Raw genomic sequence first — 57671 nt, forward strand, 5'->3', positions numbered from 1 at the left:
ACACGCTTCGAAAAACACGCCGACAATTTCATGGCCGCCCTCGCGCTCGCCTCAGCCCGAATTTGGATGCGCGCAATTGAGTCCACGCCCTAGCGGGGCCTGGCCTGCCGGCATCACCAGTCAGGCGGGGTGAGTTTCGATACTTAGGCATTTCTGTAAGTTTTGACTTGACGCGGCGCGTTGCGCTCAATTACATAGCCGTATGCCTAACTATTCAGACGATCTCGACCACACCTTCCGCGCCCTGGCCGACCCGACCCGCCGGGCGGTGATTGCGCGCCTGATCCAGGGCCCGGCCTCGGTCTCCGAGCTTGCCGAGCCCTTCGACATGGCGATGCCGTCTCTGATGCAGCATTTGCGTGTGCTCGAGAGCGGCGGGCTGATCCGCTCATCCAAGCAGGGCCGGGTGCGCACCTGCCATATCGAGCCGGTGCAGCTGCAGCGCGCCCAGGACTGGATCGCCGGCCAGCGCGCGCTCTGGGAGGGCCGTCTGGACCGGCTCGATGATTATCTCAAGACGACGCGCAGCGATGAGGACGCGCCCTGAGGGCGGCCGGAGCGCAAACCACATTCGAACCGGCGATTGATCCATCGCCACGGCAATTCATCAACACACCAGCCTGGCGTTTCGCCCGGCTGTAGGGAGAACCCCCATGACTGACAGAACCGCACTGCACGAGACTTTCACCCTGACCCGCACGCTCGCCGCGCCGGTTGCGGCCGTCTATCGCGCCTGGGCCGACCCGAAAGCCCGCGCTGTGTGGAACGCACCGGTGCCGGGTGTCGAGATCGTCTATGACGCCGATGATTTCCGCGTCTGCGGGATTGATCGCGTGCGCTATATCGAGCCGGATGGCGCGGTGTTCAACGCTCACCTGACCTATCATGACATCGTCGCTGATCAGCGCATTCTCTACTCCGAAACCCTGTCCTGCGAGGGCGCACCGCTTTCGGCGGCGCTGGTGACGGCTGAGTTCTTCGACGACACGGCCGGCTGCAAACTGGTCGTGACGGTCCAGATGGCCGCGCTCAACGGATCCGGCATGGAAGTCGGCTATCACGAGGGCTGGAACGCCGTACTCGATTGCCTGCCGCTCTGGCTGGCGAGAGAAAGCGCCGGAGGCGTGGCGTGAGCGAGCACGCACGCGCTGGCGGCCAGGGCGGGGCTCAGTCGGCCCCGGTCTCGCTCTCGCTCTCATCGGCGGCCGGACTCAGCGCCGTCAGATAGCGCTGGGCGCCGCTATGGGCGTCGATCATCTCGCGGAACCGCATTTTGACGACCGCATTGATAACCGCGTCCCAGGCTGCGCTCTCGGCCTTCTCATCATCCTGGATGCGGCCATCTTCCTCATGCAGGAAGTGCAGGCGGCCGAACTGGCGATAGGGCCATTCGGGCAGGGCCTTGATCGCGTCCTCGACCAGCATCAGCTTCTTGGCCTCGTCGAGCCGTTTCTCACCGTCCAGCCATTGCCGGATCACCGGACCGCCGGGCAGGTAGGGCACCGGATCGAGCGCGTTCTGGAACCGGTCGGTGCGCGCCAGCAGGCCGTCCCTGTCATAGCAATCGATGAAATCCTGGTCGGCGGTCATCGGCGCGGCGAAACTGCACACTTCGATGCGGCGGTCGGGATATTGCTCGCGGATCAGCGTCGCGCCGAGACAGGCCATCGCCCCGCCCTTGGAATGGCCGGTAATGCGGATGGCGCTGGCCGAGCCGGCATTGAGGGTTTCCAGGGTCTCGAGCAGGTCCTGGGCGAGGCTTGAGACGGCAATCCCGAAGGCACTGGCCACCTGGCCGTAGTCACGTTCACCGACCGTCCACGGCATCGGCACGGTCTGGGCGTCGTGCAGCCAGTCGGCAGCCCAGCGCCAGAAGATCATGTCTTCCGGCGGCAAGGTACCGCGAAACGTCACCAGCAGGCCGTCATCATCGGTGCGGCAGACGAAGCCGGCATGCACATCATGAATACCACTGACGAAGACCAGCGGACGGGTGCCCTTGAGCATGCCGGCCTCTTCGAGCAGAGGCAGGCTCGAGCCGAGCCGACGGTCCGAGATCATGTAGGCCGCATTGCAGGCATTGATCAGGCGTCGCGGCCAGGGATTGCCGCCCAGCGCGTCCAGAACCGGATCGATCAGTTCGCTCGCCGCACTCTTGATGTCATCGAGGATCGGACTGTCGGACGGCGGCATGGGCAGGACGGACTCGTGCTGTCAGTGGGGCAGGGCGCGGGGCTAGAGCAGGCCGATCTCGCGCAGGCGCTGATTGAGGAAATCATTGGCGCGCATCGCTTCCGGGTATTTGTCAGGATGCTCGTCCGTGGCGCAGCCGGGCAGGGTCTCGATCATATAGTCGGGCCGGTAGTGCAGGAAGAAGGGCATGGAATAGCGTGAATGCCCGGTGCGCGCGCCGACCGGATTGATGACGCGGTGCTGGGTCGAGGGCAGGAGATCATTGGTCGAGCGTGCCAGCATATCGCCCATATTCACCACCAGGCAGCCGGCCGGCGGGTTCATGTCGACCCATTCGCCCGAACGCGTCTTGACCTGCAGGCCAGGCTCTTCGGCCCCGAGCAGCAGGGTGATGGTATTGATATCGCCATGCGCCTCGGCGCGGATGGAGCCGCCCGGATCGCCGGCGACCGGCGGATAATGCAGGAGCCGCATCACCGAATTGCCGTCCTTGACCGTGTCGTCGAAGAAGTCTTCCGCGAGGCCAAGGTCAAGCGCGATCGCGCTCAGGACGCGCCGGCCGAGGGCGTCGAAATCCTGGTAGAGGCCGTGCACGCTGTCCTGCCAGCCTTCGACCTCTGCCGGTACGAGATTGGGCGCCATGTCGGCTTGGTATTTGTGACCCGCAGGCAGATCGCGGCCGACATGCCAGAATTCTTTCAGGTCGACATGGCTCGCGTCCTTGGCGATCTCCTTGCCGAAGGGCGTATAGCCGCGCGCGCCGCCGCCGCCGGGGACGAAATATTGCTGCTTTACAGCCTCGGGCAGGGCGAAAAATTCCGCGGCCTTGGCATAGGCGCGATCAATCCGGGCCGGATCGAGGCCATGGTCGGAGATGGCGGCAAAGCCGAACTCGCGGAAGCTGCGTCCCAGTTCGGTGGCGAAGCCTTGCGGATCGCTGGCCTGGCGGGCCATGGAGACGGGGGCGAAGCGGGAAAGGATTTCGTTGGCTGGCATGAGGTGCGGACCTGTTCTGGTGTGATGACGGGAATAAGGCCTTGCTGCCCGCCTGCCAAGCGGTGAGCGGGAAATGACGCACCCGTGATCAGGCTTGTGCTTGTATCACCGGCCGTCCACCCCATTTGCGCTCCACAGGGATTGCCTGCCACTCATCAAGACGGAGACGCTTCATGTCCGCACCGATCGAACTCTATTACTGGCCGACACCAAATGGCTGGAAAGTCTCCATCGCGCTGGAGGAGATGGGCCTGGCCTATGACCTCAAGCCGGTGAATATCGGTGCCGGGGAGCAATTCGAGCCGGATTTCCTCAAGATCAGTCCCAATAACCGCATGCCCGCGATCATCGACCCGGACGGTCCTGACGGCCTGCCGATCGCGATTTTCGAGAGCGGCGCCATTTTGCAGTATCTCGGCCGCAAGTCCGGCCAGTTCTATCCGGCCGACCCGCGCGCCCGCGCCGCGGTCGAGCAATGGCTGTTCTGGCAGATGGGCGGACTGGGTCCGATGGCCGGACAGGCGCATCATTTCCGCACCTATGCCAAGGCGATCGAGCCCGATGAGAGCAAGCTGGATTACGGCAAGACCCGCTATACCAATGAGGTCAACCGGCTCTATGGCGTGCTTGAGCGCGCCCTGTCGGACGGGCGCGACTATATCGCCGGCGAGTATTCCATCGCCGATATGGCGATCTGGCCGTGGATCCTGCCCGAAGGCCAGGGCCAGGACCTCGCTGATTTCCCGTTGCTGTCGGCCTGGATGGATCGCGTCGGTGCGCGGCCCGCGGTCAAGACGGGCCGCGCCCTGGGCACGGATATGCGCCGTCCGCTCGACGAGGACAGCGCGGATGGCAAGAAGGCGCGTGACCTTCTGTTCGGCCAGAAGGCGCGCGTCTGAGGCCAGTGTCTGAGTTCCGTGCCTGAGGCCTGTGCCTGAGGCCTGTGTTTGAGGCCAGTGTCTGAGGCCAGTGTCTGAGGCTTGTGTGGCGTGTGAATTCGCCTTGTACGCGTAAGGGCTTGCGTCGGCAGGTGGGACATTCAATGCTGTGGCGGGGAAGCAAGGGGGCAGGCCCATGGCTGACGTCTCTGACGCGGCGCAATCCGACACGCCTGAAATCGAATCCCGGCCCCGCAACGGGCTGACCGGGGCGGAGAGCGTGCGGCTGGCGGCAACGGACGCCTGCCGTGCGGACACCTGTTCGCCCTGGGAGGCATCCCCGCCCGGCCTTGTCGCCTGGTTGCTGTGGCGCGCGCTGTTCAAGGGATTCCGGCCGGCCTGGCTGCTTGCATCGCTGGCGGTTTCAGCCTGGTTTGGCGCCCATGTGGTGATCGAGAGCGGCGGCATTGCCGCGATGACCCGGACCGAAGCCGGCCTCGAAACCCGCATCCAGACAGCCCTTGCAGCCTCGGTGCCCGAAGGCGTTGAGGCGCAGGATTACTGGGTCGCCCGCATGTCCGAGGCGCTTGATGGCGATGCGCGGCGGCGCGCGGATATTGACCGGTTCCGGGCCTGGGCAGTGATTGGCCCCGATTTGATCGGGCGTGACCGGCTGGCGCTGGAACATCTGGCGGGCCCGGCCGGATCTGAAACTCTCAATGCCCGCCTGACGGCAGCCCCGCCCTGGGTGCGCGCTGATGCCCTGGAAAGCGGTTATCGCGAGCTGATCGGCAGCGAGGCCGCACAACAGCTCGATCCGCCGCAACTTGTCTTCGCACCGCCCGCCCTGCTGGCGCGGCTGGATGCGGCGCAATTCCACTGGTCGATAGCAGAGCACAGCGCCAATGCTTTCTTCAGCGGCCGGCGCAGCGGTCAATTCGAGCTGACCATGGTGCCCGGGCTTGTGATTGGCCGGGGCGGCGATACCCGGCTCTATGGCGGTGTGCGACAACTCTTCATGCAGGCCTGTGCCGCGACGCCGCAAATGGAGGGCTGTGAGGCCGGTCTTGTTCCGGCCCAGGACTTCGATCCGGTTCGCTATGCCCTGGCGGCGCTCGAATCCGGTCTGGTCGATCTCAACCTGCCCGCCAGCGCTGTGCATGACGGTGCCGAAGTGCTGCAGGCCGCGCGCGAAGCCGGTCGCCTGCAGCCGCAGCTCGAGGCGCAATTGCGCGACTGGGTGGAGACGGTTTTGCCGCCGTCGGAGATTTCCGGCGCCCTGCAGGCTTCGGGGCTGCGGCCGGACTTCGCCTTTTCGGCACCGACCCAGGCGAGCCGCCAACTGGCCGGACATGTGGAACGGCGCTCCGGCGCCGAAGCGGCCGCGCTGTCGCGTCTGCTGGGCGATCTGGCTCGTATACGGCGTTCGTCATCGGTCATGACAGCGATCCGCGTCGTGTCATCGATCGGCGAACTTAACCACGCGGATTATCTTGTTCGCATCTCCAACACCGCCGGCGACCGTCTCCTGGCGCTGCATTTCGCTCTGGGTGACGGGGTGTATCAATTGCTGGATTCCCCGGAAGGCCACCCCCGCGCAAGCGCCCGTTCCGTCAATCTGGCCTATGCTGGCCTGCTCTCTGCGGCGATTGTCGTGTTTTTGATCCTCTTGCGGTTGGCGACATCGCCCGAAGTGAGGAGGGCGAGTCGCCTGACAGCACTGGACGCGCGGCTTTCGCGTTTATTCCTTGGTAGGAAAACCTAACCGATTTAAAGGCTTATGGCGTATTTTTCCTGAATTCCCTTAACCTTAAAGCAATTCTCTTTGCGCAGGATCGGTCTCGTTCGGAAGGCATTCGGACAGGATGGTGGCGCGGATGACAGATCCATAAGGATCGCATCCGCCGGTGTTACAGGGGAATGATCATGGCGTTTACCGACGTTGAAACTGCGCAAGTGCATGAAGCCGTTACCAGCGACCCGACAGGTGAAGATCTGTGCAAGCTGGGTATTCTGTACTCAACCGGCCAGGGCGGCGAAGTCGACTATGTCGAAGCCCATAAATGGTTCAATCTCGCGGCCCTGATGGGGTCCGAGCCGGCGAAATACTATCGCCAGGAAATCTCTGACCAGATGTCGACGTTTGAAGTCGCCAGCGCGCAGCGTGCCGCTCGCGAATGGCTCTCGACGCGCCACTAGTCACGCCACCAGACTGTCTGAAGGTCAGCGGACTAGCCTCCGCTGACCACCCTGACAGTTTGTGCAGGCGCCTGCAGACCGCGATGCCCCGGCATGCGGCTCGAGTGCAGGTGAGGGGCCTGGCGTCGATCAGTTATTATTGATCGCGTTGGCGATGGCGTAGGACATTGCCTGGTCGAGCGGCAGGATCGAGTTCACATATTGCTCAATGAAGACATTGATCTCGGCCACCGTGGTCCGGGGTACAAACACGATATCATTGCGGCGCAGCTGAAGCGCGTCGGCGCCATCGCGTCCGCGTAAGGCATCACGCAGATTGACGGTGCGCAGCATCAGGCCGCCGCCGGCGCCACGGCGCAGAATCGCGACCTCGCGCGACGCCGTGTCGCGAAAACCACCCGCCAGCATCACCGCCTCCAGCGCCCCGATCGGGCTGGGCAGGGCGATCAGGCCGGGAGAATTGACTTCCCCGCCCACGATAATGTTCTGCGGCCCCAGTGTGGCGCGACGCACTTCAACAATCGGCGACACCAGGACATTGCGCGCATAGGCGTCAGCGATGACGGTGGCGATCTCGTAATCCGTCTTGTTGGCGACCATCACATTTGCGAGCATGGGCAGATTGATGCGGCCATCAGGGCCGATCTCGGCCGTGCTCGACAATTCCGGTGCCGAATGCACCGTGACATCGACGCTATCGCCCGGAAAGAAGCGGTATTCCGGGTCGCTATCCTGCCAGGCAAGGAAATGTTGCCCGCCCCATTGTGCGGCTTCGGCAGCCGGCGCAGGTGCCCGGCTGGCACAGGCACCGAGCCCGAAAGAGGCCGCAAGGCACAGGCCCAGACTGATCGCACGCATAATTATCCCTCGGATTCGCTGACAAGCTGATTTCAGACCCGTTTGGATAAGAAAAAATTAAGCGCGACGAGGCCTTTATGGAAGGATGACACGTGATCAGGATATTGCCGGCTCGAATGAGGGCCGGGTGACCGGGCTTGGCTCGGGTGCCCGGGGCGATCTTGATTTGTTCGATGTCATTGCCCTGGCATGGTCGGAGAAGGGTTTTATCGCCCTGATTTTTGCCCTTCTGTTTGCCATCGGTGTGGCGCTCTCGCTGACCATGCTCAAGCCGAGCTATGAAGCGCGCTCCAGCCTGATGATTCTCCAGGATGACAATCCGACGCCGGCCACGGCCGGAGCCGGCGGCGCCTTTACGCTCGCCCAGGTGATGCAGTCGGAAAGCCAGTTGCTCAGCTCGGCAACGGTGTTGCGGCGGGCCCTGGCGGAAATCGGACCTGGCGCGGTCCTTGGAGCCGGCGCTGGCAGCGATGCCACGACCTCGGCGCTGAGGGCGATGTCCAATTCCTTCTCGCTGTCACGCGAACCCAATTCAACCGCGATCAATGCCAGCTATACCGCTGACACCGCAGACCGTTCGGCCCTGGTCCTGAATGCGATCATCGACGCCTATCTCGATTACCGCGAGGAAGTCCTGATCGAAACCGGCGTGCGCGGCCTGTCGGTCCGGCGTGAGCAGGCGAATGCCGCCGTCGAGGACGCGCAGGCCGCGCGCGATGCCTTCCTGCTGCGCCATGATTTGTCGAATTTCGAAATCGAACAACAGACCACCGATGCGCTGGTCGGCAATCTGACCGACCGGGTCAATACCTCCAGCGCCAATCGGGACTCAGCGCTTGCCGGCGCCCAGGCGATCCGTGAACGTCTGCGCAGCGTTCCGGAGAATATCGAACTTTATGTCGAGAACGGTGTCGATGCGGTTCTGCTCGATCGTCAGTCCGAACGTGCCCGGCTCCTGGCCCGATATCAGACCGGTGCGCCAGCCGTTATTGCGCTGGATCGCGAGATCGCGGCGATTGAGGCCTTTCTTGCCAGCGGCGCCTCTGATGGCCGGGGCCAGAGCCGGACCGGTCCCAATCCGGTCAGGCAGTCGCTCGAAACCGATCTGGCCACCCGCGAAGCGAATGCCCGCGCCGAAGCATCCATGCTGGCGGCGCTGGAACAGCAATTGCGCGTCAATCGCGATGAGGCGGCCCGTCTGCGCCAGCTCGAACCGGAATTCACCCGGCTTGAACAGAATGTGGTCGCCGCCGAGGAAGCCGCGGCAATCGTCGCCGGCCAGGAAGCGACCGCGTCCGCACGCCGTTCCTCGACTCTGGGCGGTGCTGATGCCGTCCGCTTGATCGACCGCGCCATGCCGCCCTTGCAGGCCAAGTCGATGAAGAAACTGGGCCTGATCGCGGCCTTCGTTCTGGCAGCCGGTGTCGCGCTGTTTGCCGGACTGATGCGCGGCTATTGGCGCGTCTATATCGCTGCGGGCGGGATACCCGCCACCACGAGCACGCGGCAGTCCGCGCCGACATCGGCAGCTGAAGTGGCCGCACCGCGGCATCCAGCCAATGATCTGCCCGCGGATATTCCGATCCTTGCGCGCGTTGCCGAACGCACCGCGTAAGCAGCGCGTTAACCGTGTTGGCCGCAAGCTGATCCGGATGCCAATGGAATCACGCCGGACGCGAACCAGTTCATGAATTTGACAGCCGAATTGTCCCAGCTGATTGATCAGCTCGAACCGATCGCCCGGCCGGGCGGACAGGGCCGTGCCCTCATGGTCATGGGTTCACGCCCCGGCGCCGGGGCCTCGACCGTCGCGCGCGAACTGGCCCGGCTGGCGGCCTTGCGCTCGCAACGTGGTGTCTGGCTGTACGATCTCGATTTTGCCGGGAACGCGCAAGCGCGCGCCGCCCGCGTCCAGGGTCCGGCGTTTGACGCCGCGCTGGGACGCGATCCGTTCTGGGCACTCCAGACCGGGGCCGGGCGGGCACGGATTGTCGCGCGCCAGTCGGTCGTCGCCAATCTTTTCGTGACCGAATTGCAGAGTGAGCCCGGTGCGCTCGAGGGCGTGGCCCTGCGCGCAGCGCCCGATTACTGGACGGCCGTGCGCCAGTCGATTGACCTGGCGATCATTGATGCACCCAGCCAGACCACAACACCGCTCAATCTGGCCGCAGATCTTGATGGCGTGATCCTGGTGGCCGATGCGCGCGACCCGAATGGAGCCGGTTTGCAGGCGCGGCGCGCCGCGATCGAGGCGAGGGGCGGTGTCGTCGCCGGTCTGATCCTCAACCGGACGGAACGTATCCAGAGCGCAGCATGAGCCCGATCGCCGCCCGCGAACCGCTTTTCCTGAGCGTGTTGCGGCAGGCGCCCGGATTGCGCTCGGTGCGCTTCGTCGAGGCCGGATTTACCGTTCTCGGGCTGTTTCTCTTCTCCCAGGCGCTGATCGGACCGTTGTTTGCGCCGTCCGGCAGTGAGGAAACCTCGATCATCCTGCGCCTGATGTGGTTGCCGGTCTATGCGGTGACCCTTGTGCTGATGCTGGCTCGGCCGGGCGCGATCCTGCGCACGCTCAGCGGCAATCTCCTTGTTCTCATGCTCATCGGTTTGATGGCGGTGTCGGTGACGTGGTCGGTTGCGCCGGATGTGACGATCCGGCGGTCCTTTGCGCTGGCGATGAGTTCCTGTTTCGGGCTCTGGATGGCGTCACGCTGGAGCTGGCGTGAGATGATCCTGCTGATTGCCTCGACCTTTGTATTGCTGGCGCTTGCCAGTGCCATGATGGCATTGGCCGTACCCTCGATGGGGGTCGATCATGAGGTTCACGCTGGCGCCTGGAAGGGCGTGTTCTGGGAAAAGAATACCCTCGGCGCGGTGATGGCCTGGGGCGCAGTCAGCGGCTATGCCGCCAGCCGGGTTGACCCGAAGCACTGGCTGTTCTGGATGGGATGCGCGGTGATGTGCGTCGCGCTCGTCCTGCTCTCCACCTCGAAGACGGCGCTGTTGTCCTGCCTGCTCGGAACCGGGATTGCGGTCGGGATCGCCCTGTGCCGACGCGGCTTCGGCTTTGCCTCCCTGATGATGTTTCTCGGGCTGACGGGCGGGATCACCATCGCGATGATCCTGCTGGTTGCACCGGTTGAGGCATTGCAGGCGCTCGGCCGCGACGCGACGCTGACGGGGCGGACCGATATCTGGGGCGTCCTGATCGAGGAAATCCGCGCCGTGCCCTGGACCGGCTATGGCTATAGAGCCTTTTGGGTCGCGGATAACGGACCGGTCTTCTGGGTGCGCCAGGCGACAAACTGGGATGTGCCGACGGCGCATAATGGCTGGATCGAGATCGCGCTGGCGATCGGTATCCCCGGCGTTGTTCTGACCGCTGTGGTCTATCTTCAGGCCTTCCTGCGCGGGGTCGGGCGGATTTTTCGCGGACCGGAAACCTATTGGGCGCTGGCGTTTGTCGCCATGCTTTTCCTGGTCAGCATCAGCGAGAGCAATCTCGTGCAGCAGAACTCGCTCGGCTGGGTCCTGTTCGTGGCGACATCTGCCAAGCTGGCTGAGCGCCGCGACGGTTCCGCCAGCCGCTAGCCGCGCCCTGTCTCCAATACCCGTCGATCAGGCCCCGTTTCAGGCAGCCGCCGGCTGTCAAGCCGCGGCGCTACCGGGATCCTGCGCGGAGGCCGTGTTGGCCTGTCCGTAGAATTTAGGCTCCAGACCTCTGAACCAGAGCACTTTCCCCGCACCCTGCACGGCCTTGTCGAGCGCCTTGACCGCCAGGGCCCGGCGCACCGGCAGACTCAGGAGGGCGAGCGGTGCGAAGGCCAGGATCTGTGCCAGGCCGACCGCCATCCAGAACGCGATTCCGGCCCGATCAACGGCGTCTGGCCGGGCGCAATTCTGCGTCGCGCCCTGGCCGAAGGCAAAGCTGCGTGAGAGCAGGTGCGACCAATTGGTCCGGCTTTCGCCGACCACTTCGACAGCTTTCGCGCGCGACGACCAGCCGAAGCGGGCGCCCTGTGCGGCGAGCAGGGCGAAGAAGGCGTCATCCTCGCCGCCGATCTGGTTGAGCGCCGGGTCGAAGGGCTGGTCGGGCAGTTTGAAGGCGTCGCGATCGATCAGGGAATTGCCACTGCCGAAGGGCTCATCAAGCAGGCTGTCGGCGGCGGGGCCGGTACGTGAATACAGGCGCGTGGCAAGCTGGCCGGGCAGGCTCGCCGGTGCGTTGACCTCGGCGCGCAAGGGCCCGAACACCACCTGAGCGTCGAGCGTCCGGGCGGTTTCGAGCAGGGCGCCGAGCCAGTCAACGCTGGCGACTTCGTCGTCATCGAGCAGGGCGATATAGCGTCCGCTGGCGGCAGCAAAGCCGGCATTGCGGGCATTGGAAACGCCCGGCCTTGGCTCGTGCACATAGATGACGGGGCAGCGCGCGACGGCATTGGCATTGGCGGCAATCGCCCTTGCGGAGGCCTCCGGGGAGTTGTCGACGATGATGATTTCGTCGGGGCGGTGCGATTGCGCCAGCACGCTCTGGACCGCGACGCGCAGGCCTTCCGGCCGGCGGAATGTCGGGATCATCACGGAAATACTCATGCGGCGTCTCCAATCTCTGCCATCGCTGCGGCAACCGTCAGCACGCGGGCGCCGCTGCGCTCGACAGCGGCACACACCCGCTCGAGCTGGGCCGGCGTACAGCCCCATTGGGTTGGTTCGTCCTGCACATCATGCAGGTAGAAGATCAGCCATCCCGGGTGCTCGACCAGGCTTTCGGCCGCGTCGACAGCGCGGGCGATGCCGGTTTCGCCACCATCGACGGGTACCGATTTGAGCAGGCTGCGATCGCTGTCACCGCGATTGATCGCGGCGTGGACGCCGCGCAGTGAGGTGAAGCGCTGGGCCAGCAAGCGCTTGGCCGCAGGCGTTGTCTCGCCATAGGGATAGGCGAAGCTGTCCAGCTTGCCCTCATAACCCAGTTCGCGCAGGGCCTGATGATTGCGCTCGATATCGGCCAGCAGCGCGTCGGCACCGACGCGTGATCCGTCGATATGCGTATGGGTGTGACAGCCGATTTCATGACCTGTGGCGACAAGGCGTTGCAGATCACCGGCATCGAACATGTCACCGTGATGGGTGCGGGTGCCCGCATAACCGGCCGAGGCGTAATACGTGCCGCGCCAGCCATGGCTTTCCAGGATCGTCGCACCGTTCAAGGCGGCCGATTTGGGAAAATCATCGAAGCTGAAGCTGACGATGGCATGATCAAGGTCGACGCTCAGCGGTGCGCGCGCCGCGAGCCGCGCCCAGCGGCGGTTCAGCTTCGAGACCAGGCCTCCGCCGGGATTATAGGGCGTGTCCATCAAATCGCCTCCGCGGCCCAGCTGGCGCGCCAGAGCTTGAGCGCTGCCGTGCGCAGCCGCACTGGCAGGCCCTGGCTATTGGCCAGCCGAGCCCACAGGCCGCGCAGCAAGCCCTGAAAGGGAATGATGCCAAGCGTACGGGCCGCGCGGGCGCCGGGCAGGACTGCCAGATGCGGATGCTTTTCCAGCAGGCGGGCATAGTTGACGGCGCCATCGCGGAACTTCTGCAACAGGGATTCAGTGGTCTGAAGGCCGGCATGGCTGGCCGGATTGTCAAAATGGATCAGAATATGGTTGCGCGCCGCGCGCACGGCCCAGTCGACATCCTCAAAACCCCAGCCGGTGAATCCGGTGTCGAACGGGACGCCGCGCATGACACTGGCGCGCACCAGAAGATTGCTCGAGCAATAGGCGGTGGGGCCGATCAGGGCGCGGGCCGCCGCGTCTTTCTCGTCGCTTGTGCGGGCGAGAACCGCGTGCAGCTGATAGCGCCGGTCATCGGGCTCGGCGGTTTCATAACCACCAAAGGCGGCGTCGAAATCATCCAGTTCGATGCGTTCGAGATAGGCATCGAGAAAACGGTCATCGCCGGGCTGCATGTCGGCATCGAGATAGAGCAGCCAGCGGCCGCGGGCCTGGCGGGCAAGCAGATTGCGCCCGGCCGAACGGCCAATGTTCTCGGCTGCGGTGAGGAGCCGGGCCGGGGCGCTGAGCGCCCGGATTGTGCGCGATACGGCTTCGTTAAGGCCCGGATCGGGACAGCCATCATCGAGCAGCACGATCTCGATGTCGCGGCGCACGCCGATCAACGGGTTGAGCGCGGCGGCGAGGGCCGTCGGATCATCGCGATAGAAGGGCACCAGAATGGACAGGACCGTGCGGTCGGATCGCTGCCAGGCGGTATTGGCCAGTTCGGCAAATGGCGTCTGTGATGTGTCCGTCATGATTGGGCCCCCGCCGGTTTCATCAGTGCACGTGCATCGGCCAGCCAGCTGCGGCAGTCCGCGATATTGAAAGCCAGCGCGCTGGCGACATAGACAAGCGCGCCGGTCATTGCCTGGGCGACAAGCATCAACCATGCCGAACCGATGACCGGCAGCGCGTAAACGGCCGCTGCCATGATCCCGGTCGCTGCTGCGGCCCGGATCCAGTCAGCCCAGGGCAGGGGCAGCGCGAAGTGTTTGCGGCCCAGCCAGGCGCAGATGAGCAGGGCAATGAAATACGCGATCACGGTTGCGGCTGCGGCGCCGGCAATGCCGAACATCGGAATAAAGACCAGGTTGAGGCCGAGATTGAGCACGGCAGCACCGGCCATGATGACAGCCATGCTGGCGGTGCGGCGCTTCAGTGTGAAAGCTTCGTGGAAATAATAGGTCATCATCCCCTTCATCAGGCCCGACAAGGCGATCCAGGGCATGATAAGGGCGGCCTGTTCACGCAGGCTTTCACCGATGATGATCGTGGTCAGCGGCACGGCAACCAGCGCCAGCCCGGCGGCGGCCGGGAAAGCGATCAGGGCCATCAGCCCGGCCGCGCGGCCGGCGACGTCGCGCGCGGCTTCCGGTCCCTGGCTCTCCAGCGCCTTGATCGTCAGCGGCCACACGGCGGCGCCGAACCAGATGAAGATGACATCGAGCAACCGGTCCGCGAGGCCGTATCCGGCGGCATACATGCCCACTGCACCTTGCCCGAGGAAGGCGGCGATCAGGAAACGGTCGCCGACCGAGAGCAATTCTTCAAAGACGAGCGAGGCCGAGACCGGCGCCCCGTAGCGCGCATAGACCTGGGCGCGCACGACCTGGCGACGGCCCCTGGCGGCGCGGCGCAGCATGACCGGCAGGTCGACGATGAGCGCGATCGCGGCGGCGATGGCCGAGCCCATGAAAATGCCGGCGGCGCCCAGGTCCGTTGTGAAGATAATACCGACGCCAATGATGAAACCGCCCATCAGATAGCCGGCCTCCAGCGCGGAGAAGCGGGCGATCTCGCCGGCGGCGCGATGCGTCACCAGGCCGATCTGCAGCAGGGCCCGCAGCAGCAAGGCCATCGCCGCGAAAGCCAGAACGGTTTTCAGGCGCGCATCAAAGGGCAGCCAGACCAGCGCGGCGACAATCAGGATCGCTCCCGCCAGCGCCATCAGCAGGAAGAGAGCATAGGCCGTCGCCAGATGGTCGCCGAGGCGGCGGCGCGCGTCGGCACGGGCGTGGAAACGCGCGATCGCGGCTTCCAGCCAGGTGAAGGTCGTGATGTGAAACAGGGAGAGAGCGGCCAGCGCCAGCGCGTACTGACCGTAATCATCCGCCGACAGCAGACGCGTGAAAATCGCCACGCCGCCGAAGCCGACAATCACCTGGGTCAGTTGTACGGGAAGATATCCCAGAAGATGCCGTCCAAGCATGAAACGCTCCGCTCGCCTGTAACGCGAAGCTTGCAAGATGAGTGCCGCGTGAAAGGGGATTGTCGCCATCGTCGCCCGCGTTCACCCCGCGATAAGGCATCGCGCGTTATAAAGGTGAAAGGCTCGGTCAAGTCGGGCCGGAAGTTTAAGCGGAATCAAGCTTATGGATGTTGGATCAAAACGACCCAGTGAATTGAGTCCCGCCGAGAAACAGGCCTGGCGGGCCTTTGTCGCGGCCGATGAGACACTGGCCAGTCCGTATTTCGCGATTGAATTCGCGGAGTGCTGTGAAGAAGCCCGCGATGATACGCGTGTGCTCGTCATTCGCAAGGCGGGGCAGATCGTCGGCTTTTTGCCCCTGCACACGGGCAAGCTGGGCTATGCGCGGCCGCTGGCGGGGCCGATGGGGGATGTGCAAGGACTGATCGCCGAGCCCGGCGTTGAAATCGACCTGCGGCGGGCGCTGCGCAAGGCGAGATTGCCGCTGTTTGCCTTTCATTCCGCATTGGCGAGCCAGAAAGTCTTCCATGACCATGCGGACGAAATCCGCGGTTCCTGGATGATTGATCTCTCCGAGGGCTTCGACTCCTGGGAGGCGCGCCGCGGCCAGGTTGTGCCCAAGGCGATGCGAACCCTGCGCTCGCGCCGGCGCAAGCTGGACGAGCTGGAGGGCGGCTATCATTACGTGATGGAAGACAGCAATCCGGAAGTTTTTGACCGGATGCTCGAATGGAAGCGGCAACAATACGACTCGACGCAAGTTTTCAATGTGTTTTCCGTCGACTGGACACGCGACCTTCTCAAAGCTGTACTGCGCCGCAAGGGTGAGTTTTTCTCCGGCAGCTGTTCATCGCTCTATGTCGGTGACGAGTTGGTGTCGGTTCATATCGGGATGGAGACCGACCGGCTCTCGCATTACTGGTTTCCCGCCTACCACGCGGACTATGCCCGCTTGAGCGCGGGTGTGTTGCTGCTCACCGAGGCCGCGCGCTCGGCGGCGGCCAAAGGACATCGGGCCGTCGAGCTCGGGCCCGGCGACTTTCAGTTCAAGCGCGATTTGTCGAGCTATCAGGTCGGGCTGGCGAGCGGCTGTGTCGCCCATCTGTCATTGATGTGCGTAACCCGGGATGCCGGCCAGGCCCTGACCCGGGCGGCCGAGGCCTCGCCGCTTGGCCCAATTCGGCACTGGCCGGGCAAGTTGATGCGCAAGATTGACCGGATCAGCGGATTTTACGCGTTGTGACCGACCCGAGCCGCCGATCCCTCATCGCCGCGGCCGGGCTGGCCTCGCTTGGCCTGCCGGGATGCGCCCGGGCTCAGACCAACCGGCTGGAATTGTGGAATAATCATACCGGGCCGCACTTGCGTGGCGCAGTCCTGGCGCAACGACGTGTCTTTCCTGAGCTCGATGGCCCGGAATTTCTCGGCTCCGGTGCGGTTGGCGTTCCGGTTACCGATGCTTCCCTGCGTGAACTCGCGGCCAGCGGCGCCAATCTCGTCATTCTGTCCCATCCCGGGACCGTCACGGAATGGGCGCCCTATGTGCCCGACCTGGCGGTCGAGGATCATCTCAATGACATGGTCCGGCGCTGCGAACTGGCGGGCCTGTATGTCGTGATCGGGTTTCGCACCGGCCCGGGACGCAGTGAATTCACCTTCCATCGCGGCGGCGCCGGTGGCTGGTTTCCCGCCTCGATGATCAATGATGATGTCTGGGCCTCGACCGAGGCCCAGGATGGATGGGACATGATGTGGCGCCGCACGGCCAGCCGTTTTCGCGACCGCGCCAATGTCGCCGGCTATCTCCTGATGGTCGAGCCGAACGCCAACCAGGCCGCGCCCGGACCTGATGGCGGCGATCTTGATCAATGGGACCCGGCACGCCTGGCGCAACATGTCGCCGGCACCCCGGCCGACTGGCCGGCCCTGGCCCGGCGCCTGGCCGCGGTTATCCGCGAGCATGACACCGACACGCCCATACTGATCAATCCGGACGGTTACGGGCATAGCAGTTTTGCTGGTCTGCTAGATCTCAACAGCGCGCCTGGCCTCGTGCTGGCCCTGCATGATTACTCACCACGCGCCTATACCCACCAGGGCCGCGGTGCCAATGTCGCCTTCGCCCGCGGCGAGGCCGAGTTCATGCCGCCCGATGCGGCGCGATGGATGATGGGTGAGTTTGGTGTCGCCCGCTGGGCGCCCGACGCGCCGCGTTATCTGCGCCGGCGGGCGGCGTCGCTGGAGCGTGCGGGAGCCGGCTGGGCGATGTTTCGCTGGGATAGTGGCTGGCGCCTCTATGAGGACCGCGAAAACATGTTCAACCCGGTCTATGGTGCCGATCCCGATGCGGTGAGCCCGGTGCCGGAAGCGCCCTTGTTGACCACATTGCAGGATTTGTGGCGCCGTAACCGGATGCGCCCGCGGTCGCTGCTCCGGCGCTAGACTGCACCGGTTCCACTCTGGCCATACCCGATGAGGGGCCTCCAATGACCGCCGCGCGCATCCATTTTCCCCGCGAAACGGGGGAAGGTCGGTCAAGCGCTAGCGAATATTGAGCTTGTCGCCGAGCAAGGCTGGCAGGGTGCGCAGCATGATCATCAGGTCGAACCAGAAATCGGCACGTGCGATATAGTCGACATCCCACTGGATGCGTTCGCGGGCGGCCTCTGGTGAATGCAGTGGACCCCGCGAGCCATTGACCTGGGCCCAGCCGGTTATGCCCGGCTTGACGCGGTGACGGTGGGCGTATTCGGCGACCAGTTTGGAGGTCTCGGTACCACCCGTGCGCATGCCCGGCGCATGCGGACGCGGACCGACCAGTGACATCTCGCCGCCGAGGACATTCCACAATTGCGGTAACTCATCCAGGCTGGTGCGGCGCAGGAAGCCACCCAGCCGGGTGACCCTCGGGTCATCGAATTCGACCTGCCGGACGGTCTGTGTCTGGCGATCAGGCGAATGCCGCATCGAGCGGAATTTATAGACGGTGATCATGCGTCCGTTGAAGCCCTCGCGCTTCTGGCGGAAAATGGCGGGGCCGGGGCTTTCCAGCCGGACGGCGATGCCGATGATCAGCATGAGGGGCAGCAGGCCCATGAACATCAGCGAGGCGAACACCAGATCCTGGAGACGCTTGGCGATCATATGGCCGACCCGTTCCTCAAACCCGCTCATCCGCGCAGCCTGCACCCCGACCACATCTTCCAGGCTGGTCGTGTCGGGATCGAAATGGTCGAGGTCGAGCAGGAGGCAGACCGGCTGGGGCAGGGCGCGCAGCTTGCCGAGCAGAATCCGGACGCGATCTTGCGCCTTGGGAGTCACGGTCAGGATGATCCGGTCGACATCGGGCAGGGTGCCCCATTTGAAGAGGTCATCGGTATCGCCCAGATAGGGTGTGCCGGCGAGCTGTGACGGGCTGCGGGCCTTGCGGTCGTCGAAAATGCCGACGACATTGACCGTGCCGGAACCCTTGTTTGCGGCGATCAGTTTGCGCGCATTGGGCGTGGCCCCAACCAGCACGACATTGCGCGCCAGCCGCCCGGCCTTGGCCCAATGCTCGATGAAGCCGGCATAGATGATGTGCAGGATTGTGACGGCTGCCGTCGCGGTGATCGCAAAACTGGCGACCAGATCGACGGTGCGCGGTGCGGTCAGATGCGCCAGCGCGATGATCGCGGCGCCGCTCAGTCCGGCAGCGATGAAGGCCGTCAGCACGCGATAGACCACAATCCCGCGCGGATCGACCCGGTAGAGTTTGAACATCAGGAGCAGGGCCGGGGTCAGGGCCGCGAAAGCGGCCAGGGGCAGTAACTCGCCGGCTGGAACCTGGGTCACGGCGCCGCCGGAAATGGCAAAGGCGCCGGCCGTGCTGATGATGGCGATGGCAAGAATATCGATCGTCTGCATCAGATGACCGAGGGCCTTGCGGTTGACGCGGTGTTGGGGTGCACGGGCCCTGGCGCGCAGTTGTGCGCGGGTCAGCGCGGCCGCATCGGCCATTGCCGGGCGGACACCATCGGTCATATCATTGGCCGGACCGCTTTGCGGCTGACGTCGTGAACTGGAATATTCCAAGGCCTAACCCCTTATTCGATGCGGGCAAGCTAGCGCATTGAACACAATATTCCGTTGAGAAGCGTGGTTAGCGAAGTCTTGACGCGCGGCGGGGCGGACAGAATCCGCGCTGGTATTTTGTTGCGTCGCAGCATAGAAGCCCGATCTGGCTAGCGCGCGGTGCCGCGCCGACACCGAATGGATACATCTGATGAACCGATCTCCCCTTGCCGTGTTCGCGGAACGCGTGGCTGCAACCGTTCTCAATCGCGGTGCAGGCCCGGATCTCAATCCAACACGGATCCGGATCGAGCTTCTGGCGGGTCTGACGGTTGCACTGGCGCTGGTGCCCGAGGCGGTGGCCTTTGCCTTCGTTGCCGGTGTGCCGCCACTGGCCGGGCTCTATGCCGCCTTCATCGTCGGCCTCATCACGGCCGTGTTCGGCGGGCGACCGGGCATGATTTCCGGCGCCACCGGGGCTCTGGCTGTCGTGATCGTGCATCTGGTGGCGACACACGGGATCGAGTATCTGTTCGCGACCGTGGTGCTGATGGGGCTCATCCAGGTCACCGCCGGTGTGCTGCGCCTGGGCAAATTCATCCGCATGGTGCCGCACCCGGTGATGCTCGGTTTCGTCAACGGGCTGGCGATCGTGATCTTCCTGGCCCAGCTCGACCAGTTCAAGATTATCAATGAGAGCGGCGAGCATGTCTGGATGACCGGCATGCCGCTGATCATCACGCTGGGCCTGGTTGTGCTGACGATGTGCATCATCCAGTTCTGGCCAAAAATTTCCAAGTCCATCCCGGCGCCGCTGGTGGCGATCGGTATCGTGGCGGCCCTGGTGATCGGCTTCAATATCCCGGTTTCGCGCGTCGGTGACCTCGCCTCGATCGCGGGCGGTCTGCCGCAATTTCACATCCCGGAAATGCCGCTCAATCTGGAATCGCTCCAGGTCATCCTGCCCTACGCCTTTATCCTCGCTGCGATCGGTCTGATCGAAAGCCTGCTGACGCTCAACCTGGTTGGTGAGATTACCGGCCAGCGCGGCGGTGCCTCACGCGAATGTGTCGCCCAGGGGGCGGCCAATATCGTTACCGGCTTCTTCGGCGGCATGGGCGGCTGTGCGATGATCGGTCAGTCGATGATCAATGTGAAATCCGGCGGACGCCTGCGCCTGTCCGGTATCGCAGCCTCGCTCTTCCTGCTCGCCTTCATCCTGTTCGGTTCCGGCCTGATCGAGCAAATCCCGCTCGCCGCCCTGGTCGGCGTGATGTTCATGGTCGTGATCGGCACCTTTGCCTGGCAGAGCATCATGGTGCTGCGTCGTATCCCGCGGAATGACGCCTTCATCATCCTGCTGGTCACCGGCGTGACGGTGTATAGCGATCTCGCGATCGCCGTGATCGTCGGCGTCATCGTCTCGGCGCTCTTCTACGCCTGGAACGCGGCCTCGCGCATTCACGCCATCACCGAGATCAATGAGGCCGGCGCCAAGGTCTACAAGGTCGAGGGGCCGCTCTTCTTTGGTTCGGCGACGGGCTTCATGGAAATCTTCGATGTTGCCGGCGACCCGCAACGCGTGATCGTCGATTTCAACGAATCGCGCATTGTCGACCAGTCGGCGCTGCAGGCGATCGAGGATCTCGCGGCGAAGTATGATGCGGCGGGCAAACAGCTGGAATTGCGCCATCTCAGCCATGATTGCCACCAGCTCCTGACCAAGGCCGGGCAGCTGATGGTCGATGCCGATGATGACCCGGAATACGCGCTGGCGGTGGATTACCAGGTCCGCCTTGGCCGTATGGGCGGCGCTCACTAGCCGGGGCGCACATCCGGGCGCGGGCGGCGCCGGCTGACGTTACAAAACCGTTAGTTTGTCGCTTTGGCCGCGGCGCTCTACTCTCCCCCAAAATCTTTGGACTCTTTGGGGAGCTTGATATGAGCCGATACCTGCTGGCACTCGCTGCATCGACTATTCTGTGTACTTCGCCCGGCCTGGCCTGGCAGGATGCCGAGGCGGCAGACGGGGCCTCGGCTGGCTGGGATGTCGCCAATCCAGGCCTTGAGATGCGCCAGGTGCCGCTCAATGTCACCGAAGGTACCTGGATGAGCCTTGATGTCAGCCCGGACGGGCAGACGATCGCCTTCGACCTGCTCGGCGATATCTACACCATTCCGGTGACCGGCGGCGAAGCGACGAATATCGCGTCCGGCATGCCCTGGGAGATCCAGCCGCGCTTCTCGCCCGATGGCAGCCAGATCGCCTTCACCTCCGATCGCGGGGGCGGCGATAATATCTGGATCATGAATGCCGATGGCTCGGATGCCGCAGCGCTGACCGATGAGAGCTTCCGCCTGCTCAATAACCCGACCTGGCATCCCCATGGCCGCTATATCGCGGCGCGCAAGCATTTCACCACCCAGCGTTCGGCCGGTGTTGGCGAAATCTGGATGTATCACGTGCTCGGCGGTGCCGGCGTCCAGCTGGTCGAGCGTCCCAATGAGAGCTTCCAGAAAGAACTCGGTGAGCCGATGTTCTCGCCGGACGGGCGCTATGTCTATTACACGATGAATGTGACCCCGGGTAACAGCTTCATCTACGCCCAGGATTCCAACACCAATCTGTTCGATATCCTGCGCTATGACCTGGAAACCGGCGAGACCGCCACGGCCGTTTCCGGTGCCGGCGGTGCGGTGCGCCCGACACCATCGCCGGACGGGCGCTATATGGCCTTCGTGCGCCGCGAGCGTATCCAGTCGACCCTCTACATCAAGGACCTGCACAGCGGTGAGGAACGTCGCCTGGTCGAGAATCTCGACCAGGACATGCAGGAGACCTGGGGCGTCACCGGCATGTATCCGAACATGGACTGGATGCCCGACAGCCAGTCCATCGTCTATTGGGCCGGTGGCCAGATCCATCGCGTCGACCTGGCCAGCGGCACGGTCAGCGACATTCCTTTCTCCGTCAATGATACGCGCGATATCGTCGATCCACCGCGTCCGCAGGTCGAAGTCGCTCCGGCGACGTTCGAAACCCGCATGCCGCGCTTTGCCACGGCCTCGCCCGATGGCAGCCAGATCGTGTTCGAAAGCCTCGGCCAGCTCTGGGTCCGCGCCGCTTCAGGCGATGCGGCACCGCGCCGTCTGACCAATAATAATGGCGATCGCCGCGAGCTCTTCCCGAGCTGGTCGGCCGATGGTCGCACGATCGTCTTTGCGACCTGGGATGACCAGGCGCTGGGCTCGATCCGCACGATTTCGGCGCGCGGTGGCCGCGAGACCGTGGTCACATCCGAGCCGGGGCATTACCGCCGGCCGCGCTTCTCGCCCGATGGCAATACCATCGTGTTTGAAAAGGGATCGGGCGGCTATCTGACAGCCGCGGAATGGTCCGAAGCGCCGGGCGTCTACACCATCGCGGCCCGCGGCGGCGCCATGTCGCTGGTGACGGAGAGCGGCAGCAGTCCGCAATTTGCCAATCGCAATGACCGGATTTTTGTGACCCGCGGTGGCGATGGAGCCTCGCTGGTCTCGATGGACCTCAATGGTGCCAATGAACGCATTCACGCCACCGGTGAGCTGGTGACGGAGTACGAAGTGTCGCCAGCCGGTGATCACGTCGCCTTCCGCCAGAATTACGATGTCTTCGTCACACCGCTTCTGCCCGGCCCGCAAGCGGTCGGCGGCAGCCGTACCAGCGGTGCCTTGCCGACGTCCGAGCTGTCCGGCAATGGCGGCACCTATTTCCACTGGAGTGATGGCGGCCAGCAGGTCAACTGGACCATGGGTCCGGTTTTCTATTCGGCCCGGATCGAGGATTTCCGCCCCAATCCGAATGCGGAAGAGGGCGAGGGCTATACCCCGCCAACCGAAGGCGTGGACCTCTCCATGACGGTCACCGCCGATCAGCCAACCGGCATCACTGCGCTGGTCGGGGCCCGCATCATCACCATGGCCGGCGAAGATGGCGGCGTGATCGAGAACGGCACCATCCTGATCGACGGCAATCGCATCAGTGCGGTCGGCGCCGATATCGAGGTGCCTGAAGGGGCACGCGTGGTTGACGTTACCGGGCACACCATCACGCCAGGCTTCATCGATTCCCATGCCCACGGCCCGCAGGGCACGGATGATCTCATTCCCGAGCAGAACTGGTCGGAAATTGCCCATCTCGCCTTCGGCGTCACGACGACCCACAATCCGTCAAGCCGCGCCAGCCAGATTTTCTCCGCCAGCGAATATCAGCGTGCCGGCCGGCTTCTGGCCCCGCGCATCTATTCCAGCGGCGAGATCGTCTATGGCGCCCGCGCGCCATCGGTCTATGCCGAGATCAATAGTCTCGACGATGCCGAACAGCACGTCTTCCGCCTCGCGGCGCAAGGCGCGCACTCGATCAAGAACTATAATCAACCACGCCGCGATCAGCGCCAGCAGGTTGTTGCGGCCGGGATTGAGGCCGACCTGCTGGTCGTGCCTGAAGGCGGGTCCAATTATCATATGGACATGTCCTTGATCGCCGACGGGAATTCGTCGCTGGAACACAATCTTCCGGTTTCGGCGATCTATGAGGATGTCATCAGCCTGTATGCCCAGACCCAGGTCGCCTATTCGCCGACCCTGGTCGTCACTTATGGCGGTCTGGCCGGTGATCCCTATTGGCGTCAGGCGACGGATGTCTGGTTGCACCCGATCCTGTCGCGGCATGTGCCGCCACGCATCCTGCAGGCCAATAATGTCCGCCGCACCACAGCCCCGGAAACGGACTTTGTCGATGATGACAGTGCCCGTGTGGCGCATCGTCTGATGCAGGCCGGGGTCGATGTCGTGATCGGCGCTCACGGCCAGGAAGAAGGCCTGGCCTCGCATTGGGAGATGTGGTCGCTGGCGCGTGGCGGCTGGTCACCGCTCGAAGCGCTGCAGGCTGCCACTGTGATGCCGGCCCGCCATCTTGGCTTCGACGCCGATATTGGATCGCTCGAGGTTGGCAAGCTCGCTGATCTGGTGATCATGCGCGCCAATCCACTCGACGATATCGGCAATACCGACGAGATCGATTTCGTGATGCTCAATGGCCGTCTCTATGACGCCGAGACGATGAACGAGACCGTCACGGGCGATAATGATCGCCAGCCTTACTTCTGGGAGTAGGTCTGGGGCGACAGCCTGAATGAGAAGGGGGGCGCTCCATCGGGGCGCCCCTTTTTTGTGCGCTTGCGGCGGCGGCGCGCTGCGATAGACTTGCGACCAAAGGGGAAAATTCATGAAACTGTCGAAGTTCTGGGGCCGGATTGTCATGGCCGTCACTCTGCTGGTGATCGCGGCCACCTTGGTCAATATGGGCCTGCAATATCGCAGCCTGCAGGCCTTCACGCGCCAGGCTTTCGCGGTCGCCGAAACCTATTCGGTCCGCATCGTGCGCGACGAGTTTGGTGTGCCGCAAATCTATGGCGTCACGGACCCTGACACCGCCTTTGGCCTTGGTTATGCCCAGGCTGAGGATGACTGGGCGACCCTGCAGACGACGCTGGTCGCTGCACGCGGACGCCTTGCGCGCTATGCCGGCCAGGACGCTGCACCGACCGACTATATCGTCCAGCTCCTGCGCATTCGCGAACTGGTCGAGGCGCGCTATGAGAGCGATCTTTCGCCGGCCACGCGAGCCCTGGTCGAGGCCTATGCCGACGGGCTCAACCTGTATGCCGCCGAGAACCCCCGGCACACATGGTCCGCCGAACTGCCAGTGCGCGGGCAGGATATCGTCGCCGGCTTCGTCCTGCGCACGCCCTTCATGTACGGGCTCGACGGCGATCTCGCCGAATTGTTCGAGGATGCCCGTCAGCGCACCGTTTCGATGGGCTCCAGTGAGACCGCATTTCAGCTGATCGAGGCCGAACGCCTGCCGTTCGGCTCGAACGCCTTCGCCATCGCGCCATCGCGCTCGGCCGATGGCGCGACACGCCTGCTGATCAATTCACACCAGCCCTTCGAAGGGCCGGTCGCCTGGTATGAGGCCCGCCTTCACTCCGAGGCCGGCTGGGACATGGCTGGCGCGACCTTCCCCGGAGCGCCCCTCATCCTGCATGGTTTCAGTCCCGATCTCGGCTGGGCGCATACGGTCAACAAGCCCGACTTGTCAGACATTTACGTGCTGGAGACCGAGGGTGACCGTTACCGCCTCGATGGTGAATGGCTCGATCTTGAGCATGGTACGGCGCGCCTGACGATCGGGATTTTCGGGCCGATCAGCTGGACTGTGACGCGTGACATGTGGTGGTCGCGCCATGGGCCTGTGGTGCGTACTGATCATGGGGACTACGCGATCCGTTATTCCGGCATGGATCAGGTCGGGCAGGTCGAGCAATGGTATGCGATGAACCGCGCCACCGATTTCGACAGCTGGATGACGGCGATGGAGATCAATGCCATTTCCTCGCTGAACGCCGTTTATGCCGACCGCGCGGGTCATATCGCCTATGTCTACAATGCCCGCATGCCGGTGCGCGAAGCCGGGTATGACTGGCTTCAATACCTGCCTGGTGACCGCTCCGAACTGATCTGGGATGAATATCTGCCGCTCACTGCCATGCCGATCTATACCGATCCGGATAGCGGTTGGCTGCTCTCGGCCAACCAGACACCCTTTGATGCCAGCGAACAGGCCGACAATATCGACGCGGTTGGCTATTCACCCACATTCGGCATCCAGCCGCGCTACTCCAACCGCGCCTGGCGCGGGCTGGACCTGTTGCGGGCAGAGGGGGCCATCAGCCGCGAGCGATTGCTCGAAATCAAGTTCGACAAGGTCTACGCGCCACAATCGCCGGTCGCGCGGCTGGTGGACGAACTTCTTGCCGCCGATTTCTCCGCCGATCAGGACCTGGCCCGCGCGCAGGGCATGCTGGCGCGCTGGGATTTATCGACCGACACGGCCAATCGCGAGGCGGCACTGGGCGTGCTGGTCGCGGTGCGCTGTATCGGCAATCTGCACACCGATGATCCCTGGTTGATGGACCCGGCCGAGGCGTTGCGCGAAGCGGCCGCCGACTTGATGGCGCATCATGGCCGGCTCGACCCTGAGTGGGGCGAGGTCAACCGGCTGGTTCGCGGTGAGCTCAATATCCCGATCGGCGGCGGACCGGATGCGCTGCGTGCCATCTATGCCGGTTCGCATGATCTCGATGCCAATGGCCAGCTGACGGCGGCGGCCGGCGATACGTCGATCATGCTGGTTGAGTGGCTGGCCGATGGTTCGCTCGACGCCTCCGCCATCATCCAGTATGGCGCCGCCACGCTGAATGAAAGCTCACCGCATTATGCCGACCAGGCACCGCTTTTCGCGGCCGAGCAATGGCGCACGCTTGATCTGTCAATCCGGGAGGGTGGTTACCGTCCGGGCGCACCGGACTGACCGAACTCGGCCATCAGGGTCGGCAGCTCCTCCATCGGCGGAAAGGCCTCGAAGCTGTGGCGGGCCGGTGTCGTCACCCAGGCCAGCTTGTCCTGCGTCATGGTCTCGATGAAGGGCGTAAACCAGCTTGTATCCTCGAACATTGTCGGGCGGACATTGACGAAATAGTCCAGCCCGGTGATGCGGGTGAAGATCCAGGTCAGGCAGCGTGGGCAGAACTGGTGGTCCAGCCGGCCTTCACCGAGGCCGCCGCGGCGGGTTTCGCCCTTGGTGACGGCGAAGCCTTGTGGCGGCACCATCGCCGTCAGTGAAAAGGCGCTTGAGCTCATTTTCTGACAGCCGGTGCAGTGACAGGCCGCTGTCATCAGGGGCGGGGCGCTCATGGTGACATGCACATCGCCGCAGCGGCAGGCGCCATGAAGGGGCAATTCTGGCGTGGTCATTGTTCGATCTCCGGGCCGTTGAAACGGGCCCTCAGTGTCTACACAGCCTGATCAGGCGATTCCATCGGTGAAAATGGACTGCTGCACCCTGTCGCAGTGAACAGGCCGGGCCGAACGCGAGAAGCTCCGGGCGCAAACCCGGAGCCTGTCTTGGGATGCTTGTGGTGAACTATTCGTCGGAGACCAGCACATAGCGCCGGTTGAGCGGCTGCACCGGGCGGAAGCTGTCCGGGTGACGGTTTTCGAACGCGTCGATCTGCCCCGGCGTCGCCGTGACGGGATGGGTCAATACGGTCCAGGAGACGATCTCGCTGCACGGCGGTGTCGTCAGCGAACCCTGATAGCGGAAAGATTCGCGGTCGACGGGCAGAAACTCGTTGAGGTGCACGCGCGCGGCAATGCCCGGTGAGGCATGGCTGTCGGCGGGCATGGCGGCCCAGACCGAGTCGAGGGTCGCCAGCGCGTCGCCGCGCTCGACCATGACGCCGACCACGGCCAGGTCACCGGCTTCGGACTGGTGCACGAAATGCACTTCCATCGGAGCCTGGCGGCCATTGATCGTGTGCTCGCTGGCGGCGTGGAAATGGAATTGCAGCAGGGCATAGCGCGTATCGCCCAGGATCAGGCCGCCGGCATTCTCGACGCTGACCTGTACGGTATGGCCATTATCAACCACGACGCCGGCGGTTTCATCAGCCCAGTCGATCATGGCGGGCGCGAAATCCGCCTGCAGGGCGCCGGTGAGATTGATCGGCGATTGTTGCTGCCCGGCGGCGCAAACGGCCCAGTCGGGATTCATCGCCTGCCAGTGCTCCGGCCCTTCATGGCCGTCATAGCCCCAGTGTTGGGCGTGGGCCGGCGCGGCAGCGCAGGCGGCGAGGGCGAGAGGAAGCCAGATGCGGTTCACGGGAGATCTCCTGATCTTGTTCGGGGGCTGTCATGGCGGCCGGTCGACCGTCTGTTCGAACGCCAAACTGCACGCGTTATGATGGAGCGACCCTTAACGCAGCGCCATCGGTTTCGCGATTGGCGGTCCAGACCGGATATTTCTGCATCACGCCGGTAAAGAGCGGCGAGGCCAGATGCGCGGCGAGCCAGGCTTGCAGATGCGGCAGCGCCTGCCGGGCAAACCACTCCCGGTCGGTATGCGCGAACTGGCGCACAAAGGGGAAGATTGCCGCATCGGCCAGGCTCATCGCTTCGCCACACAGGAAGGCGGAACCGGCGAGGCGCGCCTCGAGCGCGGTGAGGATTTCCAGACCGCGGGCACGATTCTCCAGCGCGTCCTCGCCGTCATAGCGGTTGGGGTATTTATAGCGGTCGAGTGCCTGCTTGAAAGGCCCGTCATTGATCGCCACCAGGTCGAACATCGCGTCGCCGGCCGTCAGCCAGCCGCGTGGATCATGGCGGCCCAGCGCCCAGCGCATGATGTCGAGGCTTTCCTCGACCACCTGGCCGTCGGGCAGGACGAGGACTGGCACCGTGCCCTTGGGCGAGGCGGCCAGCATTTCCGCCGGCTTGCCGCGCAGCAGGACTTCGCGGTGTTCGACGACCGTCTCACTGGCCGCCAGCGCCAGCCTGGCCCGCATCGCATAGGGGCAGCGGCGGAAGGAATAGAGGACGGGCAGGGCGGCGCTCACCCGGCCCCGCTTTCCGGAGCATCATCGCCATAGACGCGCCCGAGATGTTTTTCGCCGCGCTTCGCCGCCAGTTGTGACTGGCGATGACGTTCGGCAAAGCGTTCCCGGTCGGCGTCAGACATGCGGTCATGGCAGTGTGGGCAGGAGACGCCCGGCACGAATTTGTCCGAACGCAGATCTTCCGGGCCCAGGGGTTCGCGGCAGCCATGGCAAAGCGTGTGGGTGCCCTGTTCCAGCCCGTGCACGACGGCAACACGGCGGTCGAACACGAAGCATTCGCCGCGCCACAGGCTTTCCTCGGGCGGCACGGTCTCGAGATATTTCAGGATTCCGCCCTTGAGATGGAAGACCTCGTCGATGCCTTCGGCCTTCACAAAAGAGGTCGCCTTCTCGCAGCGTATCCCGCCGGTGCAATACATCGCCACGCGGGCATTGGGGCGGCCCTGGCGGAATTGCCGGAACCAGTCGGGGAATTCGCGAAAGCTGACGGTCTCCGGGTTTACCGCGCCCTCGAACTGGCCGATCCGCACTTCATAATCATTGCGCGTGTCAATGGTGACGACATCGGGCGAGGCGATCAGATCATTCCAGTCGGCGGGGTCGACATAGGAGCCGACCAGCGCATTGGGGTCGACGCCAGGAATGCCCATCGTCACAATCTCGCGCTTGAGCCGGACTTTCAGCCGCAGAAAGGGCTGCTGCTCGGCCCAGCTCTCCTTGTGCTCGAGATCGCCGCAGCCCGGCAGGGCCCGGATTGCGTCGAGCATGGCGGCGATCCCGTCGGCGGGGCCGGCGATCGTGCCATTGATGCCTTCGGAGGCGAGCAGGATCGTGCCGGTGATCGCATTCGCTTCGCCGACTTGCTTGAGCCGCGCCTGCAGAGCGTCGAGCCCGTCGAGCGGGGTGAATTTATACAGGGCGGCGACGGTGAAGCGGGGCATGGGCAGGTCCGGTATGGTTTGGCCTTGCTATAGCAAGTTTGGGCGCCCGGGCGGAGTCTCAAGCTGCGCTTGCTGAAACCTGCATCCGGGCGCCATCGCCCGGAACCATCATCCTCACCCGGTGCGATAGCGAACTGACAGGCTTGCGATGAAGACCTTGGCATTGCGCAATGCGATGTGTATACGTTCCGTATATGAAGCATATGGAGGTGCCGCGATGGGTATCGTGAATATTGATGATGATTTGCACGATCAACTGCGCAGGGCGAGCAAGGTTTCCTGCCGTTCGATCAACGCGCAGGCCGCCTACTGGATCAAGATCGGCATGCTGTGCGAGGCCAGTCCGACGCTCGGCTTCACCGAGATCATCAAACGCGAAATGGAGTCAGCCGGTGTCGAGCCTCACCCTTTGACCGCCAGCGCCGCATGACCAAAACGTCTGAAGAGCTCGCCTTGATGGCCGAATCCGGCCGTCTGCTGGCGTCAGTCTTCGGGCTGCTGGACCGAACGACGCTGGCGGGTATGTCCACCCTGCAGGTCGACGAACTGGTCGAGGATTATATCGTCCACGACCTTGAGGCGCGGCCCGCCAGCCTGGGGCAGTATGGCTTTGAATTCGTGTTGAATGCGTCGATAAATCATGTGGTCTGCCACGGCGTGCCGTCGAAATCGGATGTGCTGCGTGATGGCGATATCGTCAATTTCGACATTACGCTCGAGAAGAACGGCTTTATCGCGGATTCCAGCAAGACCTATCTCGTTGGCGCCGTGAAACCGGCCGCCCGCCGGCTCGTCAAGACCACCCATGACGCGATGTGGAAGGGGATTGGTGCGGTCCGTCCGGGCGCGCATCTGGGCGATATCGGATGGGCCATCGAGCGCCATGCCAAGCGCAATGGCTATTCCGTGGTGCGCGAATATTGCGGTCACGGCATTGGCCGCGAAATGCATGAGGAGCCGCAAGTCCTGCATTTCGGCAAGCCCGGAACCGGCCTTGTCCTGCGCGAGGGCATGGTGTTCACGATCGAGCCTATGCTCAATCATGGTCGGCGTTATGTGCGGACCGAGCCCGACGGCTGGACAGTCGTGACGAAGGACGGCTCGCTATCCGCACAGTTCGAGCACACCGTCGCCGTGACAGCGAGCGGTGTTTCGGTGCTGACACTCCGCCCCGAGGAAGCGGCGCGCAGGGCCAGCTAGGCCGTTCGCGCGCCAAGCCCCGGCCTAGTCGTAAATCGAGACGATCGTGCCAACCAGCTTGTAAATCGGCTGATTGCCGCCGGGGTGGTTCGGGGTGAAGGCATCGCAATAGCTATACCCGGCACCCCCGCCCATTCCCCATCGCATGGAGCCGGTGCCGCCGGCCACGCTGCAGATGTGCAGGTCCCGGTCCCCGTACGCGCTATAGCCACCGGACAGGGCATCGGTGTGCCAATCGGGCCGGGCGCGCCCGCCCATCTCGATCCAATGCGTGGAATGACCCGGCGTTGGAACCAGAAACTCAAGCTGGGTCGAAGCGGCCGGAAAAACCTCACGTCCAGACTCGTCGGCCAGGCAATTCGTGCCGTCAAACCATCCGATCAAATAGCTCCCGCGGGAGGCCTGATTGACCCGATTATCGGTGGCGCGGCACAGGGTGCGGTCGGTGCGGCCCTGAGGGGTGACCGCATCGGCTGGCGGTGTGCTCTGGCGCACCCAGATATATTCATCCTGGGCCTGGGCAGCGGCACTCAGGGCACAAGCCCCCAGGGCGGCGGTTGCGAGCGACCGCGCGATGGCGCGCAGGCCCGATCGTCCGGGGCGGTTCTCGGTCATGTCGTCTCCTGGGGTCGGATAAAACTGAAGGCACAGGACAGTGTCCTGTGCCTTCCCTATGGATCTACCGGTAACTGGTAACCGCGCGTCTGCCTAACAAAATCAAATATTTGCGATGCGTCGGGATTGGGCCTCTACGGCCCCACACTCATCGACAAGACCCGGCTGATCTCTGTCAAGGATCGCCCGGACTGATCCTTCCAGCGATTGAACGCCGCCTGCACTGCCGCCAGGTCGCGCTTCGAGGTCGGCGCTTTGGCGACCACGCCCTCGGCGATCAGGCGGGCGCTGACGTCCTGCGACAGGATGAAACTCTCCTTGCCCATCCAGCGCAGGGCGCGCTGGCCGGTGGCGCCGCCCAGCCGTGAGCCGCGCTTGGCGAGGACATCCATCAGGCCGATAAAATCATCCGCCGGCCAGTCGGCGATGAATTTCGCGGCGCTGCCATGCTCGGCGGCGAGATCGGCGAGGAAGCGGGCATTTTCAATCACGGCCATGATCTTGGCGCCATTGCGGACAATGCCGGTGTCGGAGAGCAGCCGGTCGATTTCCTCATCGCCGTAAAACGCCACGCGCGGTGGGTCAAAACCCTCGAAAGCGGCCTCGAAACCGGGCCATTTCGCCTCGATCACCTTCCAGTGGAAACCGGCCTGGAACAGGCATTTCGCCATCATCGACAGCCAGCGATCATCGGGGATGGAGGCGAGCTCCTCGGCGGGGAGCGGTTTGGAGAGCAGGGCTTCCAGTGCGTCGGGTCCGCCCTTGCGATCGGCGGCGATGGCGAAGATTTCATCGAAACTGCGCATGATCAGCCCCTATAGTTCCGCTTCGCGCCGTTTGACGGCGACACCGTCGCGGATTTGCGGGCCGGGATACATCACGATGCTGTCGCCGGCCTCGAGGCCGGAGATAATTTGCGCCATGCGGCCATTCTCCTGGCCGATCTCGATTGGCGTCAGTGCCGCGCGGCCCTCTTCAACGCGGTAGACGGCCCATTGACCTTCCGAGCGGAACAGCGCCGCGACGGGCAGTTGGGCCGTATCCTCCTGACGCCAGATCGTCACCGCCGCCTCGACGCGATAGCCATGGCCCAGGGCGGACCATTGGGCGGGTTCGTCGAGCAGATCGATAATGACATTGACGCGCTGCTCCTCAACGCCCAGGGCGGAGACCTTGATGAAGCCATAGGGCTCGATCCTGCGCACGCGACCGCGCAGCGTGCCGCTGCCACCCCAGGCACTGATCTCGGCGGCATCGCCTTCATGGATCTGCACCGCATCGGTGGAGAGGAATTCGACGACGATTTCCAGATCGGCCGGATCCCCCATTTCCAGCACCGGCGTGCCCGGTGCGACAATGCTCTCGCTCTCCTGCAGCACGCGCAGCAGGCGGCCACCGATCGGCGCACGGATCTCCACCAGACCGCCATTGGCAGCGTCATCGCCGGGGCGGCTCAGGCGGGCCTGCGCGGCTTCCAGCTCGGCCTCGACGCGGGCGACATTGGCGCGCGCCGTATTAAGGCCGGCATAGGCCGTGCGGCGGGTCAGCCGGACGCGGTCGACAGCCCCCTGGGAGGCGACGCCGGTGCCAAACAGGGTCTCGATGCGTTCGGCTTCGGTGCGGGCATATTCATATTCCAGGGCGGCGCGCTGGGTCTCCGCATTGGCGAAGGCGAGGGCGGCCTCGGCTGATCGCACGGCAGCGCGCGCCTCGACCTGGGAACGCGCATCAAGCAGGGCTGGATCGCCGGGCAGGATGGTGGCCAGTACATCACCGGCGGCAACACTGTCGCCGGCATGGTGATTGACCCGCAGCAGGCGTCCGCCCAGCGGTGCGGAAACGACATAGACCTCGCGCACCCGCGTGCGGGCCTCGTCGCGGACGCTGACCGTGAGCGCGCCGCGGCTCACTTCGGCCAGATCAACCAGTACGGGCTGCGGCCGGAAGGCCAGGACCAGCAGCACGGCCAGCGTAATCCCGGCCATGGCCCAGAAGACGGTGCGGAAATTGAGTGTCAGTCCGGCGATTTTCAAAACCCGTTACTCCCCTGTTTTCAACACGGCGACCATGTCGAGCCGCTGGATCTGGTGGCGCACCAGAAGGCTCGAACCGATCGTGATCCCGATCAGCAATGCTCCGGCGAGACCGAAGGTCGAGAGACTGATCACGAAGGGCAGTCGGAACAGCTCCGAACTCATCGCCTGCGCCAGATACCAGGCCATTCCCGTCCCTGCCGCAGCGCCGACCGGCAGGGCCAGCAGCGTCAGAAACGCCACCTCGCCGAGCAGGATATAGGAGACATCGGCGACGGTGAAACCGAGCACGCGCAAGGAGGCGAGTTCGCGCTGACGCTCGGCGAAGGAAATGCGCACGCTGTTATAGATCACACCCAGCGCAATCAGTCCGGCAAAACCGGTATAGATCCAGATCGCGGTGCCGAGATTTTGCTGCATCAGATCATCGAGATTCTGTGCCGCCAGGGCCTGCAGGCCGGTGCCGGCGACCAGCGGCACGGATTTGAGGGCATTGTAGAGTGTATCGACCTGATCGGGATCGACGATGAGATAGGCCCCCGACACCACATCACCTTCGCCGAGCAGGGCATTGAGATCACCGATCCGCATTTGCGCACCCGAACCGATCAACGTCGTCGTGACGGCAGAGACGGCCACGTGCAGCACCGGCCGGCGGCCCTCAGCGATGTGGATTTCCAGCATGTCGCCCGCCTCGACATCCAGCTTGATGGCCAGATCCTGCGACAGGACGAGTCCGCCCGGCGGCGGCGAAACGGTGCGGTATTGCGCATCGACCATGCGCGATAATTGCGGATCGGGTGGCGAGCCGATCAGCGCCGCGCGCTCCTCCAGATTGCCGTGACGCAGGCGGGCCGAGGCCGCGCGAAAGGGTTCGGCGGCGAGCACGCCGGGCATGCGTTCAATGCTATGATAGGCGGCACGCGAGCGTGGCTGTACGAAGCTAACAGACACGTCGTAGCGATTGGAAACATTGAAGAAACCATCCATCATCACACTCATGGAATCGATGAAGAACATGGTCCCGATCAGCAGGGCGCCCGATGCGGCGACGCCGGCCACGGTGAGGGCGGCGCGGACGGGCCAGCGGATGATCTGACGCAATATCATCCGGGTTTGCTGGTCGATCCGGTGCCAGCGGGTAATGCCCATTCCGGCCGCCTTGGAATAGTCCGGCGGCGGTGGCTGGGTCATCGCATCGGCAGGATTGAGACTGGCGGCGCGTCGCACGGCCATCGCGGCCCCGCCGAGAATCGCGGCCGCAGTGACGGCAATGACGATGGCATAGGTGCGCGGATCGGCGTTGAAGACCAGGAAGGGGAAGCGATAGTATTGTGTATACATGATCGCCATTTCGCGCCCGAGCCAGATCCCCAGCCCGCCACCGATCAACAGCCCGGCCAGGCCAATCACGGCGACCAGTTTCATGTAATGCCAGCCGACCTCGTCATCGCGATAGCCAAACGCCTTGAGCAGGCCGATCCCGGCGCGTTGCACAGCGATCAGGCGCGAGATGACGATATTGACCAGGAAGGCCGCCACCAGCAGGAAAATCGGCGGCAGGACATTGCCCATCGTGCGCAATTGATCGATTTCGCTGGAGACGAAGACATCGGAAATCTGTTCGTCACGGCCATAGGCACCCGGCGCGCCAAAGGGTTCGAACAGGAGGTCGAGCTCGGCGATCACCGCGGCCTGGCTGGCTCCGTGTGACAGCCGCACCACCGCTTCATTGAAAGCCCCGTCCTGGTCGACGGCGCGCGCCAGCGCCTGGCGCCCCATCCACATCACGCCGAACAGCCGGTCATCGGGCACGATCTCGCCCGGTGCGATGGTGTAGACATGCTCGGGCGAGAGTCCGATCCCGACAATCACCAGGCGGGCGCGGCGGCCGTGAATGGTCGCCGCGACGGTATCGCCGATCTGCAGCTCATGCGCTGTGGCAAAGCTTTCCAGCACCACGACCTCATCGCTGCGGTCGACCTCGGGCGTGCGGCCGCGGGTGAGATAGAGCTGGTTGACCGAGGGCAGGCCGATATCAGGCAGGGAGAGGATTTCGCCAGAGGCTGGTTCGCTCATTCCGGGCATGTCGAACAGGGCGCCGGCACGGATGCGCGTCTCGGCTGCCTGCACGCCGTCGAGACCGCGTATATCGCTCAGCAGGGCTTGCGGCGCGCGCACCACAGGGGCCCAGATATCGGCGAGCAGATAGCGCTCATAATAGGCCCGCCGTGTCTCCTGCAGCGAGTTGAGCATGCCGGTCGAGAGGAGCTGCACCGAGACGCCGCCGGCGATGACGAAGGCGATCGCCAGCGCCTGGGTCTTCATCCCCCACAGGTCGCGCCAGAGCTTGCGATCAAGCACGGAAAGCCAGCTCAAGAGTCCGCCCCCGCCTACCATGTGATGTCTTTGGGGTTTTTGGGATTGGTATTGATCTTCACCTCGCGCACCGCGCCATCGGCGAAAATCACGACCCGGTCGGCCATCGCCGCGACGCCGGCATTGTGGGTGATGATCAGCGTGGTGGCGTTCAGCGTGTCATTGACGGTTTTGAGGGCTTCGAGCACCCGCGTTCCTGTCGCTGAATCGAGCGCCCCGGTCGGTTCGTCGCACAGCAGGACGGAGGGTTGTTTGGCAATGGCGCGGGCAATCGCGACGCGTTGTTGCTCGCCGCCCGACATCTGGGCCGGGAAATGGCTTTGCCGTTCCTTTAGCCCGACCATCTCCAGCGCGGCGTCCGGGGTGAGGGGATTGTCGGCGATCTCGGTCACCAGGGCGACATTCTCCCAGGCCGTCAGGGAGGGCATGAGATTGTAGAACTGGAACACGAAGCCGACATTGCGGCGCCGGTATTGCGTCAGCTCCTGGCGGCTGGCATGGCCGATATCGCGGCCGCGGAAGAAGACCTCGCCGCTGGTTGCCTTGTCGAGCCCGCCGATAATGTTGAGGAAGGTCGACTTGCCGCTGCCCGAGGCGCCGAGCACGACGACGAGCTCGCCATCGGGCAGTTCCAGATCGACGCCGCGCAGGGCCTGCACCTCGGCCGCGCCCTTGCCATAGGTTTTGGTCAGGCCACGCGTGCGAAAACACAGGCCTTCCATCGGCTCTATCGGTGCTTTCGGCGTCGACATGCGCTCTCCCTCGGGCGTGTCAGGCCTTCTGGATAGCCGTCATTCGAGCAGTGCGGAAGGCGACACTTTGCCCACCTTGCGCTGGCGCCCCAACACATAGACCGGCAGACCGACCAGCATCAGCACCATGCCCCAGAACATCACTTCCAGCCCCGAGCCATAGATGGCGAAGGCCGAATAGAGTGTCGCGAGTATGGCAATGATCGCCCATGAGCGTGCCGTGGCCCAGGAGTGGCGCAGCTCGGCGAGGGCGCTGACCAGAAGCGGCAGGAGTATGGTGACCGTGCTCATCATCAACAGGAATTCAAACGTGTCGATCAGCTCGCCGGAGAAATTGGCGAGCAGGAGCGCCGAGGCCAGGATCAGCGAGACCAGCAGGGAAAGCTGTGGCGCGCCGCCGGAATTGCGCTTGGCGAAGGCCTTCGGTGCGAGCTTGTCGATCGCGACGGCCATCGGCAATTGCCCGGCAATGAAGATCAGTCCGTTCAGACAGCCCGCCGTCGAGATCAAGGCGCCGATGGCGACCATTTTCGGGGCCCAGGGTCCCAGTCCGCGCGCGGCGTCCGAGAAGGGTGAGGTTGAGTCGACGAGTTCCGAGGCCGGAACCAGCAGCATCACGGCCGCGGTCGAGGCGATATAGACGATGGCGACGGTGATCGTGCCGATCAGGGTGGCGCGCGGGATCGTCTTTTGCGGATCGCGGACATCGCCGGCCGGGATGGTGGCGCATTCGAGGCCGGAAAACGCCCACATGGTCAACAGCGCCGTGGTTGCGAGAACCGGCAGGAAAGGCTGCCCCGACGGATTGAAATCGGGCAGGTTTTCGACCTGGCCGGCCACCGCGCCATAGCCGATTATGGCCAGGATGGGCAGGAGTTTCAGGAGCGTCATGCCGAGCTGGACCAGGCTCGCCTCGCGCACGCCGCGCAGCGAGACGATGCCGAGCAGCCAGATCAGGCCAAGCGCCACGCCGGCCTGGGCAATGGGGGCCTGGCTGAGCGCCGGGAAGAAGACGGCGAGATAGCCGACAAAGGCGATGGCGACGGTTGGAATGGCGATCCAGTAGGAGGCCCAATACCCCCAGATGACGAGAAAGCCGGGCAGGTCGCCGAAGGCTTCACGCGCATAGATATAGGGGCCGCCCGAGCGGGTGGTGCGCAGGGCCAGCCGGCTCATCACCAGCGCCAGCATGATCGAGCCCGCCGCGGTAAGAACCCAGCCGCTGAAGCCCATCAGGCCATAGGGTGCCATCACCGAAGGCAGGAGGAATATCCCCGAGCCGATCATCACCCCGACCGTCAGCGACCAGGCGCCCCAGAAGCCGATCGTGCGCGGCCGTGACGCCTCTTCGATTGAATTGTCCATGCCCTATTCCCCCGCAGCGCGGGCATAGGCGCCGCGCAGTAAATTCTGCCAATGCCAGACGCCAGCCTCCTGGCTGGGCGACAGCCGCCCGGGCCGGTAGGCACCGCTATCGAGCCCGTGCTGGACGCGTTCGCAAATCAGCCGGTCTTCGTCCTGGATCTCGTCGGAGAAGGCGTCATCGGCGGCGGCCATGCTCTCAAGGCCGGGCGCGTAATAGAAGTCAAACTCGATCCGGCAATGCGCCGGCCCGTCAGGCACGACGCGATTGGTCTGCATCCGGCCGGGCAGGATATTCAGCATGGTGTTGGGATAGATGAAGAAATACAGCGCCTCTCCATCGGCATAAATGCCGTTGGGGTCGCTCACCGGTGCGCGCTGCAGCGACCAGAATGGCGCCAGCTCGGTCCTGTATTGCGGATAGCTGACAACACCGCTCAGACCGGGATGCACGAAGGGCAGGTGATAGCCTTCGAGGTAATTGTCGACATAGGTCTTCCAGTTGGCGGCGACCTTGTAGATACGGCTGTGATGATGGCGCATGCCGGCCAGATCATAGGGCGCGGTAAGGGCGTCGATGCCGGCCGTCAGCGTGTCGAAGTCGGGCCCGCCGGTCCCGGCGCGGGCGAAGACCATGCCCTGCCATTGGTGCAGTTCGACCGGTGCCAGGCGGATGCCGTCGCGATCGAAACCGGCGGCGTCCTGCATCTCCGGCGCGGTGCGCAATTGCCCGTCCAGATCATAGGTCCAGCCATGATAGGCACAGCGCAGTCGCTTGGCGCCCTTGCCGTCGCAGGTCGCGAGCGGGCCGGCGCGATGGCGGCAGACATTGACGAAACCATTGAGCGCCCCGTCGCTTGCCCGCACGATCAGCACCGGCACACGCCCGAGCGTGCGCACGACATGATCGCCCGGCTCGGCCACGGCCGATGCCGGGCACAGGATCTGCCAGCCCGGCTCCAGCACTTGCGCTTGGTCGGCCGTCAGCCAGTGCTCGCCTGAATAGAAGTCCGGGGCGAGGGCGGAGGCCTGATCGAGCGCCTGCGGCCGCAGGCGTGGATCTGTCGATGCCGGAGTGTTTTTGGCGCGCATTGCAGGACGTTAGGGGCGGCGGCCGATGGCGGCAAGGGGTTTGACGACCCGGCCCGGACGGCAGCGTCTTCGGGTTGGCCTGACCGCCGCTCTATTCCGCCACCACCGACACATCGACGCCGGCTTCCTGCGCCTGGGCCTCGAGCTGTTTCGACATCCAGTTCGGCGTCTTGGTGAAACGGCCCAGCGTGGCATAGGCGATCGGCACCACGAACAGGGTGAAGAGGGTGGCGACGGTGACGCCGGTGAAGATGACGATACCGATGGTGATGCGGCTTTCCGCGCCGGGGCCCGAAGCGATCACCAGCGGGAAGGCGCCGATCGCGGTCGAGATGCCGGTCATCAGGATGGGGCGGAAACGGGTGGTCGCGGATTCCAGCGTCGCCTCGAGCAGGTCGCGGCCTTCCTCGCGCAGCTGATTGGCGAATTCGACGATCAGGATACCGTTCTTGGCCGCCAGGCCGATCAGGATGACCAGACCGATCTGCGAATAGATATTGAGACTGGATCCGACCAGTTCCAGCCCGAACAGGCCGCCGACGACGGCGAGCGGCACGGTCAGCATGATGACGAGCGGCTGGATCAGGCTTTCAAACTGCGCCGCCAGCACCAGGAAGACGATCAACAGCGCCATGCCGAAGGCAAACAGCATCGCCGAATTGGCGTTGAGGAATTCCTTGGCGCCGCCGAGATAGCTGGTCGACAGACCCGGTGCGAGTTCGCGCGCGGACCAGTCATCGAGCCAGGCGACGGCGTCACCGAGCGTATAGCCATCGGCCAGCGTGGCCGAAACAGTGATCGAGCGCTGCCGGTCGACCCGGTTGCGCGAAGAGGCCTCGCCAACCTCGCGGACACTGACCAGGTTGGACAGCGGGATGAGCTGGCCGCCGCGTCCGGAGACATAGAGCGATTCCAGATCGCCGGCGCTGGACCGGTCTTCGCGCCGGTTTTCCATGATCACATTATAGGCCTCGCCGCGATCAATGAATTGACCGACCCGGCGCGAGCCGAGATGGGTCTGCAAGGTCTGGCCAATGGCAGCGATGGAGACATCGAGTGCGGCGGCGCGTTCGCGGTCGATATCGACCACCAGACGCGGGCTGTTGGGCTGATAATCCTTGCGCGCCCGGACGAGATTGGGATTGGAGGCGCCAATCGCGGCGAGCAGGCGTTCAGCCTCGGCGTCGAGCACTTCGTATTCGGGACCCTGCAGCACGAACTGGATATCGTCGCCGCCGCCACCGCCGCCGAGCGAGGAGCGCATCGAGGCGAAGGCCTGCACGCCGGTCAGCTGACCGAGGCGTCCATTGATCTCGTCGAGGATTTCGCCGCCGGGACGGCGGTCGTCCCAGTCGACCATGGTGCCGATGACGAATCCGGAATTATAGCCGCCACCGCCCCAGCCGGGCGAAATGACGAGGGTGCGGCGCAATTCGCCCGCCTCCAGATAGTCCAGCATCACGTTCTCAACGGCGCCGGCCTGATCCGCCATATAGTCGAAACTCGCGCCTTCCGGACCGCTGAACCGGCCAAAGAAGGAGCCGCGGTCTTCCGGCGGTGTCAGTTCCGACGGCAGGCGGTCGAGCAGCACGCCAGACCCGGCCAGCGCGACGGCAATCACCGGCAGCACCAGTACGGGCATCTTGATGACGAGTTCGAGGCTGCGGCGATAGCTGTCACGCGTCGCATTGACGATCTGGTTGACCCATTTGGCCAGACCGCGCGCTTCGCGGGCCGGGCGCAGGAGTTTGGAGGCCATCATCGGCGACAGGGTCAGCGCCACGAAGGAGGACAGGATCACGGCGCTGGCAATGGTCAGGGCGAGTTCGGTGAAGAGACGGCCGATGAAACCGGGCAGGAAGACCAGCGGTACAAAGACCGCGATCAGGACCGCCGTGGTCGCGATAACGGCGAAGAAGACCTGTCGTCCGCCGCGCAGGGCCGCCAGGGCCGGGCCTTCGCCGAGATCGATCCGGCGCTGGATATTTTCCAGCACGACGATGGAATCATCGACCACCAGGCCGATAGCCAGCACCAGGCCGAGCAGGGTGAGGATATTGATCGAGAATCCGGCCATCGACAGGATGGCGAAGACACCGATCAAACAGACCGGAACCACCGCGGCCGGGATGATGGCGGCGCGAAAACTGCCGAGGAAGAGATAGATGACCAGCACGACCAGCGTGGCGGCGACCGCCAGGGTGCGCCAGACTTCCTTGATCGATTCCTCGATGAAAACGGTGTCGTCGGAAGCCTTGATCAGCTGCATGCCTTCAGGCAGGCCGGCGGCGACGCGTTCGGCCTGTTCGCTGATGCGCCGGGCGACATCAACCGAATTGGCCTGGCTCTGACGCACGAAGCCCAGTCCGATCATGTTCTGGCCATTGCCGCGGAACAGGGTGCGCGATTCCTCCGCTTCCAGCACAACATCGGATATCTCGCCGAGGCGTACCACATGGCCGGCATCTCCGGCGCGGATGGGCAGGCGCGCAAAACTGTCGGGATCACCGAACAGGCGTTCAACGCGGACCACGATTTCGGTGTCGGCCGTCTCGACGGAGCCGCCGGGAACCTCGATATTCTGGGCTCGCAGCGCGGAATCGATATCGGCGACGGTGATGCCGCGTGCTGCCATGGCTTGCGGGTTGAGCCAGATCCGCATCGCATAGCGCCGCTGGCCGCCAATGCGGACCTGGGCGACACCGTCAATGACGCTGAAACGATCAAGCAGAACCCGGTCGGCATAGTCGGACAATTCCTCCGAGGTCAGCCGGTCTGACATCAGGGACAGCCACAGGAAGGGGCGGGCATCGCTGTCCTGCTTGCGGACCTCGATCTCCTCGACATCGGGCGGCAGGCGGTCGACGATACGTGAGACCGCATCGCGGACATCATTGGCCGCCGCTTCGATATTGCGGCTCAGGGCAAAGGTGATGGAGATGCGGGCATTGCCGTCCCGCGAGGAGGAGGTGATGGTGTCGACACCATCAATGCCCGATAATTGATCCTCGATGACCTGGGTGACGCGGTTTTCGACCACTTCGGCATTGGCGCCGGGATAGCTGGCCGAGACCGAGACGATGGGCTGGTCGACATCGGGCAGTTCGCGCAGCGGCAGGGCGCGCAGGCCCAGAATACCAAAGACGACGATCATCGCGCTGGCGACGAAGGCGAGGACGGGGCGGCGGACCGCGATATCGGAGAGCGTCATGGCCGGGTCACCGCTGCCGGGCTGGCGGACCCGCCGCCGCCACTGCCGTATTCGCGGCGCGCCGCGATGGTGACGGGCATGCCGTCGCGCACCCGGTGCACACCTTCAGCGATGATCACCTCGCCCGGTTCCAGCCCGGCAGTGACCTCGACGACATCGCCGGAGCGCAGGCCCAGTTCGACGGTCCGCTGACGCACGGTCGCGGTTTCGCCCTCTTCCTCGAGCACATAGACAAAACTCTCGTCGAGATAGCGGGTGACCGCCGAGCCTGGCACGGCAGGGCTGTTGCGGATATCGCGACGCACTTCCACCACCATCAGCTGGCCCGGCAGGATGCGGCCATCGGGATTATCGATTTCGGCGCGCACGATGACGGCGCGGGCGATCGGATCAACCCGGCTGTCGATCTGGGAAATCGTGCCGAGAAAGACCTGGTCGGGATAGGCGTTGGTGGTCGCGGCAATCACCATGCCGGGGCGGATCGTGGCCAGGAAACGTTCCGGCACGGTGAAGTCGAGCCGGATGGCGCTGATGTCGTCGAGCGTGGTGATCGGATCACCGGGACGGATCAGTTCGCCCAGGCTCACTTCACGCAGGCCGACCACGCCGGAAAAGGGCGCACGCACGATGCGGTCCGCCAACTGGGCCTCGATCGAGGCGACCCGTGCCTGGGCGCGGTCCACGCCGGCGCGCGCCTCGTCCTGGCGCTGTTGCGGAACGACGCCGCGGGCGATGAGATCATTGACCCGTGTCAGGTCGCGACTGGCTTCGCGCAAAGTCGTGCGGGCCTCGCGCAGGCCGGCGGCTTCTTCGGTATCGGTCAGTTCGATCAGGATGTCGCCGGCTTCAACCTGCTGGCCGCTGTCGAAATTGATCACCGAGATGGTGTCGGAGACCCGCGCCGAAACCGTCACACTCTCCCGGGAGCGCGCTGTGCCGAGGGCTTCGACAATGTCCGCGAACTCGAATTGCGCCACGCTATAGGCCGCCACGGGGACCATGGGGCGCTGCATTCGGCCCTGGTCCGCGCCGCCGCCCGAGAGCACACGGAATGCGACGATCCCGGTCATCAGGGCGAAGACGAGCATGGCGGCGATCAAAAAACTGTAACGGCGCATCAAAAACTCCAGCAGGCGATGTTTCAGCTCAGTCTGGTAAGAGGTCAAAGCCTTGCTGGCAATGGGGGCCGGTGCCGCATCTTACACGCGTGAGTCTGTGGTATTACGCTCAATCATGATGATCGGATCGTTTTCCCGGCACTGTTGAAATGCTCCTTGATGAAGCGCATCGCTGCGGGCGCGTTGCGAACCGCATGGCCTGCCTGCCTGTCTGCGGTTTGGGCGGCCGCACCAAAGGGCCGTATCTGCCCGATGCGTCGCTTCGTGCCGCGCCGCCGGGCGCCGCGTGAGGCGGGCCCGGCCCGGCATTGTTCGCGATCAGGAATTCAACACATTATCGTGATCCCGGCATTGGCCGGCTCGCGGACGGGTTCACGGGTATCGCTTTGACCGGGCGCAATTATTTCGCATTCGCGGGCCGCTCCGCCTGAGACGGGCGGAGCGCCGACACGGGGCGCGCTAGACCACCGCCCATTGGCGCATCAGATTGTGATAAATACCGGTCAGGCTGTTGAGGCGAGGGTCATTATCGTCATGCTCCTGGCGCAGTTGCTGGATCGTGCTGTCGAGATCATAGAGCATTTCGCGCCGGGCGCCGTCCTGGACCATGCTCTGGATCCAGAAAAATGAGCTGATGCGGGCCCCGCGTGTGACCGGCGTGACCTGGTGCAGGCTGGTAGCCGGGTAAAGCACAAGATCGCCGGCGGCGAGCTTGACGGCCTGGGCGCCATAACTGGTTTCGATCACGAGTTCGCCGCCGTCATAGTCTTCCGGCTCGGTCAGGAAGAGGGTGGCGGACAGATCCGTGCGCACGGTCATATTGGCGCGATCAACATGCATGATGGCGCTGTCGATATGGGCGCCATAAGTGCCGCCGCCGGCGTAATTATTGAACATGGGTGGGTAGATTTTCTGCGGCAGGGCAGCAGAAATGAAGGTCGGATGGCGGCCGAGAATGCCCAGAATGTGATTGCCGAGCGCGATGGCGGTGTCGCTGTTCTGGTCGAGCTGGCGATTGCGCTTCACGGCCTGGGAGACGGAGCCGGCCGAGGCCTTGCCATCGACCCACTCGGCCTGGTCGAGCCGTTCGCGCAGGGCCTGGACGCCGGCCTTGTCGAGCACGTTTTCGATGATGATCAGCATGGCAAAGAAATCCGGTGCGGCCCGCGATGATGCCAGTCATCGGCAAGCCGGCTGCGGGTGTCAACCAGCGCCAGGGCGCTGGCCGACACCCGCCAGGGGTTAGAAGGACGAGACGAGGGTCAGGCGGACATTGCGGGCATCACCGATATAGGTGAAGGCGCCGCTGCGATAAGCCGCCGTGTAGTAATTCTCGTCGGTGAGATTGCCGACATTCAGGCGCACGCTTGTCTGTTCGGTGAATTCCCAGGTCGCGAAGGCGTCGAGCACCGTATAGGCCGGGATTTCATAGCTGCCGCCAGCGGAATCGGGCTGGCCCGAAAACATCTCGCTGGAATAGGTGACGGCACCGCCGAAGGAGAGTTGCGGTGTCGCCTGGTAGCGCAGCTGCAGATAGGCGCTGTTATCGGCAAAATTGCTCAGCGTGCCACCGATCTGGGAGGCGGTAATCGATTCCGTCACTTCCGAGGACATGAAGGCGGCGCCGAACTGGACCGAGAGCTCGTCAGTGATATTGCCGACGAGGCCGAATTCGATCCCGGTGACCTGGTTTTCGCCGGTATTGAGCGTGCCCAGCGCCTCATAATCGCTGCCGACATTTTCCATCACATTGCTCTTGGTGATCTGGAAGGCCGCGACGGTGAACAGGAGCTGGTCGTCATAGAAGCTCCATTTGCTGCCGAGCTCGATATTGAGCGTGTCTTCCGGTTCGCTCAGCACGACCTGGTCCGGCGTGCCGCACAGCCCGCCATAACCACAACTGCCGCCAACATCGGACTCGCCGCCATTGATATTGCTTGAGGTCGAGAAGCTCAGATAGATATTGGCGTCCTCGGTGACGTCATAGACCAGACCGATATGGCCATTCCACAATTCGTCGGAATAATCATAGGACGTGGTTGTGCCGCCCCGGGTCACGCCATTGGTATAATCGAAACTGTCCAGACGCACGCCGGCGAAGAGCGAGAGGCGATCGGTCAGATCGACCGTGTCCATCGCATAGAGCGAGAGCGTGTCGACATTATAGTCCGAATCCTGGACGCCGCGGCTGATATCGCGCCCCATCAGAGTGCCCAGATTGGCGACCGTATCGCCATTGGCGTCGACCATGCAGTAATTCGGAGACGCGCCGCCACGGCCGGAGGTGACGCAATTGGTCGCGCCGGTATTGTTGATGTCATAGACGCCATTGACCACGCTGAGATCGGAATATTCGACGCCAAACACGAAGCTGTGCGACAGGCCGGCCAGCTCAGTATCCCAGAAGGCATTGGCCTGGTTGACGAGGTATTCGACCTCCTGCCAGCCTTGGTGGGTGCTCAGGCCGATCGTCGGGGCGCCCGGTGCATCGGGATCGGTCGCGTGACGATCCGTGCCACGTGCGCCGGTGACGACATAGCCGTTCTCCGTCGTGCCATAGCGCAGCGCATTCTCGATGCGCAGATTGTCAGCCGGTTGCCAGCTTGTGCGGAAGGTGAAGACATTCACCGTCGATTCCAGGAAGTCCTCGTTTTGCAGATAGACCGGGATATCGTCGACCGGCGCGCCGCCTCCGGGAATGATATAGGTCCCCAGATCGGTATCGCCCGAGGCATCGAGGAAATAGTAATCGGCGACGAAGTTCAGCGTATCGCTGGCCTCGATGGCGAGTGACAGGGCGGCACCATTGCGTTCACGCTCGGCCGGGCCGCGATCGGGCACTTCCTCATAGGCGTGCAGGAGATTGGCCCGCAGGGCGACGGTGTCGGTCAGCGGCATGTTGGAATCGAGCGTGAAACGGCGATAGCCATCCGTGCCGATGCCGATTTCCAGATTGTTGAAATCATACTCCAGGCCGGCCTGTTTGGTGATCGAGTTGATCGCCCCGCCGGTCGAGCCGCGCCCGGCAAAGGTCGAGCTTGGGCCTTTGGTGATCTCGATCTGCTCGACGGCAAAGCTTTCGCGGATCGTCATGCCCGGATCGCGCAGACCGTCGACGAAAACATCGCTGCGCGCTTCATGACCACGGATGACATAGCGGTCGCCAAAGGCATTGCCGTTTTCGCCCGTGCCCAACGTGATGCCCGGCTGGCGGTCGAGGGTTTCGCGCAGATCGGTGGTGCCCGCTTCCTGGATCGCCGTCTGGGTCAGGACGCTGATCGTCGCCGGGGTCTCGGCGATGGTTTCGGTGCGGCGGCTGTCGCCGGAGATGCGCGCCTTGTAGGGCACGCCGTCTTCCGCATAGGGATTGGTGTCGAGCGTACGCTCCTCGATCCGCAGCGTGTCGAGCTCGAGCGTGCCTTCCTCGGAGGATTGTTGCGCCATGGCCTGGCCGCCCAGCAGCATGGCCGAGGCACCTAGCGCCAGCATGGCCTTATGGCTGCCGGCCTTGGTCGGGGCGGGGTGGCGCAGGCTGACGGGGCGCCGGATAGCAGGGGATGTACGGGTCATTGGAGTCTCCGGATAATCAGTTGGTGATGAGTGAGAATTCGATGGGAAGCGTGATGGTGAGCCGTTCCAGACCCATGGAGTCGGGAATCGGCGGGAGGGGGCTGGCGCGCTGAAGCACGGCGAGGGCGGCCTGGTCGAGGCCCGCATGGCCGGAGGTTTCTGCCAGTTCCGCCGAGAGGACATGGCCCTCGCGATCAATCGTGAACCGGACGCGGACAATGCCTTCGACATGGGCGCGCATCAGTTCGGGCGGATAGACGCGATGCTCGACCAGCGCTGCCATCAGGGCGCGGATATAGTCCTGCTGCTCGCGCGCCGCGCGGCGGCCTTCGCGGCCGGAACGCGCGCCCTGCCTGGCGGAGGCTTCCGGGCTTGTTGCCTCGGAGGTGGCCGGCCCGGCTGGCTGTGCGCTGCCGGGCTGGCTCTGGCCGTCTGTAGATGTGGCGGCGGGATCAGGCGGGGTGTCGGCGTCGGGCAGGGGCTCGACCGGTTGAACGGGCTCGGGCGCAGGCTCTGGTTCCGGCTCAGGTTCGGGCTCGGGCTCGGGACGGGGGGGCGGTGCCGGTCGGACCGGCTCCGGGCGCGGCGCCACCGTCTCGGGACGAATTGTGTCCGACAGGGCATCGACCGGAATGATCTCCGCCTCGACCGGCTGAGGTGCGGCTTCCGGAGCCGCGGGCGGGGTGAAACGCACCAGATTGACCTGGCGCATCGCCGCCGGCGCGGCCGTCTCGGCGCCGCCCTCCGGTATGGCAATGCCAGCGGGGGCGGACAGCAGGAGAATGGCTGTCAGACCGGCAGCATGCAGCAGGATAGCGGCAAGAAGGGCGGAGACCTTATCCATCGGCGGGCGTCTCGCGGGCCGTGATCAGCAAAATCCCCTGCGAGCCGGCGGTCTCATAGGCCCGCAACAACGCATTGATCCGCGCACCCGACGCCTCGGCATCAGCGAACAGGACGCCGCGCCGCTCGATCAACGTGCCGGTAATGTCAGTGATTTCAACGGTATCGCCACGAAACACCAATCGTCCATCGGCCGCGAGATAGAGCCAGTCGGCAGGGGCAAATTCGACATCATCGAAACTGACCGCCTGGGTCGGCGCCATGATCGACTTCTCGATCGGCGATTGCATGCTGCCGGCCATCAGGAAAAAGATGAGCAAAAGGAAGACGATATTGATCAACGGTAGCGCCGCCTCAACCGGTGGCCGGCGCGTATCATGGCGTGCGATGAAATCGGCGCCGGCACTCATGGCTGCGGTGCCTCGCCCGCCAGGCCGAAACTGACCTCATAGCCGCGCTCGATCAGACGGGTCTGAAGGTCGATCGCATCGCCAAGCTTTGCCGTATCGGCCATCCCGAGCACGACCGGATTGGCCAGGCTGTCGGGCAGGGCTGACAGGGCCGCCTCGCAGGACAGGTCGGTCTGGCGCAGGCGGCAGGCGCCATCCCCGTTAAGGGTGATGATCCAGTTGTCCTGATTGTCCTGGACGGGCGCCGTTGTCGTCGTCACCACCGTCATCGGCACTTGCTGATACTCACTGAATTGCACCACAAGCATGAAGAAAATCAACAAGATGAAGACGACATCGATCAGCGGCGTCAGGCCGGTGGCGGGTTTGCGCCTTGAGGTGGATTCGGGGATCATGGCGCCGGCCCTAGCGGGCGGAACCGGCGCGCTCACGGGCGCGCAAGGCATTTGAGATCCGCGCCAGAAGCGCATTCATCGCGATGCGGGCATTCTCCAGGCCGCGATCAAAATGATGCCAGGCGATCAGCGCCGGCAGCGCCACGATGAGACCGGCAGCGGTCGTCAGCAGGGCTTGCCAGATACCGCCCGACAGCACGGATGGATCAATCTGGCTGCCCGCCATTTCCAGCTGTTTGAAGGCTTCGATCATGCCGAGCACCGTGCCCAGCAGGCCCATCAGCGGTGCCGCGCCGGCTATCACTTCGAGCAGGCGCATACCGGTGCGCAAATCATTCAATTGCTCGGTCGCCAATATGGTCAGCTCGTCGAGGATATCCTGACGCGGCGTGCCGGCGCGGTGCAGCTTGCTCGCCATTGCCGCCAGCACTTCATAGGGCGCCCGCGCAACATTGCCTTCGGGGCCGAGCACCGTGGCGAGCAGGGCCTCGGTCCGGCGCGAATTGAGGGCGAGTTTCGCCGCGGAATGACGCGCAAAAACATAGAGAATAGCCGCGATCGAGACGACCGACCCGACGGCCAGAATCCAGATCACCCAACCGCCCTGCACCAGCCAAACCGGAACCAGATCCATCGCCATACGCCTGCCCTCAACCCTTGGAGTTTGTGAATGCGAATAAGTCGCATTGTTGATCCGGGGTCAAGTTTGTTGTTCAGGGCAGGGCAGCACGATGGCCGATCGGGCAATTATACCGGAGTATTTCGAGCGGGTGCCGCGCGCGCCGGCCCGGTTCCGGGGCGGGGATTTTCAAAAAAGCCAATGAGTTCGCGTGGTTGGAGCGCTATAAATGGTGAGTGTCCCCGTTTATTTGAAACGGTATTTTTCTCGAGGTTTACCGGTGCAGCCCATATGTATACCTTAGGTCGCGACGGTCGGGCGCTGGAAAATCTATGCTCTTGGGGCGATCCTACTTGCGGCGGCAGGTACTGTCAGACGAACGCGAACCGGTCTCCGAAATCGACCACCGACCTTAACTCAGGCTTCAAGTTGACGCCATTCGACCAGGGCGACGGACCGGCATTGCTTGAACGTTTCTCTGCGGTTTAAGTGACGTTCGTGGCTGAAGTGATTGTGGACGGATGATTGGGCTGAAACGAATTTCTGCAAGGTCTCGAAGCTGCGAAACTTGCCCATGGCGCGTTCCTTTCGCCTAAAGGGAAGGTGGGAGTTTTCCGCACGGTTGTTGAGCCAGCGCCCGGTCTCCTGGCGGCCGGCATTGCCGACCAGTTTCATGGCAGCCTTGTAGGACCCGAGCCGATCGGTCACGACCACATGTGGATTGCCGTAGCGCTTCATGGCTTTGCGCAAAAATCTCAGCGCAGCATGGCGATCACGCCGCTTGGTGACATAGGCCTCAAGCACCTCGCCTTCGTGATCGACGGCGCGCCAGAGATAGTGAAGCTCACCGTTGATTTTGACGAAGACCTCGTCGAGATGCCACGCCCAGTTTGAGTGATTTTGGTTCTGAACTCGCCGCTTCCGGATCTGCGCCGCAAACATGGGACCGAAACGGTTCCACCAGAAGCGCACCGTTTCGTGCGTGATATCCATCCCGCGCTCGTGGAGCAGGTCCTCGACGTTTCGGAGCGAGAGTGGAAACCGGATGTACATCATCACGGCAAGGCGGATGATCTCGGGCGAAGTCTTGAAATATTTGAACGGATTACGCATTGGGGGAGGCTAGGGAACTACGTCGCCGCGCTCAAGGCGAAGTTCTTCTGACAGGACCCAGCGCCGCCCTGGGTGGCCGCCCGCACCGGATTAATAGGTGCCTGTCACCATCTATTTTTTTGCATTTATCTATTCGCTGTCATGATCATCCGACGTATCCGGCCTCTTCGCTCTCAATTGGAGCGCAACTAGTGCGATCACCAACATCGAAACATACGCAATCACGGAGAAGCTCCCCACTGATCGCCAATAGGCCTCGCAGTTAGGGGCACCGAAAAGACAGACCCCTCGTGTTTCTCGCATCCCCAGACCTAAGCTTCCCACCAAAATATCATATGGCACGAACAAGACGGCATAGATTCCGGCAACTAAAATCAAGGGGTACAACAATATCCGCATAACCGCTCCCTACTGGCAAGATGACCGATCCCGCGTGCAATCCAAGATGTCCGCGGAAGGGTTTATGTTGATATCCTCGACGTTGGGCGCGCGAATCCCATTATATGTGTTGGCGGAACTTCCAGAGCCCATCAGATATCCGCTAACCGGCTCAATCTGCGTCAGAAAGGAGATACCGGGCTCGGCCAGCTGGTCTAACGTCAATTGCCCCGCCTCTGCGCCTAGTGCCGCCGCAAGCCCTTCATCTAGATGCGTTCCCCGCAACGCCTCTCCAAGTGCACCACCAATCAATCTACCTCCAATTTCACTGAACATTACACCGGCTTTCGCGCCCGCGACTTCAGAGACTGCCGCCGCTATCGCGTCGGTAGCTGACTCTGGGGAGAGTTCGCCATGTGCAAAATCACTCGCGATGCTCTTAAATGCACCATTGAAGTAGGCTGTTCGCACCGTTAGTGCTGGATTATATGCCACGAGTCCCGCTGTCATTCCGTCACCGAATGCGGTGATCGCGATGTCAGTCCCATCGGCCCCATTCGCGGCGGCGATTCCTGCTCCGATGCTTGCCCCAATGAGGGCGGAGTAGTGAACGCGGTTTTTGTACATCTGGTAAACAGTGCGGTACTGCGACTGCTCCCCCGTAGGATCGGTGAGATTCAACGGATTATTCCCGACATAGGCATACAGATTCATCTGGTCCGCATAGCCAATCGGATCGGTCTCCAGAAACCGCCCGATCTGGGGCCAGTAATAGCGGGCGCGGTAGTAATACAGCCCGCTCTCGGCGTCGAAGCGCCGCCCGGTATAGCGGAAGGGATTGCCGGAGGTGGCGAGCGGGGCTTCGACGCCATAGGGGGTGTAGACATACTGGTCGGTGAGGGCGCCCGATTGCTGGTTGGACAGGGCGATCCCCGTCACGCCCGCAGCCCGCGCAAGGGGGTGAGGACGGACAGATTTAGAAAAATGCGGCCGAGCCGGTTGGCGTGATAGTACTGGCGGGTCAGCGCCGCGCCCGTGGCCGGGTCGGTGACGATCATCGTCTCGCGCTGATCGATGCCGGGCCCGGGCACATAGCGCACCAGGTACTGCCCGGCCGCATTGACCTCGCCGATCTCCATGCCGCCGGCATGCACATAGCCGGTCCAGCTGGCACCGCTATTGAGGCTCTTGCCGATGCGCCGGCCGATCACGTCATATTGATAGGTGGTGGTCTGGCCCGGCTCGGCGATGCCGGTCAGCCGGTTGCGGGTGTCGTGATTGAAAAAGCGCGTGCCGTCGCCGGAGAGATTGTCGCTGCCGTCATAGGTGAGCGACCAGCTCGATGCGCCCGCCGATCCTGTCAGCGAGACGGTATCGTATTGATTGACGGTATTGGTCGGCTCGTCAGTGCGCACCGAGTTGGCGCTGTCGAAGTCCCAGCTCTCGCTGGCACCGGCGGCGGACCGGTTGCTTGTGTCCCGATTGTCTGGCGATCCATCGCCCAACCCTGCCTGTCCACGCAATTCCGGGCGCGGTTATACTGGGGGGGATGGTCGCGATGCGGCAAGTGCGGACATTATGAGGACGGGTTCAAGGCAGAATGCGAAATCGATATGCGGTTGTTTTTACGAGGGGTTTTCAAGTGTCGCAGGCGAAGTTTCAGCAACTGAAGCGCATGCCGGCGCATCATCAACGGCACATCTGCGGTGAGCCAGCGGCGAGTCCAGGGCAGATCAGTGGCAAACAGGGTGACACTCCCGGCCGGCGCAGGCTCGATCGCCGACGGCGCCGAGTGGCCGCAGTCCGGGACCGGTGTCGAGGTTTGGCGATTGGGGGTAGTGGCGGAGAGGAAGGGATTCGAACCCTCGGTACGCTTTTGGCGTACACTCCCTTAGCAGGGGAGCGCCTTCGACCACTCGGCCACCTCTCCACCTGCGGGTTTAGAATGCCCCGGCGGGGCTATCAAGCGCGAGTTGCGGCGATTTGCGATCCGATTGCAGGGGCGCGGTGCGCGAGACCCGCAATGGCTCGCCTGGCAACGGGCCTGGCGCCGCTCCGGCGGGGTCAGACGGGGTGGGGCCGGACGGGCCCGTAATATTTTCGCCAGCTTTTGATTGACTCACACGCAAAGGTGGTGAAGCCTGATTTTGTTCAATCTATGGATATAGGGGAAATCTCATGATCTCAGGAAAATCTCTCATGATGGCTGGCGTGGTTGCTGCCCTGGCGCTGGTCGCGGGGCCGTCGGCGATTGCCTCTGGCGGCGATGCCCTCGCGTCTGCGGACGCGCCCCAGCCGCGCATGCTCAGCGCTGCCGAGCTTCAGGCCTACCGGACAGGGCGGGCCAATACTGTTCCCGACAATTGCTGGGTCGAGACCTCACCCTTCACCAACCAATGCATTGGTGTTGTCTGCATCGAAGAAGGCTTCTGGGTCCTGTATGAGTGCGGCGAATTCGGCCTCTAGCCAATCTGCCGATTGCGCTCACAGCAATGCCCGGTTCGTTGATCGAACCGGGCATCTGCCTGTCTGGCCGTCAGAATGGCGGCGGATATCGATGCGAAGCGCTAGAAAAACGCCTGCAGACCGGTCTGGGCACGGCCCAGGATCAGGGCATGGACGTCGTGGGCACCCTCATAGGTATTGACGGTTTCCAGATTGACCATGTGGCGCATGACCTGGAATTCTTCCGAAATCCCGTTGCCGCCATGCATGTCGCGCGCCTGGCGGGCGATATCGAGCGCCTTGCCGCAATTATTGCGTTTGACGATCGAGATCATTTCCGGCGCCGCCTTGGCCTCGTCCATCAGGCGGCCGACGCGCAATGAGGCCTGCAGGCCCAGCGCGATCTCGGTCTGCATGTCGGCGAGCTTCTTCTGGTAGAGCTGGGTCTGGGCGAGGGGGCGGCCAAATTGCTGACGGTCGAGTCCGTATTGGCGTGCCGCATGCCAGCAGAATTCCGCCGCACCGAGCACGCCCCAGGAAATGCCGTAGCGGGCCCGGTTGAGACAGCCGAACGGGCCTTTCAGGCCGGAGACATTCGGCAAGAGCGCGTCCTCGCCGACCTCGACATTCTCCATCACGATCTCGCCGGTGATCGAGGCGCGAAGCGAGAGCTTGCCGCCGATCTTCGGAGCGGAGAGGCCCTTGGTGCCCTTGTCGAGCACGAAGCCGCGGATCTTGCCGTCATGGGCGTCCGACTTGGCCCAGACGACGAAGACATCGGCGATCGGGGAATTGGAGATCCACATTTTCGAGCCATTGAGGCGATAGCCGTCAGCGGTCTTTGTGGCGCGGGTTTTCATGCCGCCCGGATCGGAGCCGGCATCCGGCTCGGTCAGGCCGAAACAGCCAATCCATTCGCCGCTGGCGAGCTTGGGCAGATATTTCATCCGCTGCGCTTCGGAGCCATAGGCGTAGATCGGATACATCACCAGCGAGGACTGGACCGACATCATCGAGCGATAACCCGAATCGACACGCTCGACCTCGCGGGCGACCAGCCCGTAGGCGACATAGCCCAGCTCGGCGCCGCCATAGGCTTCCGGAATGGTCGAGCCGAGCAGGCCCAGCTCACCCATTTCGCGGAAAATCTCCGGATCGGTCTTTTCCTCGCGATAGGCCTCGATGACGCGCGGTTGCAGCTTGTCCTGGGCATAGGCGCGGGCGGCATCGCGGACCAGGCGTTCTTCCTCGGTCAGCTGGTCGTCGAGGCGGAAGGCATCTTCCCAGTCGAAACGGCCCAGATCTGGTGCATCCTTGGCTTTAAGCGTGGTCATTGGTCTTTCGTCCCTGTGCCTGGTGCCGCTCGTACGGCGCTGAAATCCGGCTTTCGCTTCTCGAGAAAGGCGCGATAGCCCTCGTTGAAATCTGCGTGGCTGAAAGCCCCGGCGAACAGCGCTTTCGTTGCGTCGCTGTCCTGGTTCTGCCCGGCGAGAACGCGGGCAATCATCTGCTTGGTGAATTCGGCCGAATGCGGCGACATGTCCAGTAGCTGATCCACATATTCGCTCACCAGACGGTCCAGTCCCGAGGGCGAGGTGACGCGGCTGGCAAGTCCGCAGGCCAGCGCTTCGGCGGCGTCGAGCGTGCGGGCCGAGAACAACATGTCCTTGGCCATTGCCGCGCCGACGCTATCAACCAGGCGTTTGGTGTCGTTGAAGGGATAGATCAGCCCCATCTTGGCGGGCGTGATGGCGAAGCGGGCGCTTTCATCGGCAAAGCGCAGATCACAGGCCAGCGCCAGGGCGCAGCCGCCGCCGACGCAGGCGCCGCGGATCATGGCGATCGTCGGATGCGGGAAGGCGGCGAGGGCGTCGAGCGCGGCCGCGATCTGGCGGGAATAGGTTCCGGCGCGCTCCGGCGTCGCGTAAACTTCGGCGAATTCGGAAATATCGGCGCCCGACGCGAAGGCATTGCCGGCGCCGCGCACGATCAGCACGCGGCAATCAGCGGCGAGACCGTCCAGCAGGCCGGGCAGGGCGGCCCACATCGCCTGGGTAAAGGCATTGCGGGTGTGTGGCCGGTCGAGCACGAGTTCGGCCACCGCACCGCGGCGCTCTAGGGTCAGGCCTTCAATCGGCGGCTGGGTCATTGCGGGGAAAATCTCTTTGCGGACAGGCGTGGCGCAGCGAAGCCTTGGTATCGCCAAGCAAACCAGCATAAACCTGTGGCCCTGAGTCATAAAAGCGCCGCGCTGCGTTTTGCGTAGCGATGCCGGGGAGGGCGTTATGAACCAACAGACAATCGTCGTGCTGATCACGCTGGTGATCTATAACCTCATTTTGATCGGGGTTGGCGTCTGGGCCAGCAAGCGCAACCGGAATGAATCCGACTTCTTCGTTGCCAGCCAGGGATTGGGGGCCTGGGTTGCCGGCCTCTCCTACGCCGCCTCGACTTCCTCGGCCTGGGTGCTGCTCGGCTTCACCGGCTTCGTCTATGCCACCGGCCTGTCGGCCCTGTGGATGGTGCCGGGGATCTGGGGTGGCTATGTCGCGGTCTGGCTCTGGTTCGGCAAGCGCCTGCGCGAGGAAACCGCCGAGCGTGGCCATGTCACGCTGACCGATTTTCTCGCCGCGCAGACCTCTGGCCGGATGCGGGTGCTGATCACCGGACTGGCCTCGATCCTGATCGTGTTCTGCTTTGTTTTCTATATCGCGGCCCAGTTCGGCGCCGCGGCGGCCGCCTTCGAAACCCAATTCCCTGTCAACCAGACCCAGGCCGTCATGATCGGCGCTGCGGTGATCCTGATCTATTCCCTGCTCGGAGGCTTTTGGGCGGTCAGTGTCACCGACATGCTGCAAGGTTTCATGATGGTGCTGGTCGCGCTCACCCTGCCGGTGGCGGCCCTGATCGCGGCAGGTGGTCCGGCGCAGGTTTTCGCGACCCTCGCGGCCGAAGCGCCGCCGGAATATCTCCAGATCACGGGTGGCCGGGCCGGCTTCATGCTGGTTGGATTTGTGCTCGGCGTCTGGGGAGTCGGTATCGGTGCGCTGGGACAGCCGCAGCTCATGTCGCGCCTGATGGCGGTGAAGGATGAGGCGGCGCGCTATCGCGGCTTCGCCATTGCGATCATCTGGGCCGTGATCATGTTCACCGGCATGACGGTTCTGGCGCTGGCTGGCCGCGCGCTGGTCGGCGGTGCGGAGAATGGGGAAAACCTGTTCTATCTCCTCGCCGGTGATCTCCTGCCGCCGGTCCTGGCCGGGATTGTTCTGGCCGCCGTGCTTTCGGCGGTGATGTCGACGGTCGATTCCATCCTGCTCGTGGCTGCCGCCGCGATCGCCCATGATATGGGCCTGTCGCGCCGCTTTCCCGGCAGTGAGTTGACCGTCTCGCGCATCGTAATGCTGGCCATTGCGTTGGTGGCGATCTGGATGACGCTGGCCCTGCCGAGCACGATTTTCGCCCGTGTTCTCTTTGCCTGGGCAGCGCTGGGCGCAGCCTTCGGCCCGATCATCATCATGCGGGTGATGCGCATTGACCCAAGCGGCCGCGCCACGCTCGCCGCCATGGCCACCGGCTTCGCGCTGACGGTGTTCTTCAACGCGCTTGGTGCGCTCGATCCGGCCGGTCTTGATGGCGTCATGCGCACGCTGGCCGGGTTGGCCCGCCTGCCGGGCGATCCGTTCGAGCGTGTTGTGCCCTGGGTGCCGGCACTGGCGATCCTGTGGCTGGGCCGGCAGCGGAGGGGGTAACAGGAATCGAAGGCGCCCCGGTGCTGCGCCCGCGAGTGGAGCGTCAGCCTGTCACCAGGGTATCGGCCCGGACATCGATTTTTGAAACCCGATCAACGCGGTGAGCACGCCTTGGCTGTCAGGGTCTGGCGCGCGTGAGCTGGCGAATGCAGCGCGCCGTATTCGCGGCCCCGAGTCCAGCTCAACAGCCCGGCGTGCCTTGCGCACCGCTGACGGTGAACACCTACTCGCCTGGCGTCGAACAATGCCGGCGGGAATAATGAAAACGGTGTTTTTGTATGGCGGCTAGCCCGTCATGGCGCGCATGAGCGGCGCGGTGGATGACGGATCTGGGTCCGCTTTTCCGCCAGAGTCAGATGGTTTCGCCCTGCGGGTGGGGTGCGGATCCTCCTCGAGGGGGCTGGCCGTGAAAGCCGCTACAACCCCTGCGGTCAATATGCACTTCTCCTCGCGCGGGTCGCTGGACCGGGGCGGGCGAAGCAGCCTACCGCTTGTGGCGTGTTGTTGGGGCTTTGATCTTGCGTAAATTGCTTGTGGCGGCCCTGGCCGGGGTTACGGGAATGGCGGGCGCACTGCCGGCTGGCGGCCAGGATATTCATATCGTTCATTGTTATCGCGGTGCCTGTCCGGCCGGGACGCCGGTCAGCAATGACCTGGTTGTGCGTGAAATCTATGCGCTCTCGGCCAATGATGACACCAAGCTGGCCGACTGGGTCGCCTATCGGGTCACGCGAGAAACCATGGGGTCGTCGGCGGACCTGAACCGTAATTGGCGCACCGATGAATTCCTTGCCGAGGACGAGACGCTGGAGGCTGGGCGCGGCGCGCGCGATGACTACCAGGGCGCCAACCGGGCCCATGGCTATGATCGTGGTCATCAGGCGCCGCTGGCCTCCTTTGCGGGCACACCGTTCTGGCGCTCGACCAATATCTATTCCAACATTACGCCGCAAAGCGCGGCCCTCAACCAGGGCGCCTGGGTGGCGCTGGAAACCGCAGTGCGCGATCTCGCCTGGG

Annotated in this window: 50 protein-coding genes and 1 tRNA gene (1 of these 51 running past the window's edge); 18 read left to right on the forward strand and 33 right to left on the reverse strand. The window is 63.7% G+C overall.

The window, feature by feature from the left end; translation table 11 throughout:
* Nucleotides 1-202: 202 nt before the first annotated feature.
* Nucleotides 203-547, forward strand: a complete 345-nt coding sequence (locus BLT42_RS10035) for an ArsR/SmtB family transcription factor (RefSeq protein WP_091770346.1) — start codon at nucleotides 203-205, stop codon at nucleotides 545-547.
* A gap of 106 nt (nucleotides 548-653) precedes the next feature.
* Nucleotides 654-1133, forward strand: a complete 480-nt coding sequence (locus tag BLT42_RS10040; protein ID WP_091770350.1) for an SRPBCC domain-containing protein — start codon at nucleotides 654-656, stop codon at nucleotides 1131-1133.
* Between the two features lie 34 nt (nucleotides 1134-1167).
* Here BLT42_RS10040 and BLT42_RS10045 read toward each other — a convergent pair whose 3' ends face one another.
* Nucleotides 1168-2193: a lipase family protein gene (locus tag BLT42_RS10045; protein WP_091770353.1), complete on the reverse strand. Its 1026-nt coding sequence runs from the start codon at nucleotides 2191-2193 to the stop codon at nucleotides 1168-1170.
* 42 nt (nucleotides 2194-2235) lie between these two features.
* Nucleotides 2236-3189: an isopenicillin N synthase family dioxygenase gene (locus BLT42_RS10050; RefSeq protein ID WP_091770357.1), complete on the reverse strand. Its 954-nt coding sequence runs from the start codon at nucleotides 3187-3189 to the stop codon at nucleotides 2236-2238.
* Nucleotides 3190-3362: 173 nt separating this feature from the next.
* Between BLT42_RS10050 and BLT42_RS10055 the strand changes: the two genes are divergently transcribed.
* The 3 genes from BLT42_RS10055 (at nucleotide 3363) to BLT42_RS10065 (ending at nucleotide 6266) form a co-directional block, all read left to right on the forward strand.
* On the forward strand, nucleotides 3363-4088 hold the full coding sequence (locus tag BLT42_RS10055; RefSeq protein WP_091770360.1) for a glutathione S-transferase family protein: 726 nt from the start codon (nucleotides 3363-3365) through the stop codon (nucleotides 4086-4088).
* Nucleotides 4089-4263: 175 nt separating this feature from the next.
* The gene (locus BLT42_RS10060) at nucleotides 4264-5832 is read left to right on the forward strand and encodes a hypothetical protein (protein ID WP_091770363.1); all 1569 of its coding nucleotides are present in this window, start codon (nucleotides 4264-4266) and stop codon (nucleotides 5830-5832) included.
* 161 nt (nucleotides 5833-5993) lie between these two features.
* Nucleotides 5994-6266: an SEL1-like repeat protein gene (locus BLT42_RS10065; protein ID WP_091770506.1), complete on the forward strand. Its 273-nt coding sequence runs from the start codon at nucleotides 5994-5996 to the stop codon at nucleotides 6264-6266.
* 129 nt (nucleotides 6267-6395) lie between these two features.
* Here BLT42_RS10065 and BLT42_RS10070 read toward each other — a convergent pair whose 3' ends face one another.
* Nucleotides 6396-7124: a polysaccharide biosynthesis/export family protein gene (locus BLT42_RS10070; protein WP_091770365.1), complete on the reverse strand. Its 729-nt coding sequence runs from the start codon at nucleotides 7122-7124 to the stop codon at nucleotides 6396-6398.
* Nucleotides 7125-7209: 85 nt separating this feature from the next.
* Here BLT42_RS10070 and BLT42_RS10075 point away from each other — a divergent pair, with 85 nt between their 5' ends.
* The 3 genes from BLT42_RS10075 to BLT42_RS10085 all read left to right on the forward strand — a co-directional run bounded on the left by BLT42_RS10075 (nucleotide 7210) and on the right by BLT42_RS10085 (nucleotide 10712).
* On the forward strand, nucleotides 7210-8739 hold the full coding sequence (locus tag BLT42_RS10075; RefSeq protein ID WP_091770367.1) for a GumC family protein: 1530 nt from the start codon (nucleotides 7210-7212) through the stop codon (nucleotides 8737-8739).
* A 72-nt stretch (nucleotides 8740-8811) separates the two neighbouring features.
* A complete protein-coding gene (locus tag BLT42_RS10080; protein ID WP_091770369.1) occupies nucleotides 8812-9441 on the forward strand; it encodes a P-loop NTPase family protein in 630 nt (209 codons plus the stop codon).
* Complete coding sequence (locus tag BLT42_RS10085; protein ID WP_091770371.1) at nucleotides 9438-10712, forward strand: O-antigen ligase family protein; 1275 nt, start codon at nucleotides 9438-9440, stop codon at nucleotides 10710-10712. Before BLT42_RS10080 ends, BLT42_RS10085 begins: the two co-directional genes overlap by 4 nt.
* A gap of 57 nt (nucleotides 10713-10769) precedes the next feature.
* Here the strand turns inward: BLT42_RS10085 and BLT42_RS10090 are convergent, their stop codons facing one another.
* Genes BLT42_RS10090 through BLT42_RS10105 form a run of 4 tightly spaced genes read right to left on the reverse strand, consistent with a single transcriptional unit; the run spans nucleotide 10770 to nucleotide 14876 of the window.
* The gene (locus BLT42_RS10090) at nucleotides 10770-11714 is read right to left on the reverse strand and encodes a glycosyltransferase family 2 protein (RefSeq protein WP_091770373.1); all 945 of its coding nucleotides are present in this window, start codon (nucleotides 11712-11714) and stop codon (nucleotides 10770-10772) included.
* Complete coding sequence (locus BLT42_RS10095) at nucleotides 11711-12478, reverse strand: polysaccharide deacetylase family protein (protein ID WP_091770375.1); 768 nt, start codon at nucleotides 12476-12478, stop codon at nucleotides 11711-11713. Before BLT42_RS10095 ends, BLT42_RS10090 begins: the two co-directional genes overlap by 4 nt.
* Nucleotides 12478-13422: a glycosyltransferase family 2 protein gene (locus BLT42_RS10100; protein ID WP_176780327.1), complete on the reverse strand. Its 945-nt coding sequence runs from the start codon at nucleotides 13420-13422 to the stop codon at nucleotides 12478-12480. The genes BLT42_RS10095 and BLT42_RS10100 overlap by 1 nt, the downstream gene beginning before the upstream one ends.
* Nucleotides 13419-14876: a lipopolysaccharide biosynthesis protein gene (locus BLT42_RS10105; RefSeq protein WP_176780328.1), complete on the reverse strand. Its 1458-nt coding sequence runs from the start codon at nucleotides 14874-14876 to the stop codon at nucleotides 13419-13421. Before BLT42_RS10105 ends, BLT42_RS10100 begins: the two co-directional genes overlap by 4 nt.
* A gap of 163 nt (nucleotides 14877-15039) precedes the next feature.
* Here BLT42_RS10105 and BLT42_RS10110 point away from each other — a divergent pair, with 163 nt between their 5' ends.
* Both BLT42_RS10110 and BLT42_RS10115 read left to right on the forward strand, forming a co-directional pair.
* Nucleotides 15040-16119: a GNAT family N-acetyltransferase gene (locus tag BLT42_RS10110; protein WP_091770381.1), complete on the forward strand. Its 1080-nt coding sequence runs from the start codon at nucleotides 15040-15042 to the stop codon at nucleotides 16117-16119.
* Complete coding sequence (locus BLT42_RS10115; protein WP_176780329.1) at nucleotides 16116-17318, forward strand: glycoside hydrolase family 5 protein; 1203 nt, start codon at nucleotides 16116-16118, stop codon at nucleotides 17316-17318. The genes BLT42_RS10110 and BLT42_RS10115 overlap by 4 nt, the downstream gene beginning before the upstream one ends.
* Nucleotides 17319-17417: 99 nt before the next feature.
* Here BLT42_RS10115 and BLT42_RS10120 read toward each other — a convergent pair whose 3' ends face one another.
* Complete coding sequence (locus BLT42_RS10120; protein ID WP_091770387.1) at nucleotides 17418-18899, reverse strand: exopolysaccharide biosynthesis polyprenyl glycosylphosphotransferase; 1482 nt, start codon at nucleotides 18897-18899, stop codon at nucleotides 17418-17420.
* A gap of 241 nt (nucleotides 18900-19140) precedes the next feature.
* Between BLT42_RS10120 and BLT42_RS10125 the strand changes: the two genes are divergently transcribed.
* The 3 genes from BLT42_RS10125 to BLT42_RS10135 all read left to right on the forward strand — a co-directional run bounded on the left by BLT42_RS10125 (nucleotide 19141) and on the right by BLT42_RS10135 (nucleotide 26343).
* Complete coding sequence (locus tag BLT42_RS10125) at nucleotides 19141-20751, forward strand: SulP family inorganic anion transporter (RefSeq protein WP_091770389.1); 1611 nt, start codon at nucleotides 19141-19143, stop codon at nucleotides 20749-20751.
* A 119-nt stretch (nucleotides 20752-20870) separates the two neighbouring features.
* Complete coding sequence (locus BLT42_RS10130) at nucleotides 20871-24083, forward strand: amidohydrolase family protein (protein ID WP_091770391.1); 3213 nt, start codon at nucleotides 20871-20873, stop codon at nucleotides 24081-24083.
* A gap of 112 nt (nucleotides 24084-24195) precedes the next feature.
* The gene (locus tag BLT42_RS10135) at nucleotides 24196-26343 is read left to right on the forward strand and encodes a penicillin acylase family protein (protein WP_091770393.1); all 2148 of its coding nucleotides are present in this window, start codon (nucleotides 24196-24198) and stop codon (nucleotides 26341-26343) included.
* Here BLT42_RS10135 and BLT42_RS10140 read toward each other — a convergent pair.
* The 4 genes from BLT42_RS10140 to trhO form a co-directional block, all read right to left on the reverse strand.
* Nucleotides 26319-26786, reverse strand: a complete 468-nt coding sequence (locus tag BLT42_RS10140) for a GFA family protein (protein ID WP_091770395.1) — start codon at nucleotides 26784-26786, stop codon at nucleotides 26319-26321. The two genes, BLT42_RS10135 and BLT42_RS10140, sit on opposite strands and share 25 nt — an antisense overlap.
* 169 nt (nucleotides 26787-26955) lie before the next feature.
* The gene (locus BLT42_RS10145; RefSeq protein ID WP_091770397.1) at nucleotides 26956-27693 is read right to left on the reverse strand and encodes a carbonic anhydrase; all 738 of its coding nucleotides are present in this window, start codon (nucleotides 27691-27693) and stop codon (nucleotides 26956-26958) included.
* Nucleotides 27694-27769: 76 nt separating this feature from the next.
* Nucleotides 27770-28426, reverse strand: a complete 657-nt coding sequence (locus BLT42_RS10150; protein ID WP_091770399.1) for a glutathione S-transferase — start codon at nucleotides 28424-28426, stop codon at nucleotides 27770-27772.
* Entirely contained in the window at nucleotides 28423-29367 is a 945-nt protein-coding gene (gene trhO, locus BLT42_RS10155; RefSeq protein ID WP_091770400.1) for an oxygen-dependent tRNA uridine(34) hydroxylase TrhO, read from the reverse strand. Before trhO ends, BLT42_RS10150 begins: the two co-directional genes overlap by 4 nt.
* A gap of 217 nt (nucleotides 29368-29584) precedes the next feature.
* Here trhO and BLT42_RS10160 point away from each other — a divergent pair, with 217 nt between their 5' ends.
* Nucleotides 29585-29797: a ParD-like family protein gene (locus tag BLT42_RS10160; protein WP_091770401.1), complete on the forward strand. Its 213-nt coding sequence runs from the start codon at nucleotides 29585-29587 to the stop codon at nucleotides 29795-29797.
* Nucleotides 29794-30567 carry a type I methionyl aminopeptidase gene (gene map, locus BLT42_RS10165; protein ID WP_091770403.1) on the forward strand — a complete coding sequence of 258 codons (774 nt, stop codon included), beginning with the start codon at nucleotides 29794-29796 and terminating at the stop codon, nucleotides 30565-30567. Before BLT42_RS10160 ends, map begins: the two co-directional genes overlap by 4 nt.
* 24 nt (nucleotides 30568-30591) lie before the next feature.
* Here the strand turns inward: map and BLT42_RS10170 are convergent, their stop codons facing one another.
* From BLT42_RS10170 to BLT42_RS10265, 19 genes are all read right to left on the reverse strand, one after another.
* On the reverse strand, nucleotides 30592-31182 hold the full coding sequence (locus BLT42_RS10170) for a hypothetical protein (protein ID WP_091770405.1): 591 nt from the start codon (nucleotides 31180-31182) through the stop codon (nucleotides 30592-30594).
* Nucleotides 31183-31316: 134 nt separating this feature from the next.
* The gene (locus tag BLT42_RS10175; protein ID WP_091770407.1) at nucleotides 31317-31988 is read right to left on the reverse strand and encodes a DNA-3-methyladenine glycosylase I; all 672 of its coding nucleotides are present in this window, start codon (nucleotides 31986-31988) and stop codon (nucleotides 31317-31319) included.
* Nucleotides 31989-31997: 9 nt separating this feature from the next.
* Entirely contained in the window at nucleotides 31998-33215 is a 1218-nt protein-coding gene (locus tag BLT42_RS10180) for an efflux RND transporter periplasmic adaptor subunit (protein WP_091770409.1), read from the reverse strand.
* Between the two features lie 6 nt (nucleotides 33216-33221).
* Entirely contained in the window at nucleotides 33222-35594 is a 2373-nt protein-coding gene (locus BLT42_RS10185) for an ABC transporter permease (RefSeq protein WP_176780330.1), read from the reverse strand.
* Between the two features lie 14 nt (nucleotides 35595-35608).
* The gene (locus tag BLT42_RS10190) at nucleotides 35609-36346 is read right to left on the reverse strand and encodes an ABC transporter ATP-binding protein (RefSeq protein ID WP_233342425.1); all 738 of its coding nucleotides are present in this window, start codon (nucleotides 36344-36346) and stop codon (nucleotides 35609-35611) included.
* Between the two features lie 39 nt (nucleotides 36347-36385).
* Complete coding sequence (locus BLT42_RS10195; protein ID WP_091770414.1) at nucleotides 36386-37711, reverse strand: APC family permease; 1326 nt, start codon at nucleotides 37709-37711, stop codon at nucleotides 36386-36388.
* Nucleotides 37712-37714: 3 nt separating this feature from the next.
* Nucleotides 37715-38800: an aromatic ring-hydroxylating oxygenase subunit alpha gene (locus tag BLT42_RS10200; RefSeq protein WP_091770416.1), complete on the reverse strand. Its 1086-nt coding sequence runs from the start codon at nucleotides 38798-38800 to the stop codon at nucleotides 37715-37717.
* Between the two features lie 91 nt (nucleotides 38801-38891).
* Complete coding sequence (locus BLT42_RS10205) at nucleotides 38892-42011, reverse strand: efflux RND transporter permease subunit (protein ID WP_091770417.1); 3120 nt, start codon at nucleotides 42009-42011, stop codon at nucleotides 38892-38894.
* Complete coding sequence (locus tag BLT42_RS10210; protein WP_091770510.1) at nucleotides 42008-43129, reverse strand: efflux RND transporter periplasmic adaptor subunit; 1122 nt, start codon at nucleotides 43127-43129, stop codon at nucleotides 42008-42010. Before BLT42_RS10210 ends, BLT42_RS10205 begins: the two co-directional genes overlap by 4 nt.
* A 459-nt stretch (nucleotides 43130-43588) precedes the next feature.
* On the reverse strand, nucleotides 43589-44272 hold the full coding sequence (locus BLT42_RS10215) for a Fe2+-dependent dioxygenase (protein ID WP_091770419.1): 684 nt from the start codon (nucleotides 44270-44272) through the stop codon (nucleotides 43589-43591).
* Nucleotides 44273-44371: 99 nt separating this feature from the next.
* A complete protein-coding gene (locus BLT42_RS10220) occupies nucleotides 44372-46699 on the reverse strand; it encodes a TonB-dependent receptor (protein ID WP_091770421.1) in 2328 nt (775 codons plus the stop codon).
* 16 nt (nucleotides 46700-46715) lie between these two features.
* Nucleotides 46716-47543 carry an energy transducer TonB gene (locus tag BLT42_RS10225; protein ID WP_091770423.1) on the reverse strand — a complete coding sequence of 276 codons (828 nt, stop codon included), beginning with the start codon at nucleotides 47541-47543 and terminating at the stop codon, nucleotides 46716-46718.
* Complete coding sequence (locus tag BLT42_RS10230) at nucleotides 47536-47952, reverse strand: ExbD/TolR family protein (protein WP_091770425.1); 417 nt, start codon at nucleotides 47950-47952, stop codon at nucleotides 47536-47538. Before BLT42_RS10230 ends, BLT42_RS10225 begins: the two co-directional genes overlap by 8 nt.
* The gene (locus tag BLT42_RS10235) at nucleotides 47949-48347 is read right to left on the reverse strand and encodes an ExbD/TolR family protein (protein ID WP_091770427.1); all 399 of its coding nucleotides are present in this window, start codon (nucleotides 48345-48347) and stop codon (nucleotides 47949-47951) included. Before BLT42_RS10235 ends, BLT42_RS10230 begins: the two co-directional genes overlap by 4 nt.
* 10 nt (nucleotides 48348-48357) lie before the next feature.
* Nucleotides 48358-48987 (reverse strand): MotA/TolQ/ExbB proton channel family protein, encoded by a 630-nt coding sequence (locus BLT42_RS10240; protein WP_091770429.1) that lies wholly within the window; start codon nucleotides 48985-48987, stop codon nucleotides 48358-48360.
* 396 nt (nucleotides 48988-49383) lie between these two features.
* Nucleotides 49384-50079 carry an IS6 family transposase gene (locus tag BLT42_RS10245; protein ID WP_091770431.1) on the reverse strand — a complete coding sequence of 232 codons (696 nt, stop codon included), beginning with the start codon at nucleotides 50077-50079 and terminating at the stop codon, nucleotides 49384-49386.
* Between the two features lie 408 nt (nucleotides 50080-50487).
* Nucleotides 50488-51396 carry an RHS repeat-associated core domain-containing protein gene (locus tag BLT42_RS10255; protein WP_233342426.1) on the reverse strand — a complete coding sequence of 303 codons (909 nt, stop codon included), beginning with the start codon at nucleotides 51394-51396 and terminating at the stop codon, nucleotides 50488-50490.
* Nucleotides 51393-51962, reverse strand: coding sequence for a hypothetical protein (locus BLT42_RS15235; RefSeq protein ID WP_233342427.1), 570 nt, complete (start codon nucleotides 51960-51962; stop codon nucleotides 51393-51395). The genes BLT42_RS10255 and BLT42_RS15235 overlap by 4 nt, the downstream gene beginning before the upstream one ends.
* Before the next feature lie 334 nt (nucleotides 51963-52296).
* Nucleotides 52297-52387, reverse strand: a tRNA-Ser gene (locus BLT42_RS10265).
* A 269-nt stretch (nucleotides 52388-52656) separates the two neighbouring features.
* Between BLT42_RS10265 and BLT42_RS10270 the strand changes: the two genes are divergently transcribed.
* Nucleotides 52657-52923, forward strand: coding sequence for a hypothetical protein (locus BLT42_RS10270; protein WP_091770440.1), 267 nt, complete (start codon nucleotides 52657-52659; stop codon nucleotides 52921-52923).
* Nucleotides 52924-53024: 101 nt separating this feature from the next.
* Here BLT42_RS10270 and BLT42_RS10275 read toward each other — a convergent pair whose 3' ends face one another.
* Together BLT42_RS10275 and BLT42_RS10280 are read right to left on the reverse strand one after the other, a co-directional pair.
* Nucleotides 53025-54236: an acyl-CoA dehydrogenase gene (locus tag BLT42_RS10275; RefSeq protein WP_091770442.1), complete on the reverse strand. Its 1212-nt coding sequence runs from the start codon at nucleotides 54234-54236 to the stop codon at nucleotides 53025-53027.
* Nucleotides 54233-55051 carry an enoyl-CoA hydratase/isomerase family protein gene (locus tag BLT42_RS10280; RefSeq protein ID WP_091770444.1) on the reverse strand — a complete coding sequence of 273 codons (819 nt, stop codon included), beginning with the start codon at nucleotides 55049-55051 and terminating at the stop codon, nucleotides 54233-54235. The genes BLT42_RS10275 and BLT42_RS10280 overlap by 4 nt, the downstream gene beginning before the upstream one ends.
* A gap of 136 nt (nucleotides 55052-55187) precedes the next feature.
* Between BLT42_RS10280 and BLT42_RS10285 the strand changes: the two genes are divergently transcribed.
* Together BLT42_RS10285 and BLT42_RS10290 are read left to right on the forward strand one after the other, a co-directional pair.
* Entirely contained in the window at nucleotides 55188-56654 is a 1467-nt protein-coding gene (locus tag BLT42_RS10285) for a sodium/proline symporter (protein ID WP_091770446.1), read from the forward strand.
* 518 nt (nucleotides 56655-57172) lie between these two features.
* On the forward strand, nucleotides 57173-57671 hold the 5' portion of the coding sequence (locus BLT42_RS10290) for a DNA/RNA non-specific endonuclease (protein ID WP_143024107.1). 296 nt of this gene lie beyond the right edge of the window; only the first 499 of its 795 coding nucleotides appear in the window; the start codon lies at nucleotides 57173-57175; its stop codon lies beyond the right edge, outside the window.

It is taken from the genome of Maricaulis salignorans, from assembly GCF_900103475.1.
Lineage (GTDB): Bacteria > Pseudomonadota > Alphaproteobacteria > Caulobacterales > Maricaulaceae > Maricaulis > Maricaulis salignorans.

Bases quoted from the DNA above. Each gene is read 5' to 3' on its own strand.
- BLT42_RS10035 (WP_091770346.1), top strand. From the start codon at position 203: ATGCCTAACTATTCAGACGATCTCGACCACACCTTCCGCGCCCTGGCC.
- BLT42_RS10040 (WP_091770350.1), top strand. From the start codon at position 654: ATGACTGACAGAACCGCACTGCACGAGACTTTCACCCTGACCCGCACG.
- BLT42_RS10045 (WP_091770353.1), bottom strand. From the start codon at position 2,193: ATGCCGCCGTCCGACAGTCCGATCCTCGATGACATCAAGAGTGCGGCG.
- BLT42_RS10050 (WP_091770357.1), bottom strand. From the start codon at position 3,189: ATGCCAGCCAACGAAATCCTTTCCCGCTTCGCCCCCGTCTCCATGGCC.
- BLT42_RS10055 (WP_091770360.1), top strand. From the start codon at position 3,363: ATGTCCGCACCGATCGAACTCTATTACTGGCCGACACCAAATGGCTGG.
- BLT42_RS10060 (WP_091770363.1), top strand. From the start codon at position 4,264: ATGGCTGACGTCTCTGACGCGGCGCAATCCGACACGCCTGAAATCGAA.
- BLT42_RS10065 (WP_091770506.1), top strand. From the start codon at position 5,994: ATGGCGTTTACCGACGTTGAAACTGCGCAAGTGCATGAAGCCGTTACC.
- BLT42_RS10070 (WP_091770365.1), bottom strand. From the start codon at position 7,124: ATGCGTGCGATCAGTCTGGGCCTGTGCCTTGCGGCCTCTTTCGGGCTC.
- BLT42_RS10075 (WP_091770367.1), top strand. From the start codon at position 7,210: ATGACACGTGATCAGGATATTGCCGGCTCGAATGAGGGCCGGGTGACC.
- BLT42_RS10080 (WP_091770369.1), top strand. From the start codon at position 8,812: ATGAATTTGACAGCCGAATTGTCCCAGCTGATTGATCAGCTCGAACCG.
- BLT42_RS10085 (WP_091770371.1), top strand. From the start codon at position 9,438: ATGAGCCCGATCGCCGCCCGCGAACCGCTTTTCCTGAGCGTGTTGCGG.
- BLT42_RS10090 (WP_091770373.1), bottom strand. From the start codon at position 11,714: ATGAGTATTTCCGTGATGATCCCGACATTCCGCCGGCCGGAAGGCCTG.
- BLT42_RS10095 (WP_091770375.1), bottom strand. From the start codon at position 12,478: ATGGACACGCCCTATAATCCCGGCGGAGGCCTGGTCTCGAAGCTGAAC.
- BLT42_RS10100 (WP_176780327.1), bottom strand. From the start codon at position 13,422: ATGACGGACACATCACAGACGCCATTTGCCGAACTGGCCAATACCGCC.
- BLT42_RS10105 (WP_176780328.1), bottom strand. From the start codon at position 14,876: ATGCTTGGACGGCATCTTCTGGGATATCTTCCCGTACAACTGACCCAG.
- BLT42_RS10110 (WP_091770381.1), top strand. From the start codon at position 15,040: ATGGATGTTGGATCAAAACGACCCAGTGAATTGAGTCCCGCCGAGAAA.
- BLT42_RS10120 (WP_091770387.1), bottom strand. From the start codon at position 18,899: ATGACCGATGGTGTCCGCCCGGCAATGGCCGATGCGGCCGCGCTGACC.
- BLT42_RS10125 (WP_091770389.1), top strand. From the start codon at position 19,141: ATGAACCGATCTCCCCTTGCCGTGTTCGCGGAACGCGTGGCTGCAACC.
- BLT42_RS10130 (WP_091770391.1), top strand. From the start codon at position 20,871: ATGAGCCGATACCTGCTGGCACTCGCTGCATCGACTATTCTGTGTACT.
- BLT42_RS10135 (WP_091770393.1), top strand. From the start codon at position 24,196: ATGAAACTGTCGAAGTTCTGGGGCCGGATTGTCATGGCCGTCACTCTG.
- BLT42_RS10140 (WP_091770395.1), bottom strand. From the start codon at position 26,786: ATGACCACGCCAGAATTGCCCCTTCATGGCGCCTGCCGCTGCGGCGAT.
- trhO (WP_091770400.1), bottom strand. From the start codon at position 29,367: ATGCCCCGCTTCACCGTCGCCGCCCTGTATAAATTCACCCCGCTCGAC.
- BLT42_RS10160 (WP_091770401.1), top strand. From the start codon at position 29,585: ATGGGTATCGTGAATATTGATGATGATTTGCACGATCAACTGCGCAGG.
- map (WP_091770403.1), top strand. From the start codon at position 29,794: ATGACCAAAACGTCTGAAGAGCTCGCCTTGATGGCCGAATCCGGCCGT.
- BLT42_RS10170 (WP_091770405.1), bottom strand. From the start codon at position 31,182: ATGACCGAGAACCGCCCCGGACGATCGGGCCTGCGCGCCATCGCGCGG.
- BLT42_RS10175 (WP_091770407.1), bottom strand. From the start codon at position 31,988: ATGCGCAGTTTCGATGAAATCTTCGCCATCGCCGCCGATCGCAAGGGC.
- BLT42_RS10190 (WP_233342425.1), bottom strand. From the start codon at position 36,346: ATGTCGACGCCGAAAGCACCGATAGAGCCGATGGAAGGCCTGTGTTTT.
- BLT42_RS10195 (WP_091770414.1), bottom strand. From the start codon at position 37,711: ATGGACAATTCAATCGAAGAGGCGTCACGGCCGCGCACGATCGGCTTC.
- BLT42_RS10200 (WP_091770416.1), bottom strand. From the start codon at position 38,800: ATGCGCGCCAAAAACACTCCGGCATCGACAGATCCACGCCTGCGGCCG.
- BLT42_RS10205 (WP_091770417.1), bottom strand. From the start codon at position 42,011: ATGACGCTCTCCGATATCGCGGTCCGCCGCCCCGTCCTCGCCTTCGTC.
- BLT42_RS10210 (WP_091770510.1), bottom strand. From the start codon at position 43,129: ATGCGCCGTTACAGTTTTTTGATCGCCGCCATGCTCGTCTTCGCCCTG.
- BLT42_RS10215 (WP_091770419.1), bottom strand. From the start codon at position 44,272: ATGCTGATCATCATCGAAAACGTGCTCGACAAGGCCGGCGTCCAGGCC.
- BLT42_RS10220 (WP_091770421.1), bottom strand. From the start codon at position 46,699: ATGACCCGTACATCCCCTGCTATCCGGCGCCCCGTCAGCCTGCGCCAC.
- BLT42_RS10225 (WP_091770423.1), bottom strand. From the start codon at position 47,543: ATGGATAAGGTCTCCGCCCTTCTTGCCGCTATCCTGCTGCATGCTGCC.
- BLT42_RS10230 (WP_091770425.1), bottom strand. From the start codon at position 47,952: ATGAGTGCCGGCGCCGATTTCATCGCACGCCATGATACGCGCCGGCCA.
- BLT42_RS10235 (WP_091770427.1), bottom strand. From the start codon at position 48,347: ATGATCCCCGAATCCACCTCAAGGCGCAAACCCGCCACCGGCCTGACG.
- BLT42_RS10240 (WP_091770429.1), bottom strand. From the start codon at position 48,987: ATGGCGATGGATCTGGTTCCGGTTTGGCTGGTGCAGGGCGGTTGGGTG.
- BLT42_RS10245 (WP_091770431.1), bottom strand. From the start codon at position 50,079: ATGCGTAATCCGTTCAAATATTTCAAGACTTCGCCCGAGATCATCCGC.
- BLT42_RS10270 (WP_091770440.1), top strand. From the start codon at position 52,657: ATGATGGCTGGCGTGGTTGCTGCCCTGGCGCTGGTCGCGGGGCCGTCG.
- BLT42_RS10275 (WP_091770442.1), bottom strand. From the start codon at position 54,236: ATGACCACGCTTAAAGCCAAGGATGCACCAGATCTGGGCCGTTTCGAC.
- BLT42_RS10280 (WP_091770444.1), bottom strand. From the start codon at position 55,051: ATGACCCAGCCGCCGATTGAAGGCCTGACCCTAGAGCGCCGCGGTGCG.
- BLT42_RS10285 (WP_091770446.1), top strand. From the start codon at position 55,188: ATGAACCAACAGACAATCGTCGTGCTGATCACGCTGGTGATCTATAAC.